Consider the following 57671-nt stretch of genomic DNA (forward strand, 5'->3'; position numbering starts at 1 on the left):
CATTTAGCAACCCTGCTCCTCTTAAGGGCAGCAAGGTTAGCTAGCAGGCGTAATAAAATCAATAGGTTGGGGCGTTTTTTGCCGCAAATCTACGATCGATTGGAATCAATATCTGATCCGAGTATCACAACATATAAAACAGCAGTAGCAACAGATGCCGATGATGTAGGCACGGAAGAAAAAAGGAGCTCTGGGTTAGCTAATACCTAGGACCATAATGAACTTGAAGCAATAATCCATTTCACGGGAACTCGGGATCGCGCATTGCCTCTTGCTTAATAATTTATCGCCAGTTTTAACTTGAGTAGCACATATGGGATCAGGCCTTGAATTATGAATCAACTTTTAATTGAAAATTCACAATTCAAGGCCTGACCCTCTAAGTCTATAAACCGAGTTATTTTAAACCACCTTGTTCCATAGCTTCTGGAATTAATTTAGCCCAAAGAGAACTATGGCAATAATGATTGCTCAAGAGAGTTCGGGAATAATGAAATGACCGTCAACTAAAGAGAAGTTAGGGCTAAAAATTGAATGATGAGATCTGGTAATTGCATGAAAAATAAAAAAATATTAGTATCCTAACTAAAGAAAGTTACCTAAGATCTCTAATAAAGGATAAGCAGTGCCACAATACCCTATTTCTCCTGAAGTATATGAACAGTCTATTCCACAAATTGTAACTACCAAAACTATTGTTTTGGATTTTTTGGAAAAGGCTGATATTCCTGAAGAATCAACTATCATGGATGTCTGTTGTGGTACTGGTAGTTTAGCTGGTTTTCTTGGAAATCATTTACCAAGTTACCGCATTGTAGGGTTAGATAATGCAGAGAACATGATTGAGTTCGCTAAAGAGAAATATTCAAAGAACAATGTTTCTTTTCAGGTCGAGGATCTTACTTCATTTAATCCGTCCCTCAAAAATTCAGCAGATTTAATAATATGCTCCTGGGCTGTATCACATATTCCCATGGAGCAACAAAAAACTTTTACTAATAATCTTTATCAGTATCTTAAAAATGAAGGTCAATTAATTGTTCTCTTCCCAGTAATGGGTTCGACATTGTCTTCAGTAATTCAAAAAACTGTAAAATCAGAAAAATGGAATAATATATTTACTAAGTTAGATAACAAGCGGGTTACATTTACAGTCGATCAATATGATAAGATGTTAAGAGAGGTTAACTTTATGGATTGTAAGGTTGATCTTTGTTCTAAAGAAATAATTTTTAAAAATCAGAGTGAATTACGTTTTTTTATTATAACATCACTTGCACGTTACTTGCCTTATATACCAGAGCCTGAGCTACGTGAAGAATTTATTAATGATATAACAAATAATTATCAAGAGGCGATGCCTAATCTTTCTTACACTGTTACCATTTTATCAGCTGTTGCAAAACGTACTGCCCTTAATTTGCTGCTACAGAAAAGAGGCTCATTTAGCTCTGACTCCAACCACTGTCGAGAAGAAGATATAACTTCCTCCTTATATTCCAAGCTTAATTAAATTCATTGATTAGGGCGTCAAGGGTTGGTGTTGATTCAAAGTAATCCCATGCTCGTAACTGGCCTTCAGCTGAAAAGGAAATGTCCTCATTGGCGGCAGAACAATCGAGCAGCGTGATGCAACGCTGCGCGCACTACAATCATTCAATCAACATGAGCGCGTAAACCTTAAGGACTGATTTGCTCAATAAAATTTTAGATTAAATTACACAAGATAAATTCAACAGATCAAAGGGGAGTTTGATGAAAGAAAAAAGACAATACAAGAAGTATATTTTTGATTTTATTTTAGCGATTTACCAATGTATTAATCTACTTACTCAAGTTCACTCTTTTTTTCGAAAGGGCATAAGATCGGCAAAAAATAGAAAAGTAATCTACTATTTATTTTTTTTTCTATCTCTTGAACCTGGCAGTGCATCATACGCCCATGTTTCATTACTCCCTGAATTGGAAATTCAATTACAGTCTGATGCAAATACTGCAATTCCTTGTAATCAAGGACTGGGAAACTGTATGGTAACCATTGCACAAAACTCTTCTTGCTTGTCGCGGCCTGGTTCTATAACAATTACCAATACTTCAAGAGTAGTAGCACAAAATATTAGTACATTTTCTAATGACGCAAATTTCTTGACTTATGTGGTGCAAAATAATGGATGCCCGCCTCGCTTATATCCGGGAGCAAGTTGCACTATATCTTTTCACACCAATACTGGAGTAACCTTTTTAATACCCAATGTGGCCGTTAAAGGAAGTAATACCTCAGCAAGATTCTTTGATATGCAAGCCATTATTTGCAGTCCTCCGAGCGCATCAATTAGTGCATCTCCTTCCTCATTAGATATGACAACCGTTGGTCCGGAAAGTATACAAAACATCTATGTGATAAACAGTTCCTCCTCACCTGTCAATGCTGAAAATATAAAGGCTAATTTAAATGGAGCTGGCGGGGCTATCAGTGCGAGTTATGCTAATTGCAGCTTGGTTGCTCCGGGAAGTACTTGCACGATTACATTGACTGCACATAATGTATTACCTACCACTTCTATTGAAATACAAGGCAATAATACTAATTTAGTGTCTGTTAGCTTATCCGTTGTGTCGCCGACAGTTTCACTTTCTGTACCTTCAACGGCAATAATTCCTGTCAATGATCCAACAGGAGTTGACATTACTGTAGCTAATTTGACACCGAATACAATAACTAATGTAGGTGTGGATTTATCATCTACAGGATGGACCGGAGTTACAAGTACAACTTGTCCTGTGCTTGCAGGAAATGGAACGTGTACAGTAAAAATTACATCAAATACAGTACAGCCCTATTTGGCTCAAGGAGGAATAATTTTCACCGGCGATGGTCCAAATATATCAAACCCAATTGCCTTGGCTTTTTCCATCTATGGCTACTTGGTATTTTCTATTCCGGATAGCTCTACCGCTTATGTAGTAGATAATAATGATGCTTCTGGTTCACCTGTTGTTTGGAGTTCAGACGGAACTGGAGGTACTAATCCCGATTTTACGAGTATTTGGGGCGTAGCCGAAAACTCAACCAGTTTAGCCCCTTTTCCTAATGCAACAGAACCATCAGGGCAAACTGCTACTCAATACCCTGGACAGCAAAATTGTAACGGAGGTACTGATGGAGTGTGCAACTCACAAAATATTTTTATTTATTACAATAGCTTTAGTAGCAGTGCACCAGTTTCAACCAATTATTATGCAGCAGGTCTATGTCACCAAATCACTGCTGATAATAGTGGAACTGTATCTGAGGGCACTTGGTATTTGCCTGCAATTTGTCAATTAGGTCCGGATGAAGTAGGCAGGGGTTCAGGTTGCACTTCAAGTATGGAAAATATAGCAACCAATCTATTTTTACTGGGCTTTGTTTCTAATTTAGCAACCAATCAATTGTATTGGAGCTCAACGGAGGCTTCGAATGCTCCAATGAACGCTGCCTGGTATCAGGAGTTTCGGCCAGGGCCGGTTTCTGAACCTTTTCCTAACGTTAAATCTGGAGTATTTGCTGTTCGCTGTGTACGGGCTGTTAACTACTAATAGATGATTGTCGGGCCAAGGGCCTGAGGGATCGACTCATTTTTTTAAGGAGCATAAACATGCTCCTTAAAAATTAACTCCCAGTTAATATCGAGGTTTATTTTTTTTCTAATAATCTGACATCCGAGATAGAAGAAGGACAAGACACGTCGATGTTTATAAGAGTTTGCTTGAAAATCATAATGCAACTTTAATTGCTCTGCAGCGGCCCCGGTGAGCCAAGCGATGAGACCGGCTAAAGCAGCAAGCATTAGCCAAACAACATAACGTTCTTTTTTTTAGTGATGTTTTTATCGAAACTAAAACCAAACTGAGTAGACTTTGTGTCTCTAAAATTTTCTTCAATAACCATTCTTCGTTTATATTTAATACGTACAATATCAGGATTGTCCTTAACTTCTTTTAAGGAAGTAACAAGAAACCAAGGTTCTTTCCATGCAGCACTGTGTTTTTTAGAGTCTTTTCCTTGATCGCGTTTTTTCGTTTTGGTCATTTTATGACGTCCTTTAGGTGTTCCTTTATAAAGAACCCTGAACTTTCGGGAAGCGTGCGTGACTAAAGACAGAGTGTTTGTTTAGCCTATAGCCTCAATGATTTGTGACTTTACAGCAAATAAGCGTGGATTGATTATTTTCCCCAATTAACCTATTGATTTTATTACAACTGCTAGTTACCCTTGCTGCTCCCAAGTGGAGCATGGTTACTAAATGACACCAGCAAAAGACTTACCAATGGTCATTGAAAAATCGCAAGATGAGATTGAGCAAATTATTGCATCGGTGCACTCCTCAAACTTATCTGAGGGAACAAAACTTTTTGTCATTGGGTGTATTAACCTGGCTTCTTGGATTCCCAAGGCATTGGTCGAGCATAAAATCACTGTATCCAATCTAAAGCGTCTTATCTTTGGCAAAGGGGATAAGGCTACGAAACAACAAGACAACTCTCTAAAAAAAGAACAGAATAACACCGCTCCAGAAGAGCCCGTACCCAGCACATCAAATGATGAGAGCCATGAGCCAAAAGTTTCCAAAGGACATGGAAGACTACCACATACAGCCTACAACAATGCAGTCGAACACCATATTACTTTGGAGCAGCTAAGCGCAGGCCAACTTTGCCCATTTGACTGCGGTGGTAGGCTTTATCGCATTGCCCCTGTAATTATCGTTAACATCAAGGGACAGAATCTGGCATCGATTGATAAATACTGGGTTGAGAAGCTACGATGCGCTTTATGCAATGAGCTCTTTAGTGCCGATATTCCCACCCATGTCCACAAAGAAAAATATCATCCAAGTTTTAAAGCCATACTAGCCTTACAAAAGTACTACATGGCTATGCCATTTCATCGACAAGAATATTTTCAATCGCTCATTGGCTTTCCCATTCCATCCTCTACCCAATGGCAACTCATGGAAGAACTAGCCGGTTGTGCGTTATTGATATTCCCTGCATTAGAGGAAATGGCCGCCAATGGTTCTTTAATTCACAATGATGATACCGTTCTTAGAATCGTTGATGCGATTCGTCACAACAGATTAAATCCCGATAAGAAACGCAGAGGCATGTTCACAACGGGAATACTGGCCCACAATGGTAACCATAGAATTGCTCTGTTTTATAACAGCCAACGCCACTCTGGTGAAAACATGGAGCGATTGCTCCATAAACGCAATAGAAATAATGGTAAGGTCATCCAAATGTGTGATGCGCTAAGTCATAACATCCCAGAGACTCATGACACCATTGTGTGCAACTGCTAGTCCCATGGCTTTCGATTCCTTTTAAAATAGATGAGGAATCGAAACAACTTGGATATGATGAACAACAGCGTCTGGTCTACCACCAGAAGCACAGCTTGCCCGCAATGCTTGAGGCTAGAGAATACATGGAGCATCTTTTGTCGTCCAAACAAGTAGAGCCCAATGAATCCTTGGGCAAAGCTATCAAATACATGCTTAAGAATTGGGAAAAACTCATCCGTTTTTTAAAAATCCCAGGAGCTCCTATCCATAACAACGACATGGAGCGCGGTTTAAAAATCCCTATCAGAGGCCGAAATACCTGGTTGTTTTACAAAACCGGATACGGCGCTATGGAAGGAGGTGTACTCACCAGCATCATTTATACCTGTGAGTTATCCGGCATCAATCCCTTTGAATACCTGATTACACTCCAGGTTTATAAAAACCAAATTGTTAAAGAACCTAAAGCCTGGCTTCCCTGGAATTACGAAAACACTTTGGCTTTACTAGAATCAACACGAGCAGCATGAGAAACACTTAACCAGTCTTCAGGTAATCCCGCTTTGACTGGATGACCTTGTGCCAATAAAATCATTAACTCGCAGGCACGAAGGCTTACCGAAGGATTACTTCCAGTTGGCCACCAAGCGAGCTTACCTCGACTAAAACGCTTTTGACATAACCAAAATCCACTGGCATCATATACTAAGAGCTTTATCGACGTGTGCATACGATTGGTAAAGACAAATACAATTCCACTGAATGGATCATTGAATAGCTTTTGCTTGCACAACGCTTTTAAGCCATCGATACCCTTTCTAAAATCAACCGGTTCAATGGCCAATAATATCCGATGTTGAGAACTTATCTGAAGCATCGTTACCCCAAGAAATCCAGCATGAGCTTTGATACCATATTCATAGGTACTGCATTGATTTTTAGTGTACTTCCACAGGGACGAAGAAGTTCAAAAGTACAAAGATTACCTTTATTGGATAAAAACGCTGAGTCAGATGTCAAAGGCATTCTCTCTACCTCAACAAAGTGTAATTCATCATTAACTAATGGTAGTAATTTTTTCCTGATTTGGACTGGGCTGATGCCCAGATGAGTGCCGATTTTTGAAGGGGTATAATCACTTAATAGTTCTTTGACTTGCTCCCATAACGCATCAGGGATTTGTCCTCGCTTTGTTCGTGTCGCTCGCCAATGTCTAAATGCTTGTTTCACAGAGTCTAATTTATTGCTGCCATTTATCATAAAGTCGCCTCTTAAAATCATTGAGGTTATAGGCTAAACAATAGACCTGGCTCAGTCACGCAGACTTGCCGAAAACTCAGGGTATAACGGCATTGACTATGGATTTGGAAAAAAACAAAGCAAGTGATGTAAAAAAAACGAGAGGAAAAATAAGTCGAGAGAACCCTGAAGAAGAGCTTTAAAAGCTAATTAAAATATCTTCGCGGTAAATCAATACCTCGTCGATGCAATTTTAAAGTGTATATATTTTCACGGCAAAAAGAATAACGAACTAGATAAGCGATTAATACAGTGAGTGTTAGAGGTAAAATAAAATGATAATTTCTCATCATTTCACAAGTTAATATCACGGATGTAATCAATGCACCCGTAGTACTTCCTAACATTGCTGCCATACCGATTAAGGTAAACAAAACTGGGTCTACAACAAATGTTGGAACAAAGTAATTAATCATAAGAGCGAAAGCGCTTCCTAAAGTTGCTCCTATAAATAAGGAAGGTGAAAATATTCCTCCAGATGCACCTGAGCCCAGCGTCAAACAGGTTGCCAATAATTTAGTTACAACCAAAAATAGTAACAGCCATAGATTGAGGATCTGATTATTAAGGCAGTCTTGAATTGTTGCAAATCCTATTCCTTCAATATAGTAATGACCGAATAAATACATTGATAAATACATGAAAAAGCCAACAATTAGCATCCCAGTCATATGACGTAGAAACACATTTTTAAAGTGACTATTAAAAAAATCCTCGAAGTAATAAACGCTGCGAATGAGCAAAATTGAAATGATTCCTACAAGCATCCCAAAAGAAACAAATAAAAGTAGGTTAGATAACGTCAGGTTACTGTTTATTTGATTTACTAATGGAGTAGAAAAAATCGGTTTTACATCAATCAATAAATATTCAATGCAAAGAGCAAAAGATGTCGCAATAATAATGAGCGCTATGCTTAAAACTGAAATAGTCTCTAACATAAATTCACTGGCGAATACAATTCCAGCGAAGGGTGCATCAAATATTACAGCGGTACAAGCAGCTACGCCCGCTGCCATGAGTATTTTTCTTTGTTGTCTGGATAAATGAAGCAAATTACTGATGATGGAGCTTGATAAAGCGCCAATTTGAAAAACAGGACCTTCACGTCCTACTGAACCACCAGTACTTATCGTCAAAGCAGATGCTATTATCTTAGCCAAAGATACTGAAGGTTGAATTTTTCCATCTTGGCAAAATATAGCGTTTAAAATTTCTGGAACTCCAAGCCCACTCTGTCCAGGAGCAAATTTTTTGATAAGCCAAATAACCATGATGCTGCCAACTATAGGTACAAAAATAACTCCTATTCCCCATATGCTGGCTGATGTATGAAGATTTTCATTATAAATAAAACTGAAATGACCTAAAAAAGCGACATTATGGATAAGAGCGACTAAAGTACGAAATAATATTGCTCCTAATCCACCTAAAATACCCAAAATGATTGCAAACACGACCATTTTAATAGGATGTAATGATTCGTGTTGACTGTATTTTTTTATTTTTGATTTAATTGGTTTCAACTATGTTCCAAGTATGTTTCGCAATCATATATTCTTCATTTGTTGGGATGACGCTGACCCTAATTTTACTTTCATTATCACTAATAATAACCGAATTCATTTCATTAGCTTGATCATTAATTTTAATGCCCAACCAACTAAGTTGTTCGCAGATTTTTTTGCGGATAATTGCTGCATTTTCACCAATTCCTGCAGTAAATACCAATGCATCACATCCTTTGAGTGCGGTAGATAAAGAGCCCACTTCAAGTGCAGCTCGATAACAAAATAAATCAATGGCTTCTTGTGCATTGACATCAGAGTTTGCTAATAGCTCACGTACATCATTACTGATGCCGGAGACTCCTAGTAAACCGGATTCTTTATAAAGTAAATGTTCCATTTCTTTGGGAGAATATTTTTTTTCTTGGATCAGGTATAAAATAACGCCAGGATCGATGCGTCCGCAGCGAGTTCCCATCATCAATCCATCCAATGCGGTAAATCCCATCGAGGTGGCAACACTTTGGCATTGATACATAGCACACATACTCGCGCCATTACCTAAATGAGCCACTATGACGCGTTTATTTCCAGTCTCACCCATATGTTGTGTCATGACGGAGGCAATGTATTCATAAGAAATTCCATGAAACCCATAACGAAGTACCCCTTCATCAGTTAACTTTCTTGGAATAGCAAAAAGGGTTGCCAGTTTTTCTTGAGTACGATGAAATGTGGTATCAAAGCATGCGACTTGGGGCAATTTAGGGTAAATCGTTTTGATGATTCTGATGGCTTCCAGATTATGTGGTTGATGCAAGGGGGCTAATGGATTCAAACTAGTCATAGTTTTCATGGCTTCATCAGTCACTAATGTGGGATGAAAGAAATACATCCCTCCATGTACTACTCGATGTCCTACTGCTGTTAAAGTCATGGAATTGGATAGTTGCTCAAACCAGTCAAAAAATGATTTTAGTCCTGCTTCATGTCCTTGGGATACAATCTTCTGTTTGAAAATATGCGCATGGGTTGCATTAAGTATCGTTAAATAAGGCGACTCAAAAAGACCTTCAATCTCACCATGATAAAGCAAATTGAGTTTTTGCTGACAAGCAAACAGTGAAAATTTAATGCTCGAAGAGCCTGAATTAATCACTAAGATGACTTTATGCATTTAATTGTTCCTTATGACGCACATAAGCTAAAGCCAGTGCACAAGACGCTTTACGTGAGATATCATCACTTCCACGGCTGGTTAAAATAATAGGGATTTTTGCACCCATCACGATACCAGCAGCTTCCATGCCAGACAGATAAGTCATTTCTTTATAGAGCATATTGCCTGATTCAATATCAGGTACAATGATAATGTCAGCATCGCCAGCGACATTTGATCTAATCCCTTTTTCACGTGCGGCTTCAATAGAAATGGCATTATCAAATGCAAGTGGCCCATCTACAATGGCGCCCGTTATCTCATCTCGGTCAGCCATTTTACTTAATGCGGCAGCATCGAGGGTGGATTGCATTTTTTCATTGACCGTTTCAACAGCACAAACAATGGCAACTTTTGGGGTACCAAAACCTAAAGTCCGAAACAAATCAATTGCATTTTGAGTAATGTCCTTTTTTTCTTGTAAATTAGGTTGAATATTAAGTGCTGCATCAGAGAGAAATAAAGGTTTGGAATAATTAGGAGCCTCTACATAAAAGACATGACTCATCCTTCGTCCAGTAAGCAACCCAGTTTCTTTATGTACAACGGGCCCCATCAATTCATCGGTGTGGATTTTTCCCTTCATTAGAGCTTCTACTTTACATTCTCGTGCAAGCTGCACTGCAACCTCAGCAGCCTCCTGACTATGTTGGGTTGGAATAATTTCGTAGGCAGAAATATCCAGATTGGCTTCAATGGCAGCGGCCAGAATTTTATCTTTTGGACCAACCAGAATAGGGATGATGATGTTTTCTTTAGCTGCATCGATAGCCCCTTGTAAGGCGAGTTTATCGACTGGATGAACAACAGCGGTTTTAAGAGGGGCAAAGTGTTCTGTCAATTTAATTATATGTCTGTACCAAGCACCTTTAGGTTCCTTAAAAAGAACCTTCGGTAATTCAACCCGTTCTCTTTTTACTTTTAGTGTTGGGGCAATAACCGTGGCAATACCACTGATTACTGTTTTATCGTGTTGATTCACGCAGTTGCACTCCAAATCAACGATATGGTTTTTAGGATTTTTATCAGTCACGGTAACGATAACAGTGACCGCATCACCTGGTACCACGGGAGCAGTAAATTTAAGTGTTTGATCTAAATAAATGGTGCCAGGGCCTGGGAGCTCTGTACCAAGCACCGTTGATATGAGTGATGCGCCCCACATCCCTTGGGCGATGATCTTATGGAACATATCATCTTTGGCGTATTCAGCGTCCACATGGGCTGGATTTACGTCACCTGACATGATGGAAAAAAGTTCAATATCCTTTGGGGTGAGTGTGCGTTTAAGGTGCGCTGAATCACCGATTTTAAGTTCATCAAATGTTTTATTTTCGATAAAAGACATGTTTGTGCTCCTTATCCCATAATGGAGTAACCTGAGTCAACATAATAGACCTGTCCTGTCATATCCATAGAGGCATCACTTACTAGAAATGCTGCTAAGTTGCCGACATTTTTAATATCAACCAAACGGTGCAATGGGGATCGTTCTTCTTCTGCTTTAATGTATTCATAAAAATTAGGAATACCCGATGCGGCACGTGTTTGAATAGGTCCTGGAGAAATCGCGTTTACTCTTATATTAATAGGCCCTAATTCATAAGCCAGATATCTTACTGATGCTTCTAATGCTGCTTTGACTACACCCATTAAGTTATAATTGAGCACGACTTTCTGGCTGCCATAATAGCTCATAGTCAAGATACTACCACCGTTCTTCATCAAGGGTGCAGCGTATTTCGACAGTCGAATTAAGGAGTGACAGGAGATATCCATAGCCTCCAGGAATCCCTCTTTGGTGCATTCAACCAGTTTATCATCTAAGTCAGTTTTAGGAGCAAAAGCCATAGAGTGCAACATGAAATCCAGCTTCCCCCATTTTTTTTCAATCGCAGCAAATAATGCAATAATTTCTTCTTCTTGCTGTACATCACAAGGAAGAATAAGGGGGGATTTTAATTGTAAGGCCAGAGGACGAACGTAAGGTTCTGCTTTGGAATTAAGAAAAGTTATTGCTAATTCGGCATTGGCCAGACGAAATTGTTCTGCACATCCATAGGCAATACTATGCTCATTGGCGATTCCAGTCACTAGGCCTTGTTTATTATTCAGATCGATTATCATCATAATATCCTTTTATTCATTACGAATGCTTTTTCCAAATTCAAGCTTTAACAGGATCAAGAATCCGATAGGCAAGCAGTTTCACACGGTCACTCAAGAGTGCCCATATCAGTGCATATCCCCAAACAAACCCAGCCCAACCCCAACCAAGAGGTGGCATAAGAAATCCGTAGACTGCAATGAATGTTGCTATTATTTGGGTACCAATTACTGCAAACAGCAAAATCTTTGCGGGGCGTATAGACCAGAACGGGCCTCGTGTGCGGGTAAGAAAGATCGTCAGATGCCCAGCCACTGATAGCATTAAATACATCATCGGCTGAAGATGTTGGTGATCGAGATGGAAAACGCGGTCGCCCAGGTAAAACAGTCCAAACGATGCTATGGGGCCGATAGTGCCCAGAACTGTGGCAATTCCCAGCACTAGACGCATATTCCAAGCCTCTGGCTCATTTTTATAATGCACATTATCGTATGCAATCGATAAGATGGCGCCATCATTGAGTAAGGCCAGCATCACAATCATTACCGCAGTTATTGGATAAAAATTAAAGATTAGGATAGCCAATGTCATAAACAAGAGCACTCGCAAGGTCTCAGCAATACGATAGATCGCATAACTGTTCATGCGCTGGAAAATTTTCCGGCTCTCCTTAATTGCGTCTATTATGACTGAGAGACCTGGCGTCATTAACACAATCGATGCAGCTGCTCGTGCTGCATCTGTAGCACCTGAAACAGCAATACCGCAATCCGCTTTCTTTAGAGCAGGAGCATCGTTTACGCCATCACCAGTCATACCCACAATGTGACCGAGTTTTTGCAAAATCGTCATAATACGGAATTTATGTTCGGGGAACACTTGAGCAAAACCATCGGCATGTTCAATGGATTCTGATAATTTAACTGACACTTTTTCTTTAGGGGTATCAAAACCGCTGGCATCGAAAATATTGGTGTCCATGCCTAATTTCTTGGCAGTTTCCGCAGCAATTGCCAATTGATCGCCTGTTACCATCTTAACTTTCACACCCATCTGGTTTGCAGTCGCAATGGTTGTCTTGGCATCTTCTCGTGGTGGATCGAATAGAGGCAACACACCAAGAAATTGCCATTGTCCCTCTTTATCAGCTCGCGCCACACCCAAAGAACGAAAGCCTCGAGCTGCGAATTCATTGACTGCTTTATCTACTTCGGGTTCAACTTTTTTCGCATTAATTGACAATGCCAAGATTACCTGTGGAGCACCTTTAGTTACTTTAAATTCTTTCCCATCTGAGGACTTAACAGTGGTTTCAGTCCGTTTGTGTACTGGATCAAAGGGTTGAAAATGAAGAATCTGGTATTCTTTCAAGACTTCAACATTGTTAAGACCTGCAAGAACCGCCAGATCAATCGTGTCATTATCATCCGCACGTGAAGCAAGGGCCGCGTTGAGTATCAAGTTTTCAACTGTAATATTATTAACGCCAAATGGTTCACCTAAAGTGAGCTTATTTTGGGTAAGCGTTCCGGTTTTATCGGCACAGAGTACATCCACTCCAGCTAATTCCTCTACGGCGGCTAACCGCGTTACCACTGCTTCTTTTTTAGCGAGAAGACGTGCTCCGACTGCCATGGTCACAGACAACACTGTAGGCATTGCTACAGGAATTGCGGCAACAGTGAGCACCAAGGCAAATTGCAATGTAGTTAAAACTGGATCACCCCGATAAATTGCAACAGTAATGATTGTTCCTACTAGAACCAATGCAAAAGCAATCAAATAATTGCCAATTTTTAACACCGCGCGTTGGAAGTGACTGACGGTGTGTGCCTCCTCCACTAATTGTGCTGTCTTACCAAAATAGGTGTTCGTTCCAGTGGCATACACCAGTGCTTCGATTTCTCCTTGACGAATAATCGAGCCAGAAAATACAGCCTCGCCTGATTTGCGAGTGACGGGTAATGATTCTCCAGTGAGTGTGGACTGATCCACCTCTATAGGATCACCTTCTAACAAGCGTGCATCGGCAGGTATAATGTCGCCTAAACGCAGAAGAATCATATCGCCAGGAACCAGCTCACCTGCTGGTGTGTTGATCCACTTTCCATCACGTTTCACGCGTGCTTTGAGTGCTAATTTGGCCTTCAGCGCCGCAATGGCATTACCTGCTGCGTGTTCCTCCCAGAATCCAACCAAAGCGTTGGATATAAGCAAAATGAGAATGATGAAAAAATCTGGCCAATGTCGAACTACTCCTGATAGGATCACCGCAATTTCGATCATCCATGGGATAGGACCCCAAAAATAAGAAAGGAATTTCAGGATGGGATTTTCTTCTTTTTCTTCTATTTGATTCGGCCCATATTGGGCCAGCCGCTTTTGTGCTTCTTGATGATTTAAGCCGTCCTTAGATGTTTCTAATAGTCTCTCCACTTCTGGCAGAGGCAGAGTTTGTAAATCATCTTGCATATCAATTTTCGATCCCAGGGTTGATTTGGAATCTTTGGGGTGGCCTATACTGAGTTTCATAATGAGAACTCTCCCTTATTTGCTAGCTCAGGTTTAAAAAATCACTAACCAGACACATCCTTTATGCATCACTTTTGAAAAACATAGGTTCCTGGTGCATCACATATAACTTTATACCCTTTTTTTGAGTTTCCTAATGAAGGGGGTAACACTTTATTACCCGAATGACTGGCGAGCCAATCTTGCCATGCAGGCCACCAGGAACCATCATTATGTGATGCTGTTTCTTGCCAAAGCTCTGGAGAAATGTACTTCTCACCTTTTTTATGCGTCATGAGTTGATAGCTTCGCCCTGGATGACCTGGTTCATTTACAACCCCTGAATTATGGCCTCCATTTGTTAATACAAAGGTGATGTCAGTATCAGTAAAGAGGTGAATTTTGTATACGGATTTCCAGGGTGCAACGTGGTCTCTTAAGGCACTTACTGCAAAAACAGGACAGTCAATATCTTCTAAAGATAGTGCCATGCCATCAATGCTGTAATGTCCTTCAACCAGATCATTATTTAAAAATAATTTTCTCAAATATTCTGAATGCATGGTGTACGGTAAACGTGTGGTATCGTAATCCCAAGCCATAAGATCGTTAACCGGTCTTCTTTTTCCCAATTGATAATCAAGAACATTTTTAGACCAAATGAGATCTACAGATTGCAGCATACTGAATGTTCCTGCCATTTGCGATCCATCTAAATAGCCTTTCTCCGACATAATGTCTTCAAGATAAGCTATTTGACTTTCATCGATAAAAAGCATGAGTTCACCTGCATCCTTAAAATCGATTTGAGCTGCAAATAGGGTAATGGTCTTTAGTTGGTCTAGTTTTCTTTTTGCTAATAAAGTTGCTGCAAGCATTAACATCGTTCCACCAAGACAATATCCCACTGAATGAATTTTTTGTTTTGGTACAATATGATTGATGGTTTCGATAGCATCCAATACGCCGAGATTAATATAATCTTCCATACTCAAATTTCTATCTTTGCTATCGGGATTTCTCCAGGAAATGGTAAATACAGTATGCCCATGATCGACTAAATACTTGACCATGGAGTTATTGGGAGAAAGATCTAGAATGTAATATTTCATAATGCATGCAGGTACGATTAAAATAGGCTCTGCATAAACCTTGGTGGTTGTTGGTTTATATTGAATCAGTTCGATTAAATGATTTCGATAAACTACTTTTCCTGGGGTAATTGCAACATTTTTTCCGACTTTGAATTCTTCTGAACCCACTGGAGGTTGTTTATTGATAATACGAGAAACATCTTCAATCCAATTATTGAATCCATTAACAAAATTCATTCCTGATTCATTAGTTGTTGCCTCAATGACTTCGGGATTGGTGACAGGAAAATTGGATGGTGCAAATATATCGAGTATTTGTCTTGTTATAAAATTCATAAGATTTTGATGATGTTTTGAAACGCCGCGAATATTTGTTGTGGCCTTATCCCAAGCTTGCTCAGTCATTAAAAATAATTGCGAATACAGTGCAAATGGAAATTGATTCCACAAGTCATTTTGAAATCGATGATCGGATTCTCGTAACGTCACGCAGGGTTCACCTTCCTGATTGCGGCAAATATTCAATAAATAGAACAATAATTGCAAATTATTAGTTGAATTATTGTTCATCAGTTCCAAGCGTTTATCAGGAGAGAGTGTTAAATGGGTTAACCAGTCATAGTAAGAGGATAGAAAAGTAGATGGTGATAGCCATCCCGAAAAATGACTTAACCAGGCGTGTAATGGTTTGTCTAAACCAAATGTTTGAGAAGCCTCAGTATCATTTAATTGGTTATTATTTTGCTCCTGTTTGTTTCTTGGTTCTTTCAAAATCATCTCCATTTACTAAAGCAGAAAAAACGTATAATTCCCTGTTTTATCCAGTGTTATAATTTTATTGATAAGCAAGATTTAGAGGAAGATCTTTTAACCTCAATTTAAACCTTAAACTCATTATCAATTGTAAATTTGATTATTCATCTATTATAGTAGAACAGTTAAAAAGCGAACAATTAGCCAAAAAACAATCTAAACCAGTAGCACATTAAAACATACAAGGAGTGTTGTTTCTGGAGCGAAAGACCGAGGAGGTACAGGCGGAATAGGGACAGCAATTTGCAAGCGTTTAGCAGCAAACTATCAAGTAATTGCTCGCTATTTCAAGGATGGCAGACATGAAGAAGCAAAACGATGGCAAATGGCTCTGAAAGAAGAGGGGTATGATATTGAGCTTGCTTATGCTGACATTGCTCACTTTGCGGATTGAGAAAAACTGGTTTCCCTCGTTATGGGGCGTTTTGGGCATATCGACGTGTTGGTAAACAATGCAGGTATTACCCAAGCCAGAAGAAGTAGCTGATGCGGTAGAGTTTTTGGCAGCTATTGAGAGAGGGTTTATTACTGGTGCTAACCTGGATATTAATGGCGGTTAATATCTGTAGCAATATCCTCATGGGCTTTTCTGATTATTTGACATTGGATTGATGCACTTCTAATCTAGTATTGTGCAGTGCATTATAAGGAAATTAAAATGAATAATCTATTTGAGCAATGGAACCAAGGGTATAAACTTTTTCAACTGATGCCCCCATTAAATAGTAAAATTCTGGAGAGTTTCACCATTGGAACAAGCCCAAGATTTCTTGCAAATTTAGATGAGCTAGACCAATTTTTCCGCATTTTTACTGATAAAGACCAAGAGAGTTTTCCTTATCTAAAATCCGAGATGGCGAATTTTGAAAATGCAGAAGAATTATTACAGAGACAGATGAACATATTGTTTGAGCTGGGTTACAACACATTAGATTACATGCAAAAGTCATTTCAAATTATGGAAAAAGAAATTCAACTTTTAGTGGAAATCACACAATCTAAGTCAGAAGAAAAGCGCTTATTTAACAAGGACCAGGAAAAAAGGCTATAGAAGAGTGACTCACTCTAGTGAGTACAAGCATCAACAGATGCTATAACTAAAGTTACTAAATCTATGAGTTTTGGCACTGATTTACATCTCACCATTCGCTGTACAATGAAGTAGGGCGAATTACTTTTTTCTAACCAAATGCAAAGATCTTCTAGCAGTCAATTTGAAAGTACCTTCAATCATAACCGCAATTAGGATCAATGCGGCCAAAAACCATAATTGGATTGGTTGAGTTTTTCCCACGTACCATACCAAACATCCCAGTGCAACAAAACAAAAAAAAGCGCCCAGAGCAGAAATCCAGGCACGGCTCTTTGTCTTACTAGCCAGAAGAACATTTGCACAATTTACTGCTGCAAAAATCAAAAGAAATCCGGAACTACCCATTAGCGATAAATTATCTAAATCTATCACGTTAGCAATAACTATGGTTAATCCTCCAGTAATGAGTAAACCAGAAATAGGTCTATTCCAAACTTTTTTCTCCAAAAACTGTGGTAATTCCCCGTCTTTGGCAATAATGAAGCTCAACCGTGCTGCACCATAAATAGTGGCATTAATTGCAGAAGCAGTCGACAACATTGCTGCCACAGCAATCAAAAAAAATCCACCAAAACCCAAAGCAGGGCGTGCTGCTTCAGCAAGTGCATAATCGCGGGCATGGATAATTGTTGTAATTGGTAGCGTTCCTACCGTTACGGTAGCGATTAAGACATACAGAATGATGACAAAAATAACTGAAGTATAAAAAGCTTTGGGTAAATTCTTATCGGGGTCGCGAATTTCATGAGCAGTGTTAGCAATCAATTCAAATCCTTCATAAGCAAGAAAAATAATCATTCCTCCTGAAATCAAATTTAACGGAGATGGCCAGGGCGATTGAGTCAATCGGCTAACTTCTATACCGCCAATCCCAGCAAATATAAAAAAAACCAGGATTATTATTTTTATCAAAACAATCCATTCTTCCGAGTCACCGATCACTCGCACGCTGAAAAAATTCAAAGCAGTGAGCAACACAATGCTCCCGGTAATCGCTAAATGTTTGCAATAAAAGTGTAAGGACATGGGCAACAAAGAAGCAGCATAACTACCGAAAGCATAAGAATAAAGAGAGAGCATGATAATGTAACTAATCCATAACAAAACATTTGCACTTCCCGTTAACAACCCAGAACCAAAAGCTTGGTCAAAAAAATAAACGGTGCCACCTTCACTAGGAAAGGTAACCGACAGACGTGAGTAGGAATAGGAAGTGAATAAGGCCACCATTCCAGCTACAAAAAACGCTAGTGGCGCTGCACCGCGAGCCAACTCCACTGATAAACCAAGAACAGCGAATATCCCACCGCCTACCATACCTCCAATACCAATGGCAGTGGCTTCAAGAAATCCAATCTTATTGTTTTGATTTTTTGACATTATTTGTCAACCTATTAATATAGAGCGGACTTGAGGTAAAAAAATTCAATAAATTTAATGATAAATGTCAGAAGGTAAATTAACAATTGTCTGTTATAAAATAAACTCCCTCATCCCCAAGTGGTGTATCATTAACCATAGAAACTACTGGTCTGAATGGATTGAGTTTTGAACGATGGTTTAACCATTTAGCTAATTTGCTGTGCTCATGGTTTTGACAAAATCGTCTTACTGTTTGATAGCAAGAGCCTTTTGCATGAATTTTTCATTTTTTATTTGTTTGATTTGGTGAATCTTTTGCGTGTGACTTGGCCGCCAACGAAATCCTTTACCAAGGAGTAGCCAGTTTTTAGACAAAGGAATTTCTGAGGTGGAGAGGGCATAAGTGGGCATCCCAATAATTGATGATGGTAGCATTTTACTCTTATTGCTTGCCATGCTCTATAGAGGCCTGGAATGGGTAGAGTAATGAATGCAGTTGTTCGGCATTAATTGGGTTTTGTTTGTTTAAGCGGTGGACTAGTTTCTGCCATACCAGGATGAGAGTTAAGTAAAAGAGTGCATGCAATACAATGAACCATGGATGAATTCCTGGTTTTTGCAGGTGGTTGATAACTTGGGTATTAATGAACCATGGGGCAAGAACAAGCAATACCGCTATTGGCAATAGAATTTGAAATATGCCTATAATGGTTGAACGGATGATGTAATTTTTTATCACAGGGAAGGCTCCAAATGAGAAAGACATTTCAATGGTTGGTTGAGTTTCTTGATGCTATTGTTGGTGTTACGGAAGAAAAACCTAATAATCGCTATATGAGTATTCATGAGGCTCGAGAAAAGTATGAGGCCGGTTTGATTAGTATTCGTGAGTTCAATGAAGTATTTGAACGCAATGAAATGTTTTAAAAACATTATAATGCTCCCTTGGAGGCGATTTTTAATCCTGTTTTGGCAACGTGCATTCCGGATTGAGTCATGTTTTCGCTATGTCGTTCAGAACCACTAATTAAATCCATTAACCCAGCTCCTGCTTCTCCACCAAGTGACTGGAGAGTTTGAGCAACAATACAGGTGCGACAAAATAAAACATCACTGCCATATTTTTCATGGCGGCAACTGCATCATTTTCACCTAATGGGTCTAGGACCGAACGTTCAATAAAGCATCTAAAACTTGCAGCATAATAGTATTAATCCTAGTATTTAATTGATATCTAAAATTAAATTTATAAAATGGATGAATACCAATTAATCTATATCAGCTCTTTAGATCCTGACTCTAATAGCTGTCAGTTCATGGATATTTTTGAAAAGATAAGTTCTCATTCCGTAGAGCTTAATCTCAGTGGCTTTTTATTACACTCAGAGCATACTTTTCTCCAGATCCTTGAAGGAGAAAGAAAAGATATTCTTAAGATGTTCAATTCCATCTCAAAATATACAATAAAGAGTGAGCACTTAATCCTATCTGAAAAGCCAATAAAAAAAAGAAACTTCCAAAGCTCTCTAATTCGTTTTAAACAGATTGAACAATCAGTATTTAATGATTTATATAGACTAAGTTTATTGGGGATCGCGAATTTCATAAAAAAAATAGTGGCTCTTGCAGAAGAACCAATCTCTGAAAAGCATGATCTGAATACAAAGAATAAAGAACAAAGTGAGAATCAAATACCGATTAATAGTAAATTTTTTCATTATTCGACAGAAGTTTCTTCGGATGAAGTTTTTTTGATGAACGATGAATCTCAAATCGTATATGTAAATAACGCGGCTTGTGAATCACTGGGTTATACAAGCGATGAATTGGTTGGAATGTCTGTATGGCAGTGGGATCCGCTGTTTCCGAGAGAGGTTTGGCCTACATTTTGGCGTGATTTTGTCGAAAAAAAGCAATTACATTTCGAAACGCAACATAAAAAAAAATCTGGAGAAGTTTTTCCAGTTGAAGTTCGTGCTCACTTATTTATCAAAAACAATGAAAATTATGCACTTGTATTTGTCAATGATATTACCTATCAAAAGAAAACGGAGTCTGAATTACTTGCTTATAAAATTCAGCTCGAACGACTAATTGAATCAAAAAACGAAGAATTAAAAAAATCATTTGAAATGTTACAACTTCATAAAGAATTGGTGGATATTCACAGTAGCATGTGCATCACGGATGCAAACGGAAAAATAACTTATGTTAACAATCTCTATTGTAAATTAAGTGGGTATACAAAAGACGAACTCATTGGACAGAACCACAGAATGCTGCAATCAGGTGTACATGATAAAAAATTTTATCAAAATCTGTATCAAACGATCGAGGCTGGTCATGTTTGGCGTGGCGAGTTATGTAATAAAAGAAAGGATGGAAAACTCTATTGGATTGATGCCACCATTGTTCCAAGACTTGATGCCAATAGAAAACCCATCGAATACTACTCAATTAGGACGGATATAACATCTCAAAAAAATACAGAAATGGAGTTAATGGAAAAAGCTGAGCAAGTTAGGACTATTTTAGAGTTAGCAGGGGATGGAATACACATACTGGATGAAAATGGTGATGTGATTGAATGCAATCAATCTTTTGCAGACTCTCTCGGTTATACCAAAGCAGAAGTGTTAAAACTCAATGTAAGAGACTGGGATGTTCTTATACCAGGTGATGAGATTGCATGCAAATTAAAAATATTATTGTACTCATCCGATACTTTCGAAACGAAGCATAAACGTAAGGATGACTCTATTATTGATGTTGAAATTAATGCAAAAGGCATCTCTTTAAAGGGAAGAAATTACATTTACGCCTCTTCCAGAGATATTTCAGATAGACTAAGAGAACAAAGAAAAATAAAAAGAATGGCTTCAACCGATCAACTGACTGGACTGGCTAATCGACATAAATTTGTTGAGTATTTTGAATGCAACCTTAATTTAGCACAGCGAGAAGAAGAAAAATTGGTTTTAATATTGGCAGATCTTAATAAATTTAAAGGAATCAATGACCAATATGGTCATCAGGCAGGAGATGAAGTGTTAAAGCACGTAGCAGATTTGTTTATTAAAAACTGCAGAAAATATGACCTGGCAGCCAGGATTGGTGGAGACGAATTTGCTGTATTGCTAATCCACTCTGATATATCTACAGCCATAAGATATGTTGAAAAAATCTTATTAGATTTGCAAAAATCACTGAAAATTTATGATAATGAAATCTTAATTGGATTAAGTTTCGGGATTGCTTTATATCCTGAGCATGCACAAACCATAAATGGCTTATTTAAAAAAGCAGATTTAGCACTTTATAATGCCAAAAACAAAGGTAATTCTGGATATTTCTATTAAGATACGTCACCGAGTGATTCCCTGTGAGTTTAATTTATGTGTGCCCAGTTAATCTTGACCGGATTCAAAAATCTATTAGTGTTAAAATCTACTTCATTGTTCAAAGTGGCTAATAGCTAATAGAAATTCATCATACTCTTTTTCAAATTGGTCCCTTCTCCAAGGACATTTAAAATTACCAAGTTTTGTATAGATTACTAATAGAAATAGGAGAATAAGAGGGGAAAGTCCCAAAAACTCTTGGAATCCTTCTAAAACTCAATTCCATGATTTAAGGTTTCGCCTACACAAACCTGTTTCTCCGATGAAGTAACAAAAATTCCGTGTTTCCCAAGAAGTGCACCCGTATTTTGAGGAATACTTTGAGATAGTTGATACCTATTCCACACATCAGGAATTGGATAGATTTGCGTTTTAATTAAATCAATTGTTTTCATCCCTGTTTTGAATAATCCATCGGCCTTTAAGCGTTGAAAACTATTCATTCCACGAATTAGCTCAGACATTGACTCTTTGATAGTAAAACCTTCAATCATATTGGGATTATCTAGAAGGGTTGGTGAAAACCCATGACGAACCAATTCTCGATTTAACAGGAGATTGCAAAACAATCTTCCATTGCAATCCCTAAAAGGATGAGTCAGCTCTAATTTTTTGCAAAAACTAATGATTGCATGTAATAAAGCTTTCGGGTTTTCAGTGTGGGTAGAAACTGTTGATTCATACTCTTCTATTATTTGCCGAACGAAAGTATCTAAGCGCTTTGCTTCTATAGAAGTTACTGCATCAAACCCCGAGGGGGCATGCTTTTCTAATGTGCATAAGTTATTAAACTGCGTTAGGTACTCCATGTAGCCAAGAAAAGTTAAAGTTCTCAATGACAGTCCAAAACTAGCCCCATATTCTCGATACATCCCTTCCGTTCTATTCCAAATAATGCCTTTCGCACAAATAGAGTGTAGTTTCCTAAAGTACTCAGGGGTTAATGGTTCGGCGATGGTTTCTTTAGTATACAGCCAGGCTTGATATAATTGATTAATACAGCCCTTTTCTCGCGCCTCATAATTAGCCCAACCCTTCTCTTGTTGATAACCATCCATAAAGAGGCGCCACAATTCAAGCTCAGGAAAATCCTGATAAAAATAGGCTGCATTTCCTTTTTGTTCAGGATGCCAGTAGCTTTTGAGTGAGTTTGCTAGTTCTTCTTCACTTAAAGTATTTCTCTGAAAATGAGGCAAATTAAATTGGCCTGAAGCATGCAACTCGAGCACTAACCCTACGAGCAATTGATTTCCATGTATCGCTGCAACCAATCTGCGTAACTCTAATTCACTAAGATTGCGCGCATATTTTTTAATAAATAAAGACAACTCTGGGATAAGCTCTTGTAATAATTCAGGAGCCTCACCTATTTTCTCTAGGGCAGAAGATGTCCAAACAACATCCCCATGTTCATTTTTATATTGAATTGATTTTATAAGAGACAGTGGGTTTTTTTCAAAAAAAATACGAAAGGCAAGGAAAATACTTCTTTTATTTTCCTCCGATTGCTCCAAAATAGAGCCTGGTAAAATACCAAATAATTCCGCAATGACTGTACAAGTTTTGTCATCATCAGTTTGATTAATGGCTTCAATATCAGTGGGATTGGTAATATGAGCAAGAATAAATTCACGCAACTCAGCTTCCTCACCAATAATATGTCCATAATGGATCCCTCGTGCGATCAAGCGCAAAGGAGTATCTAATTTGGGTGTTGATTTGAAGTTATTTAGTTTTGATTGATAAAGAGGAGAAATTTTCATGAATTTAGTAAGAGAGCCTCTGGTCATTTATTGTGTAATCTATTATTTAATTTGTCAACTTTGGAGCTTTCCAAAATAAAAAGATTAGCAAGGTAGGTCGGGCCTTGGCCGACAAAATAAGAGAAATGTATGTGTAGATGCAATTGCTTCATTTAGTCAATAAATCCTGACCAAACCTACGCGCAAGCCTTGTTTAATGAATAAATTACTCACAGGAGTTCTGCCGCAAAATATTCCAAAACACAAATTGAAGTTATTACGGCATTCCCTTCTTTATCTAAAGCCCAATCCAGATAGCCCCATTGGCTTTTTGCATTAATATAGGTCTTATCCATGCGCCATGAATGCTTGTGGCGTTTGCGAGATGCCTCTTCCGGCTGGTGAGATCCAGAGCCAACTAATCAATATCACGATAACGACTACCAGCATCACCTTTTGAAACTCAGCATCGCTGGCCTTGCTCTCATAAAAATATAGCTTTTACATGAGGGTTCAACTTTTTGTGACCGCCCCACATCCTCAGCCGGTGTACCAACGGCGTCTTAAAGCTACATATTCGCCATTGTTAGAACAAAATTTGGGATGTTAGGCGAGCCTATCCCAACGGCATCATTCCAAAATTGATCTTCGGGTTCAAGCGTCAGTGATGAATCCCATCCAAAGGTTTTGTTACTAATAGTAAAAGCAGATGCAGGGGCCGGAGTTCCTTGAATTGATGTAGACGGTGGAGGTGTTGCACCACTAATGATAAGCGCAGGGGGAATAATAAGATTAATTGCTCTGTTGCCGAGTAATACATCATGCCTTTGATATAAATAAGGTGCAGCCTGGCCTATAGGGGTCCCTTTATTCAGTAAACTACGTGCTTGATTAACTAGAACTAAAGTTGCCGAAAATAATGGACACGCTAAGCTAGTACCACCATCCTGGACTGATGTTCCATCGGCAATAATCAATAATCCTGTTTGCGGATCACCAAGCATGGCAATGTCAGGTAATGCACGATGGCGCCCATAATTGTTAATCACTCCATAGCCACCTGCTGTGAAATTGCTAATGGAGTTCTGCCAAGCAACTGGCCCATAAAATTGACTGATGCCTCCGCCAGTACCACCATCATAGGAAAAACTACCCTTAGTGTTTTTAACAGAGCCCCAGACTGTTTCAAATGCATAACGGTAATTTGTATCTACAAATAAAGCAGTGGCTCCAACAGCGGTCACATAAGCAGAGCTGGAAGGGTAATCAACTACTGGTGAAGAAGGACGTGGAGGGGTGCATTTTTTATCTGTTGTGTATGTATTATCGCCACAATCTCCAGAAGAAAAATTAACGCTAATTCCTGCAGCAGCAGCTAATTCCAATGTCTGTTCGAACGCTGTATCTGAAATCTCTTGACTACTCCAGCTATTCGAAATGACATAAGCATTAGGAAAACCTGCAATAGTAAAATTATCATTAATCAGTGTGTGAATTACATCAGTTAATATGCTCTTTTGATCACTTCCTAGTACCAGAACGGTATTATCTCCTGGTGCTATTGTATGGGATGATTCAATGTCTAGCGCAATTTCATTACTAAAAGAGGATGCATTCGGACATGTTGTAAAGGGGGTACCATCAGGATTAATTATCGCAAAATTCTTCGATGCACCTGAGGTGACGAAGGGCTGTATATTATTCGCATTAAAATATTGATTCGCATCACTTACGATTTGTTTTGCAGTGTTCGTGCCGCACGCATCAACAATAACTAAAGTCTGTCCCGTTCCATCGAGATGAGTGCCATTAATGCGAGGAATATTTTTCAGATTATAGGTTTTTTGCAAATTTGCTCCCGTAAAACCTTGCAATGAAATATCGGTCGGAATTGCAAAAGAAATAAAATTATCCCAAATAAAATTTATATCATGAACTGCAAGAGAGTTATTTTTTATACTTTCTATGTTTGAGTGAAATTCAGGAACAGAACTCAGACCTGTAATTTCCGCAATATATTGGGCAATCTCTTGATTTACTTGGGGTGGGCTTGTATTGGCGTGGACGATCTGGTTTTGATAAAGATAATAGTTGATTTGCACATGAAGTGCTTGTTCAATTTGAGCGACTGTTCCAGTGACACGAACACTATGGTTGACGACTTTTGTTTGCATCCCTTGAGAAGAGAAAAATTGTTGTACTGAATTTTCCGCTTCATGACCAGGTGAAAATTCTTGCTCATAAAGACTGTGAGTTAAAAATTGATGATATTGAGGGCTATTGGGATCATAGACATCTTGAACGAGCTTATCCAACTTGGCTTTATTACGTAAATTTAACCAGACAATAAATGAAATGTCGCTCTCAGGGGACATAGGTCGAATTCGTGTGGCCTGATTAAGTAAATTTAATCCTGGGCTGGGTAAGCTCAATAAGTCATTTGCTTGCTTTGCATAGGGAGTTATCGTCACAAAACTTAATGACAATAAGAGAAATACTGCTTTTTTAAGTTTCAACATGAATAATCTTCCTTGTTACCCGAAAAAAAATAAACTTGTAATTGGGCTATTAATGATAAATCCCAAGTCATCTCCAGTGGTTAAAGAGAAAACATGGCCATTCTGTGTCCCTGCGAGGATTACGGTTAAATCTGAATTAACAAATAAGGTGTAGGTTATTTGTGATAAAAGAGTCCATATCGGATTTGGATCTGTTAAGCTATTGGTAAAATAGACATATTCAAAATCAATGGTTCCAGGGGGGAATGTGCTATTAGAAGAGGTTTGCCGAGTATTCACATAAAGCTGATTATTTACAGCAAAAACATTTTGGACCGGGACAGGGGTACTTGATTCTGGGCCGTTGATTCTATTCCAGTTACTTCCATTGTTCATTGAATAATAGACATTGCCATCTTCACTTCCTACGTAAATTGTAGAAGAGGTCAAGAATATACTATTTATAGCTCCAGTACCTGGATTAGCGGTGGTCAAAACCCAAGTCGCTCCATTGGTGCTTGAGTAATAAACTTTACCCTCTTGAGTTCCAACATAAATTGTTGCGTCAGTCGTAACAAAAACACTATTCACCGATGAACTACCTGGTGCCGTTGTAGGGCTCCAAAAAGCACCGTTATTGGTTGAATAATATACTTTTCCATCTTCGCTTCCAGCATAAAGCGTGGTGGATGTTGCAAATATACTATTTACTGCGTAATTTAAAGAAGGTACAGCCGTGGTAGTCCAAGTTAAACCATTATCAGTAGAAAAATAAATAGAACCACTCTTAGTACCTGCATACGTTGTTCCTACCCGTGTAAAGGTTACTGCTACTGTGTGGTTACTATCGATATTGGATAGTGTAAATGTTGTTCCTCCTTTCTGGGCGGTACCTCCATCCATTAACCATTCATCCACTTGATAACCCGCATTAGGGGTTGCAGTAAACGTCAAATTGTTTCCAGCAATAACAGTTTGCGGTGTATTGGGTGAAATGACTCCATCTGGACCAACACTAGGAGTAATCAAATAATGGGTCACGGGAACTACAGTAATGTTTAAAATGTTCGCTGCACTTGGTTGATAACACTGCAGTGCATTTCCTTGTTCACATACTTGAGGGCCACCTTTAATATTGCTTGGAAGCATGCTTCCATTCACAAGCAAATTTAGAGTACAAGATTGATGAAATGCCAATTTAAAGGGATTAGGGCAATTTCCGATTGAAGTGACCTGGGTAATCCCAACGATAGGTTTCATCGACAGCGTGTGCGCTCTCCTCGATTGATTCGTTACTGTGTATTTAATCGTTGCAGATCCTATTGATGTTATCGAAACCGTTGGTGGATAATTAGGATCCGCTGTCAAAGTCCACACCGGTTTACCTGCGCAGCTTATTGTAAGAAAAAAAAAAGCCATAACAGCGATAAAAAGCTGAGACCAAGAAGCTTTAAATATTTGCATCTTCAAATCCATATACAGACATTCATTGAGCGCTTATCTTAAGTTGGATACTTATCGGAAATCAATAATAAGTGATAATAAAAAGTATTTTTTTCAATAGCTTAATAATTTCTAACAAAAATTCCACATTCACTTTTTTATCGTATCATCTATGGGGTCGCATCTGGTCTTTTTAGCAGAGCAGATTAAATTATCTTATCAATCCTACTCCTTGCTTTTTATGGATCCGTTGCAAAAACCAAGGATAGTTTATACTTCAATGTAAATTATTAACTGAGATTCCAACGACCATACTACACTTTATCGTTGGGTTCAGCATTACGCTCCTGAATTAAAAAAACGCCTTGATTGGCATAAGAAACGCTACGCCTGTCGCTGGCACCTTGATGCAACCTATATTAAGGTAAAAGGTGATACTGGTAACACTTAACACTGAATTAGGAGAAAATAAGGTGTTATCTATGAGCTGGAAGGATACTGATGAATACAAGGAAAAATTAAAGTTTATTGGTGATTGGTTGAAGGATGAATTTAGTTTTTCTGATTTAAGCAAGGTTGGGCCATTTTGACCCAACCTTCGCCTGCTTATTAGGCACCGTGAACTGTGTCTAATGAGGTTTAGGTGCCGTATTTAATAAGTTTTCCCAATTTTCAATAAGGTCTTTTAAAGGATGAACATTGGTTTGTTTGTGTCTAACATATAAAGCGGGTTCTTTACCTGCTTTGGCTTCAAGATGTTGTTCCATCGCCTCAAGCATATACGAACCAGATTTAGCAGTTTTCGGATCAATTAATTCACGCGTAAACGGATCTTTAAATTGACCACGTTCTAGCAAGTTTAATGCGGTACCTCTATTATAAACACGATTATTGATTTCTATAGGGTCAGTGAGAGGTTCCATGCTTATAGGATCGGTGCATTCGCTTGGTAAATCATTTCCTAATTTCTCCATTGCTTTTTTAGCACGTTCTTGTAATGCTGTATCGGGTTTAGGCACATGTCCAAAAGGTGTATTTGGTCGTTCTGCGGCGACTCTACCTTGGTCGGGGACTAGTCTCTGTGATGCCCTTGGTGAAGGAGCCCTTTGTACCTCTATAGGTGTTTCTAAATTTCTAAAATGAAAATTTGCTCGATTAACCGCAGCGTTGAAAGAATTTCTATGTGCTGGTATTTCATAGCGATGGTTTAATGCCATTTCTAAGACAAGAATACGGCTTAACTCTTTAAGATGGTTTATTCTCTCTTCTTGATAGGAATTATTATAAAAAGAAATATACGGAGTATGATGTGCTTTGCTTATATTATTCACTTGATGATAGAAAGAAAATAGATCGGCTTGGGTAGTAAAAGGATTAAACCGGACTCTTGGTGGAATCTGCACGATTATTAATAACATTATTTATCCAATTTGATTTTTATTTATTTATTTTAGCAGTGAAATCTTAAAATATTATTAACATTTGTAAGTAATATTCATTACCTCAAATTATCTGTTGCCGAAGCAGGGAAAACCGGCATGGGAGGATTGAGGATCGATTTATATTTAAAAACACGGCGTTGGCCAACTGTCTCAGATTAATACACATGTTCCCCACTGTGCATTTTAATTCGCCTGCAACCCCGGCGTTAAAAGATTTGATTAAGCAGTAGTAGAAGTAGTATTATTGATCCGTGTGACTATACTAAGAACACTTATGTATATTAAAAATAGTATTTGAAGTAGTAGAGCTAAGCGGGGGCTAAACTAAAACCCCCAATGCGCAACAAAAAAAGGTATAGTTGATGGACAGAACATCTAATGATCCACTGCACGGCATTACCCTAGAGACTATCTTAAATAGATTGTTGATTTGTTATGGCTGGGAAGGCTTGGCGGAGAGAGTCAAGATTAACTGCTTTTCTTCCAACCCCAGCATCAAATCAAGCCTTAAATTCCTGCGCAAAACACCATGGGCAAGGACTGAAATTGAAACCCTTTTTCGTGATTCCTTAAAAAATAAAGATTGCGACAACTCATCATTATTGGAGTAATAAATAATATGAAGGATATTTTCATTAATAAAGAACCTGTTGAGCTCTTTAAAATTCTTAAATTTGAAGGTATCGCTTCGAGTGGAGCGGAAGCTAAGGATATGATAGCTGCGGGCACTATATTGGTAAACGGCATAATAGAAAAACAGAAAAGAAAAAAGATGGTAGCAGGAGATACGATTCAATTGAAAGGAGAGATCTTTCGGCTAAAGTTGGGTGCTAATTAATGTTTTTCTACACAGGCTCTAGTAAAAATGGATGAAAATAAGAAGGATTATAGGGCCCCCAACTCTTTAGTTATACCAGTTAAATGTCCGTGCAATTGACTTCTGATATGCGTAAATTTGCACTAGGCTTGGTTAAAAAATGAAGCTCTTCAAAGCGAGAATTCGCCGTAAGCAACCTAAGGTTTGTACTAATATTCAGTACTTGGCTAAAGTGATTGGTCAAATTTAAATGCGTTTACCGTGGCCTGCACTTGTCATAATAGTCTTACACCGATTAAAATAGCATGTTTATAAGGGAAAGTTGCGACTGTACACATAAATATTTCATTTTATTAAATGACTCATATGGCTTGGATTAAACCAGATACATCACAAACCCGGGTTGAAGAAATCGGTAATGCCTCTACTCATGCACTTGGAGCATTCTTAAGTTTCATTGCCCTTGTTTTATTAACGTTATTTGCCGCATATCAAAACAATAGTTTAAAGTTGGTATCTAGTATTGTTTTTGGATGTACTTTGCTCTTGATGTATGTATGTTCTACTGTTTATCACAGTATGACGAACCCTAAAATAAAACATCTATTTCGTATCTTAGATCACGCGTCAATTTATTTACTCATAGCTGGAAGTTATACACCATTTGTGTTGGTCACGATTAACGGCTCTCTAGGATGGACCATATTCACTATTGTTTGGTCTTTAGCTTTTGTTGGGATATTATTCAAGTGGTTCTTTGTCCATAAATTTGACCTACTTTCCACACTAATTTATCTTTTGATGGGATGGATGGCGCTCCTCATTGTAAAACCTCTGTATCAATTACTGCCACCAGGCGGCTTAACCTATATTGTAGCAGGAGGTTTGAGCTATACCGTTGGGGTCATTTTCTATATTTGGGAGCGATTGAGATTTAGTCACGTGCTCTGGCACTTATTTGTCTTATCAGGAAGTATTTGTCATTTCTTCGCGGTATTTTTTTATGTGGTGCTTGTCTGATACGTTCGATTGAATCGGTACTACTACACCCCCAAAAGATGTAGTAGTAAAATATCTTAAATTTAAAGGGCTGTTATACTCTGTGCTTGAGGGCCTTTAGCACCTTGTGTTACAACGAATTGCACTCGTTGACCTTCTGTAAGAGTTTTACGCAGTAGGAAAGTAGTAGATCCCCGACTGGGATCCTGGTAAATCTGTCGAGGAAGCCATTTTAGATATGCCCCCGAAGATTCAGGCTCGAATGCTCAAATTATTAAAATTAATTGAAGAGCACGGGGCTAATTTAGGTCCTCTCCATACAGCGTCTATGGGTGATGGATTTTTTGAAATTAGAGTTTAAGACCCAGGTAGGCATAGGGCGTTTTCCTTATTGTTATATGGAAGTTAAGTAATTTCGATGATTATTCATAAAAGACATTAAGTCTGATTACTCTGAAAAGCAGACTGAGGCGGTTCTGATTTAGACTTGCCAACCAGTAAAGTGTAAAAAATTAAAGTCATGGTTTCGAGCGCTGCGCTATTTCATTATTTATTTTTGGCAGTTTTTAAATTTTCAACAGCTGGCGCTCCTTCAAAGTTGTTTCATCTCTATTCAGTGGGCTTTAGCTTTCTAACCATTGACAATATTCCACAAATACTTGTTTCACTTGCTCTGGATTGTCCATCCATGGGAAATGAGATGCATTTTTTATCTCACGGATACAAATATTTTGCCGTTGAAACGCCCGTGCTTGTGAAAATAGTATTAATGGCGTTAGATGATCCTGATCACCAGAAAAAATTAAGGTTGGTATTTTCTCTGGAATCCATTTTGCCTGATAGGTTCGATCAAAATTGTTTTCTGCCCATAGGTGGCTTTTATAATTAAAAGGTAATGAAGCAAGCATTTCGATTATTTTATCTAAACTTTTGGATGTAGAAACGTAAGGAGCGCAGGCGATGGTAAGCTCTCGTAATAAATCATTTGATGGATTTTTTTCATACATTTCTTGTAATTTTTCAACTTCTTCCAGTGGGTGATTTTTAACGTACTCCATAAAAAAACTTTGCCAGCTTGCATTAGGCGCAGAGTCCATTAATACGAGTCCGAGAAGATTATTTTCCAATTCGGGTGTTGCAAGAGCAAACATGCCACCCGATGAATGAGCCACTAAAATAACGTTATCTAACTCATTAGTGGCTTCGATAAGAGCGTTAGACCAGTTGGAAAAGCTTTTCTCATCATCTTCCGTATTATTTGAGCCGTCTCCAGGCAAGTCTAGATACCAAAGAGTACCGGGAAGGGATAAGATTTCAGTTAAATTATGCAGAGATTCAGACCCTAGGCCGGGGCCACCAGGTAAAAATAGCCAGTTATATTTTGTATTATTATCTCGATGCAATTGATTTAGGCGTGCCTTTGATTTGGTCCAAATTGAATTTTGATTCATACATACACCAGATTCTTTACTTTTGTTATTTCATGAAGGGATGCATATGTTAGCAGAAAATAGACTGAATATGAGCGCCAATAGGGTCTTTAGTTTACAATGGTCGTGCTTATCATTGAAAACCAAAGACTGATTCAAAGTAATTATTTTGGTTGACACATAGCAATCGTATTTTAAAAAATACACCCAAAAATAATTATTGGGTTTATTTGAAAACGATAAAGGATTTTATTAGTCTACTCTCTCCATGAAATAAATTGGTTACAGAAAGGAAGCCTATTATGAGCAATCACTTAAAGTTCTACATCGATGGTCAATGGGTCTCTCCTGTTGTTCCAGCTACTCTCGATGTCATTAATCCAGCCACTGAAAAGGCCTACACTCAGATTTCTATAGGCTCTAAGGCTGATGTCGATAAGGCAGTAATTGCAGCTAAAACAGCGTTCACAACGTTCTCCAAAACGTCGCACAATTCTCGTATGGCACTTCTAATGAACATCCTTGAGCTCTACAAAGAACGCTTTGAGGATATAGCAAAAGCAGTTTCCGACGAAATGGGGGCACCCATTGCATTTGCTCGGGATGCACAAGCTTTAGTTGGCCGGGTCCATCTGGAAGCGACTATTACTGCATTTGAGCGTTATAAGTTTAGTGAAAAGCGTGGTACAACAACCATTGTCAAGGAACCCATAGGTGTTTGCGCATTAATTACGCCATGGAATTGGCCTCTCAATCAAATAGTCTGTAAAGTTGCCCCAGCCATTGCTGCTGGCTGTACCGTCATCCTAAAACCATCAGAAATTGCACCAATAAGCGGCATCATTTTTGCGGAGATTATGGATGCTGCCGGCGTACCCAAAGGGGTTTTTAACCTAATTAATGGTACTGGACCGGATGTTGGTCAAGTGATGGCCTGCCATCCAGATGTTGATATGGTTTCATTCACCGGTTCAACCCGCGCCGGTATAATCGTTGCTAAGGCCGCCGCAGATACAGTCAAGCGTGTGAGTCAAGAACTAGGCGGTAAATCGGCCAACATTATTTTGCCAGACGCTGATTTTGTAACTGCCGTCACTAAGGGAGTGCAAAATTGTTTCGGAAATAGTGGACAATCCTGCGATGCACCAACTCGTATGCTAGTACCCAAGGAGAGGCATGAAGAAGCATTGAATATTGCAAAAAAAGCAGCCGAAGCTTTTAAGACTGGTGATCCTAAAGACCCTGAATCTGATCTGGGTCCAGTTGTCAGTCAAGTGCAATATGATAAAATCCAGGCACTGATACAGTCTGGACTTGATGAGGGTGCTACCCTTGTCACTGGTGGTTTAGGTCGTCCAGAGCATCTCAATTGTGGTTATTATATCCGTCCAACTGTATTTGGGCACGTTACACCAGAAATGGAAATAGCTCGCGAGGAGATATTCGGACCGGTCCTGTCTATCATGTCTTACGTGGATGAAGAGGATGCAATCCGTATTGCCAATGACACAATCTACGGACTTGCTGCCTATATCCAGTCAGAAAATATAGATCATGCCCGGGCTGTAGCCAGAGAAATGCGTGTGGGCACAGTTTCAATAAACTATCCGGACTGGGACGCCTTCTCATCATTTGGGGGCTATAAGCAGTCTGGTAACGGCAGAGAATACGCTGATTTCGGCATCCATGATTTTCTCGAAATCAAGAGTATAGTTGGCTACAATGATTGAGCTTCTTGCTTCATCCGGTATTCAGCAAGTGTAGGCTGGGCTGAAAAGCCCAGCAATGATCTGATGAATGGATTGATACTTGAATTTATATTATGTTTTCGAGTTAACACTCAATTTTCTAGGTACTGCTCAAGATTGGATGCTGGGCTTTTCAGCCCAGCCTACGTTTACTTATTTCATGTTAAGTTGACTCCAAAATCATTTGCTCTAATTCAATTGGTAAATGAAAGTAGCACTTTTGGTACTGATGCAAATGGTACTGTAAGCCAGTCAGTGAAAACTAATGACTACGAATCACGAGGGTGTAAATGTTAGATCCTATTATCTGTGGAAAATACAGGCATTATAAAAACGAAAAATTATATGAAGTCATTGGCCAAGCGCGTCATAGTGAAACAGATGAAGAGATGATAGTGTACAGGGCACTTTATCATTGTGAACAATTTGGTGATAACCAGCTTTGGGTTCGCCCTATGAAAATGTTTTTTGAGAATGTCATTCATCATGGAAAAAAAGTTCCTCGATTTCAACGAATAGAATAGCCTTAATTTAATCACTTATGTTAGTTAATTGAGTTGCTGAAGATAATAGTATTAAGGCAAAAAACCAACCTATTTTTCGTTTTGACTCATAAAACGATATATAAATTTATTTTTGAGGATTAATAAAGCTTTGTATTTTAATAACACAATACTCTAGAAATGATTCCTTAATTTTAATCTTGGCCGTATCTTCTTTATGACCTTTTAAATTAACTATTTCAATTAGAATTGTGTTTGCATCACCATTGAGAGTCTTTATTGTCTCTTTTGTATCTATACCGTATCTATCAATATCTATTCTTCCATTTGCATGTAAAAGGCAATTGCGGATTTTAGAAATGTTAAGCAAAGCTTTCCAATGTTCACTATCAATACAGTACCCTTGTTCATTAAGTGCTGTTTCAAAGCGTGATATACTTGCATTTTTTTTAATTAATTGTTTTTCACACTCATGGTATAAAGACTCTTCAAGTGCCGCATAAATTTGTAGGAAAGTCGATTCAATCAAAATGTCTAGGCTTTGTTTATAAAAGGCTAAATTACGGATCTCATCCATGTCTAGTTTATTAATATTGTTCTTGGACTCTAAATGAGAGATATCTTTTTTGATTGATTCAGACACTAAGTCGTATATTTTTAACTGATATTCAAAATTAAATATGGTTAGGAATTTAAATTGATCCATAAATGATGATCCAATGTGAACTAGAGGCTGCTCCGTATTTCAAGGGAAGCTCAATTTAATGTTATTGTATTCGCAGTTTCAGCTTTTCAGCAAGCGTAGGCTGGGCTAGAAGCTCTGGGAAGTGATAAACATTTGCGTAGAACAGTAGTTGGTGCAAATAAAGGGAATTATTTTTAGGAAAAATTATGGAAAAATTAAAAAAAGTAACACACTATAACTTAATGAAAGTTGTAACGTTGTTCATCTTAGGCGTTAGTCATTTTTTGCTCTCATCAGGAGCCATTGCAGCGGATTCAGGAAAAATGAAGATTGATGATATCAATATGTATTATGAAGTGCATGGCAAAGGTACTCCAATTATTTTAATTGCTGGTTTTACTTGTGATCATACTTTTTGGGCTGGAGTTCTCAATCAATTAGCAGCAAACCATCAGGTTCTAACATTTGATAACCGTGGTATAGGTCAAACAGATAGTCCAAATACTCCTTATTCAATCGAAATGATGGCAGATGATGTCATGCGATTGAGTAAAAAGTTAGGGCTTCAAGATCCAATTATCATCGGTCAATCGATGGGGAGTGCCATTGCTCAAAATATTGGAAAAAGATACCCTGATCAAATTCAAAAAATTGTGCTGATCAACACGTTTGCTTACCTAACCAAAGCCCCAGAAATGGCTTTTGAATTAACGGGTGAATTACAACGCATGAATTTACCTCTTCGTTATCGAGTGCAATCGATTGCACCATGGGTATTTTCAAGCGATTTTCTCTCGCAACCAAATCAATTGGAAACACTAATCAGATTAGCTGAACAGAACCCTTATCCACAATCACTCATTGGATATGAACGCCAATTAAATGCTTTAAAAGAGTTTAATTCAGGGGACTGGTTAAGCGAAATCAAAACTCCAGCATTAGTTATTGCAGGTGAAGAGGACATGATTGCTCCATTGGCTGGTGCTAAGGAAGTGCAAAAAAAGATCGGTAATAATACTCAACTTGATGTTATACCTGGTGGGCATGCAAGCCCCGTAGAACAACCTCAAAAAGTAGCGGATGCGATTTTAAAATTTATTGATTAGCAAGCGTAGGGGGTTGAACATAAACCCGTTGCGGATGAGGAAGCTCATGTGATGCTATTAGAGCCAAAATCCACAGAGCAAACAGGCGGTATTGAAAGCGATTTGCTTGTTGATAAGCAACCATGGATTTAGTTTACGCTCATATTTGAGATGAGTTTGGATTCTGGAGTATTTATAGTGTTGCTTGCAGCAAGTGTTGCAAGCGTAGGCTGGGCTGAAAAGCCCAGCAAATGATCTGATGAATAGATTGATACTTGAATTTATATTATGTTTTCGAGTTAATACTCAATTTTCCAGGTACTGCTCAAGATTGGATGCTGGGCTTTTCAGCCCAGCCTACGTTTGTTGAGAGCAAACAGGTTACCTTGCTAAATGACGCTCATCAATTTTAAGTAAAGCAAGTAGGGCCACGAACATCATTGTGAACACTGTAATTAGAGCCATCGATCCATAAATTTTTAAATGAGTTGAGGCGCCAAGGGGATCAACTAATTGTGTTAAACCTTGTATGCCATAAATAGCGACCGCTTCTCTCCAAAAATTTCTAGAAGAAAAAACACTCTGTTTGCGTATGGCCATTACATCATGTTTGGCAATATAAACTGCAAAAATTTGATAGATAATATAAACCACCAAGAACCAACCGAAATAATTTTGCAATGGAACACCGAAATACAATCCTCCATCTTTCCATACCCATAATGAATAGACTGTTGATGAAAGAGGATCCATGCATATATCCCACATCACCATAATAAAAGCAGCGATCAACGGCACAAAAAATATTTGCTTCCCAGTTAGTTGGGTAGCATATTGTCCCAGAAGTATATGAGCTAAAATCCACGAGGCGTAACCCGTTCCAAAATAAGCAAACATAATAATGATAGGCACCTCAAATAGCCGTGGCCCAGCTAATTTATCATAATAATAATGCCCAAAAGGAAATCCTGTCTGAATGCTTAATGCTTCAAAAAAATGACTGACCAACCAAGTTATTATAAAAAATATAATTAAATTTTTTATTCCATACCGCTCCGTACCATGTAGGGACGCTGAAATAAAAATAGTAAAGACAAGAATAATGGGTAAAACAAGCTCTGCGACCGGGCCATGCCAAGCAGCAGAAAAAAGAGTTGCCAGAAGATAAATAGTAATCACTGTCCATCTAATTATACTGGATCTATTTTTCGTTTCTTCATTTTTAGTCATGTAAAGCGTCCTTGCTCGTATGCAATTTAAATAACTTACACTATAAGTTACTCAATAGATAAAACCAATGCTTGACTAAACTGTTCTCAACAATGATGGGTTTGTGAACTCTCTTGAAAGATAGGATTTCTTCTTCATTTTAAGGAGCTAATCCCGTTTGCAAGCAAAAGGGCTACCTTGATGTAGAGCCTAGTTTCTACTTATTTGTTTCGGTTTTCTAAGAGATTCAAGATGAGAGCGCTGCACTCCGGGAATCCAGAAGCGCTACAATTTATTGGTAAAAACATCGTCATTACTATTGGCTTACAAAAAGGGGGCAATACCAGCCTACTAAATTACTTGATGAGATGATTCAAGCGATGCAAGCCAAAAAACAAGTGACCATTTTGGGATCTGGGCAGCATGGCTATTTTGGCTGTATGGATGGTTACCGACTGGTTAAACTTTTTGATGTAGGCAAGAATATTACTTATCCGTATGTCGCGAGTGGTCCATACGATTCAGCAACCATTTTATATCCAAGGAATTGTCGGGCCAAGGCCCGACCTTGTCTTAGGAAGGACACAGTACTAGTCCTTGCTTCATCTGTTTTAAACCTTGTGCCACTTTTTCTTTGCTTAACGCGTAACAAAGACGTAATACATGTTTTCCTTGATCTGGATTTAAATAAAAAGAGCGACCAGGAACCACTGCAACTTTTGCACGTTCAAGTAACAGACGCGTCATGGTTGCATCGTCTTTAATACCCATGCGTGAAAAATCAGCCATAATATAATAAGCCCCCTGGGGAACTGTCACTTCAAAACCAATGTCACGTAACTCATGAACTGTCTGATCACGTTTTTCCAAATAGCTTTGACACATGGTTTGGTAATAATTTTCTTGTAATTTGAATGCATCGATCGCCGCATGTTGTAGCGGGGTTGCAGGACACACATACAATAAATCTTGAATCAAAGCCATTTTTGCGATGACATGTGCAGGGCCACTGGCATAACCTAAACGCCATCCTGTCATATTATATGTTTTTGAGCATCCTGAAATCGTAATGGTGCGTTCTTTAAAATCTTTTAAACTAGCAAACGACACATGTTGATAACCCGGGTAAGTAATATATTCATATATTTCATCAGTGATAACTGCTAAATTATGTTGTTCTGCAATTTCGCCAATCGCTAATAATTCTTGCTCAGAAAAAACTTTGCCACAAGGATTACACGGTGTACAAATGATAATGGCGCGGGTTTTAGGAGTAATCGCTTTTTTAAGATCATCAATTTGAATGCTTAAATCATGTAAATTAATAGGAACCGCTTTAACCTTCACTTGATACAGCTCCAAAATATTTTTGTGGTAGCCATAAAAAGGTTCAAACAAAATCACTTCATCACCTGGATTAAACAAAGACATCGTTGCACAAATAAATGCGCCAGTAGAACCGTGGGTTACCAGGACTTCTGTTTCGGCATGAACCGGAATTTTATTAAACGTTTGAATTTTATTGGCAATAACATGGCGTAAATTGAGTACCCCTTCACAAGCAGAATATACATTTTTTTCTTGTTCAATCGCACGTATCGCAGCTTGTTTGATTACCTCTGGTGTAGGTAAATCACAAATACCCTGACCTAAATTAATGCCGCCAATTTTTTCACACTCCGTGCTTGCTGCACGAATTCCAGATTGACATAAGGTTTCACTCACTTGACTTGTTTTTAGCATATTGTTAGTTCCTTTTGAGGGGGACGGTCCGGGGCCGCCCCCGTTAATCTTTTAAGATTATCTAAATTGTGCGGTGAATGAGCCTGTACCAAATGCACTTCTCGCCATGTCCTCATCACTAATGCTTACATCTTGTTTCATCGTTTTGGCTTCAAATAAAGTGAGCAATGTTCTTGCGTTGACATCAAATGGGTTATTATCGTTTTGAACCACATAATCAAATGCTTTATTCTTTGGATGGAGTTCGATAATTTTCTTAACTACAGCTACAGAATAATGCTCAGGATCAGCTCCATGCTTAATTAAGGCGTCAATTAGTCTTGAGTCACCACCACGTAATAAGAAGTAGGCAATAGGATTAACTGCGCAATACACTGGCATACCTGAATAGGTTGTAAGGTAATGGGTACTATTGAAATCAACATGATGTTTTTTTAATAGTTCTAGACTATTTAGTGTATTTCGGTGAGCATAACTTTGATGGACAGCTGTAAATACAGAGGACCAACCTTTCAATGTTGTAATTGATGATGCTAAAGTTGCAGAGCCATCCAGCATTCGTTTTAAACTATATGTATTTCCTGTAAGCAATGACTTTTGAAATATTCCATAACTTCTAGAGAAACCAGTATGCTCTTTTATGATTTTTGCTGCTGCTTTAAAATGTTGCGATTGAGCAAAAGAAAGCGGGGTTCTATTTTGGAAGCTGGTATTTTGCGTATTAGCCCCATTATTAAGAAGACATTGAACAACAGCTACCGCGTCCAACGAATCACGGTTAGAACGGGACAATTGATTATTTATTGCATGATGCAATGGTAGTTTTCTCATGTGATCAGGTTTATTCGGATTGGCGCCCAGATCCACTAGTCTTTGGACTATTCCAACATCTTTACCGTACTCACAAGCTAGACCAAGCATGCTATATCCATTGTGATCAAAAGCGTTAGCAGCCATATGCACTAATTTAGGAGAATATTTTTCTGGTTGAAATGACATCAATAGCTCTGGCCAATTCTCTTTACTGTGGTAAGGGAAAAAAGACATAATTTCATTTAATTGTTCGATTTGTTCTTTTGAAAGCGGTTCGTGGCTGTCGATATAATTTTTTGAATTATTAAAATAATAACGCTTCATGATAAGTCCCTGTTCTTGTTTTTATTAGTCTGAAGCCATTATATACATGATTTTTGCAGTTTTTTGTAGGTTGGATTTATCCGATGAGGAATCAATGTAGTCGCGCTACATTTGTCTTGCAGGTAATTTTTATATTTGATTAAGAACAAGGCCCGACCTACGTAATCTCGTTTGCATGCAAACGGGCTATCTCAATCATGACGATGAATCAATTAGATTTTGTTAATAAAGTTTTACGATTGCACAAAAAATAGTAAAATAAGGTCACATTAAAGAGAGCAGAATTAAATTGATGAATAACACGGCTTTAAAGCAAATCCTCCCGACGATTCATACTTTCGAAGACTATGAACAACTTAAACAGCAAATTGAAAATGATTTGGTGAGAGCGATTATTCATAAGCACCAATTACCCGAAGAATCATTAGTACTTTTCTCTGAAGGGACCAATATCGTCTTTGCATATGGAGAGAGAAAGGTCATTAAAATTTTTCCGCCATTTCATCAAAGCCAATTTGAAAGTGAGCGCTTAGTATTAAAGCATGTGGATGGAAAGCTTTCGATAAAAACGCCTGTACTTGAGTATGAGGGAGAACTATTTGGTTGGCCTTATCTTATCATCAGCAAACTTGATGGAACACTGCTAGAGACCCTTTGGGAAAACATGGCCCACAGTAATAAAATGGTCATTCTTCGTGAATTAGGGACACTTATTCGTGAAGTGCATGCTTTGCCGACTGAGGGGCTTGAGGCTATTGATTGTTATTGGCCGCAATTTCTTGAGAAACAAATAGCGCGTTGCGTAGCGCACCATCAAAAGAAAGGACTGCCAACGACTTTGTTGCAAGAATTGCCTATTTACCTTGAGTCACTCAAAGAAGTATTACCGAAGATAAAAAAACCAGTGATTTTAACTGGAGAATATACGCCGATGAACTTTTTAGTGAAGCAAGCAGATGGCGTTTGGCATATCAGTGGTTTGATTGATTTTGGCGATGCAATGCTTGGTTTGCCACAGTATGATTTGCTTGGCCCAGGTGCTTTTCTGATACAAGGTGACAAGCAATTATTGCGCACATTTTTAGAGGCTTATGGTTATTTGCCATATGAGTTGACAAATAGCTTGAGTTATCAATTGATGGCGTTAATGCTGCTCCATCAATATAGCAATTTGAACATCCAGGTAAGAATTGCAAATTGGCAGGATAAAGTTAGAAACTTGCAAGATTTAGAAAATTTAGTGTGGGGTTTTTACTAGCAGACGCAGCCATTTGCAAGCCAAGGGCTACCTTGTTCAGTTTGTTTTGATCAATAAAAGGCTTGAGAGGTTATATATTGTGCTATAATGGCGCCTTACTCATTATGGGAAATATAAAATGCCAAGAGGTTTGACTGTTTTTGCAGCCAGTGCTGCGGTTAGCTATTCCGAAGATGAATTAAAAAGCATTGCTAAATGGTTTGAAAAGGCAATGATAGATGACCAACATCAAAGAATAATACCATTAAGTGTGCATCTATATAAAAAAGGTTCAAATTATTCTCTTGAGTTAATCTCGGACGAGGCTTCAAGTTTGAAAGAGCTATTCAAATATTACATTGAAAGGAAAGGGGTAGATGTTTCCAATTGTCTGAGAACTATAAATAAAGAGAAGGACACTTATACTATTAGATTACCGCTAAGTGCAGTTGACACGCTTCACTCAAATATAAACAAGCAGCAAGATAAAGCTGACCAAAAAGCACCACATTAGCACGAGTAGCCTGTTTGCGTGTAAACAGGATTTCTGAAGCTAATAATTTACGTGCAAACAAGTATCTGCGGGCACGAGAAAAGTGCCCCTATCGAACACTCTAGCGCTCAAGCAAATTTTACTGACTTTCTACAGGCTTCTCACGCAAAAAATATCATGCTTTACTATATTAACTATTAATATGAACTGTTGAGAATAAGAATGGTCAAGATACTCATGTGCTTAGGCTTGGTTTTAAGCAGCAATTTACTTATTGCTCAACCGGGGGTGCAATCTGGTGCTAATAACGTAATCTCTTGTGGTAGCATGAATGAGATAGAGCGTGTAGGGAAACAAGTAAAAGAATTCTTACAACACGAGTTTTGTGAAACAACCATTGACCCCAAAAAACTTGCTCCTATCAGTCAAAATGTTCTGCAAAAAATTATGACTGCATCATTTCTTGGAGTAGCCCCGCCCCCAAATTGGCAGCAACTAACCGATGATATGATAAACAACTGCCTCAAAAATAATAACCTATGTAAAAAGGAAGCACGGAAGGAATTCGAAGCTTGCATGAAACAGAGAGTTCCGTTTATCTTGCTCCAATTTGGACCTTGGGTTGCTGAAAATTGTTCGCAGCTGAATAAATCATTAATTCAGAAATGGTCAGATAAAAAAGCCATTCTCAAAAAGATAATTGATGAAAGCAAAGTGGATAATCATCTAGGTTTACCATAAAATTTATCAGCAAGCTAACGATGGCGCTATTCATTGTCAAAGGCAATAAGGATAGGGCAGGGTTGCGAATCCGCTTTATTGCATTCTTTTACTAAGCGATGAAGCGATTTTCGTGCCTCCATGAGTTCCTCAATTTGTCCATCTAGTTTGCTAATACGTTTTTGCGCGATGTTTCTTACATGCTCGCGATCATTTTTGGCATCAAGCTCTAATAGTTCTTTTATTTCCTTAAGCGTGAAGCCTGCTTTTTTTGCTGCAAGAATAAAGCGTAAACGACGGATATCATGCTCCCCATAACGTCTAATTTTTACTGAGCTGAATTCTTTGCCAAGAGGGGGGATATTAAGAATCCCTTGGCGTTGATAAAAGCGAATCGTTTCTACACCAACCCCGCATGATTTAGCAAATTCACTAATTGTTTTATGATTCATGATTTGACTCCGTACCATAGTACATACCTTATAGTATTTATAGACCATAGAGCAATGGAGTATTCAAATGAGCAGTTCAACAGTTAAAAAAGCAACCCTTTATCGCATGGTCATGTCAAAACATGTGTGTCCATACGGTCTCAAAGCAAAAAGTTTTTTGCAACGTCAAGGCTATATTGTTGAAGATAAGTGGCTCGTTACCCGTGAGCAAGTGGATGCTTTTAAAGCAGAACATCAGGTGCAAACAACCCCACAAACTTTTATCAATGCAAAGCGAGTCGGTGGTTATGATGATTTACGTCACTATTTTGGAAAAAAAACTCGTGATTCTAAGGAAAAAAGTTATCGCCCAGTAATCGCTCTGTTTGCAATAACCGCACTTATGGCAGCTGCCACAAGCTATGCATTCACTCATACGGTGTTTACAACACGGACTTTAAGTTGGTTTATTTCCTTTAATATGGTCGTGCTTGCACTGTTAAAGCTACAGGATGTCGAAAAATTTTCAACGATGTTTTTAAATTATGACCTACTGGCTAAGCGCTGGGTTCCCTACAGCTATATTTATCCTTTTGCAGAAGCATTAGCTGGGATCTTAATGATTGCAGGAGCCTTGAGTTGGATTTCAATTCCGCTTGCATTGTTTATAGGTACAATAGGTGCCATTTCTGTATTTAAAGCAGTTTATATTGATAAGCGAGAATTAAAATGTGCTTGTGTTGGGGGTGACAGTAATGTCCCTTTGGGATTTATTTCACTCATGGAGAACTTAATGATGATGGGAATGGCTCTGGTAATGTGGATTATGTAATAAAAATGTGTGGTCATTGTCTTGAATTAAAAGCAAAATAATCAAAAAAAAAAATTAATATAACAAAATTATGCTGCAAATCTGGATAAAATAGTGTACAATATGTGACAAAATTTTATCCAATTTAATTTTATCTAAGAGTGCTATGACTGATTTAAACCTTTACAGAAACATTGGTATCTTCGCCCACGTAGATGCAGGAAAAACCACCACTACCGAGCGTATTCTTAAGCTTACTGGTAGAATTCACAAAATAGGTGAGGTTCACGATGGTGAATCAACAACCGATTTCATGGAGCAGGAAGCGGAGCGTGGTATTACTATTCAGTCCGCAGCAGTAAGTTGCTCTTGGAAAGGTACTCGTTTCAACGTTATCGATACCCCAGGACACGTGGACTTCACTGTTGAAGTATATCGTTCACTGAAAGTACTCGATGGTGGTATCGGGGTATTCTGTGGTTCTGGCGGTGTTGAGCCTCAGTCAGAAACTAACTGGCGCTATGCGAACAATTCAAAAGTATCTCGTTTGATTTTCGTAAACAAACTAGATCGTATTGGCGCGAACTTCTTGAAAGTGACCGAGCAAATTAAAAAGGTATTGGGTGCTAATCCTTTAATTATGACTTTGCCAATTGGTTTTGAAGATACCTTCGTAGGTGTTGTCGATGTATTAACCCGTCAAGCGTATGTTTGGGATGAATCTGGCCAGCCAGAAAATTATAAAGTGACTGATGTTCCAGCGGATATGCATGACGATGTTGAAATGTATCGCGCGCAATTAATTGAAACGGCGCTTGAAATGGATGATGAGTTGTTGATGGCTTATCTAGAAGGTGAAGAGCCTTCAATTGAAGAAATTAAGCGTTGTATCCGTAAAGGTACGCTTGAATTAGCCTTCTTCCCAACTTATTGTGGTTCGGCATTTAAGAACAAAGGGATGCAGCTGTTACTTGATGCGGTTGTTGACTATTTACCAGCTCCTCATGAAGTGAACCCACAACCTTTGACTAATGCTGAAGGTGAGCCAAATGGCCAATTCGCTATCGTTTCTCCTGACGAACCATTCCGTGCCTTGGCATTCAAAATTATGGATGACCGTTTCGGTGCGCTTACGTTCGTACGTGTCTATTCAGGAAGACTAAATAAAGGCGATACTATTCTTAACTCCTTTACTGGTAAAACAGAGCGTGTCGGCCGTATGGTTGAGATGCAGGCGAATGAGCGTAATGAGTTGCAAAGTGCTGAAGCAGGCGACATTATTGCGATTGTAGGTATGAAAAACGTTCGCACCGGTCATACTCTTTGCGATCCAAATCACGAATGTACACTTGAAGCGATGGTCTTCCCTGAGCCAGTTATCTCTATTGCGGTTACGCCAAAAGATAAAGGCGCTACCGAAAAAATGAGTATTGCTATAGGTAAGATGGTTGCAGAAGATCCAACGTTTAGAGTTGAAACGGATCAAGATTCAGGTGAAACCATTCTGCGTGGTATGGGTGAATTACATCTTGATATTAAAGTGGATATTCTGAAGCGTACATACGATGTTGAGTTAATCGTAGGTCAGCCACAGGTTGCTTATCGTGAAACCATCACTAAATCGATTCAAGACAGCTATACACACAAGAAACAATCAGGTGGTGCAGGTCAATACGGTAAGATTGATTACACGATTTCTCCAGGAGAGCCAAACACTGGATTCACGTTCATCACTTCTGTTGTGGGCGGAAATGTTCCTAAAGAATTCTTCCCGGCAATTGAGAAAGGGTTCCGTTCAATGATGGATACTGGTACGTTGGCAGGTTTCCCTGTATTGGATGTTGTCGTTAACCTTACTGATGGTGCTTACCATGCCGTTGACTCTTCAGCAATAGCGTTTGAAATTGCAGCAAAAAGTGCATTCCGTCAATCGATTCCAAAAGCTGCGCCGCAATTGCTTGAGCCAATCATGAAAGTTGACGTGTACAGTACTGAAGAAGATGTAGGTAATGTGATTGGTGACTTGAACCGTCGTCGTGGTATGATTTCAGGTCAGGAGCCAAGTGCTGCTGGCGTTCGTATTAAAGCCGATGTTCCTCTTTCAGAGATGTTTGGTTACATCAGTACTTTACGTACCCTTACTTCTGGTCGTGGTCAATTCTCAATGGAATTCTCTCACTACGCTCCTTGTCCAAACAACGTAGCTGAAGCAGTAATTGCCAAAGAAAAAGAGAAGAAAGCCGCAGCTACTGCGTAATTAAATTAGTAACTTTTAAAAAAGCTCTATCAGTTTGTTCTGATGGAGCTTTTTTTATTTAAGCAAGAGGTTGTCGGGCCAAGGCCGACTTACGCTAAAAATTTTTACGATTGAAATCAGAAATATCCTCAAGACTCTCAATATCTTCAAGATTCTCGACATAATTAGGAAGTAGCGTGAGTAATGATTTAATCTGATCTAAACATTGTATCTCTTTATCTATATCAATAAGTGGACTAAATGTGGCGCATATCAATGCTCTTTTCAAAATCATTGCAGCAACATTCTCTTCAGTAAGGTGTTTGTGGGCAATCACCACGTGATATTCCTGAATGCCTGGTACTTTGAAAATTGCATCACCTAAATAAGGCTTTAATATCTTTAACATAGCATCAGCTTTTGCTGAGGTTACCAGCTCAGATACATCATTTTCAGAACGTTTTTCAAATTTAATAGGTGCTGCTGTCCAACCGGGGAGGGCTTTTATTGCCAAAATTGAGTTATAGATTTCAGCTCTTTGATTGAGTAAGCTTTCTGCTGATTTTTCGACCATATTTGGTTCTTTTGATTAATTTATTTACATTATAGGTGCCGTAATATGCCTTTTCAAGGAACCTTTCAGCAGTAATGAGGAGGCGTAGGTCGATCCCTCAGGGCCCGACCTACACGTGTAATCATTTGTAGGGCACACTGCTAGTCGACTTTGAGACTTTCCTTTGAATTATTCTATACTCTACATAGACAAGCTAGAAGGGACGAACTATGACATACACAAGACCTGAGTCTGAAGCAATTGATGATGTGATTATAAAAACTCTGAATAAATTATTAGAACTTGAGATGGCAGGTGTTGTACGCTATACCCACTATTCCTTTATGATCTTTGGTTTTAATCGCATTCCTATCTGTAAATGGATGCGTGATCAGGCCCAAGAGAGCATAAACCATGCTCATTTAATAGGGGAGCTTATTACCCATTTTTCTTATCATCCGACACTTAAAATTGGCAAATTATTAGAGACCCATGAACATAATATTAGAACTATTTTGGAAGAGTCTCTTGAACACGAAAAACAAGGTTTGGTTTTGTATCATCAACTATTACACCATTCAGCACAGAAGTCGGTGTTAGTAGAAGAGTTCGCCAGAAAAATGATTCAAGAGGAAGAAATGCACGTTGGTGAAATATATAAAATGCTTATGTCACCTGATACTTTGAAGGATTAACGACAAACTGTTTGATACTCTTGGACATCTAAGTAATTAATACTAATGAGAGGTAGGTTGGGCCTTGGCACAACAAAATCCATGTTATTCTCTTCTTTATAAACATAAGGACTTAGATCTTCACATCATATTGGCAGAGGGAACCGTAGAATCATAATGTAAATAAAATCGATCGGTATTACAAAGAGCCAGATTGGAACCACGATTTTCCATATACCATTGCAGTTCTTGTTTTTCTTCCTTACTTAAACGATTTGTTGTTTGGTATTCAGTAACTAACTCATTAAGTTTCTCTTTTAATAAAATGATATGTTCTCGTTGAGATGTGGTTAATGGGTTTTTAAAGAAAGCAAATTTATTATCTGCAGAGGAGTGTCGTCGGGTATATCCTTTGGAGTGAATTATTTCTTCATAACATGCCTCAAGAAAATCGAGCTTTTCAGTCATTGAGGAGAAATTACTCATAGATGCCTCCAGTGCAGTTTTTGAGAACGCACTATTCTCATAAGTGCTTTTGAATTCATTGGAAACTTTTTTCAATGCGGCCTTTACCTTTTCAGTATTCCTTTCACCAAACATAGAACTAAGTTGCATGTTAACTAACGTAGGAATTAATTCTTTTACTGAACTTTCATCAATTAATACTTCTTTTCCAAAATTTTTGAATTTAAGGGTGGTTAAATTTTTATCCGCCCCTTTTTTATATTTTCCAAATACCAATTTTTGATCTTGGTCAGTGATTTTTTGATCTTTCGCGGGGATTAACTTATCTCCAAGTGTATCAAGTAGTTTGCAAATTTTTTTAAACTCAGTACTAGAGGTTATACCAAAAAAACGATACTTAAGTGTAAGTATTTCGGTGTGTTTATGATGACTGGCTGCTTTTTCGCCCTTATAAATACTCTCAAGTGCTTTTTTAAAAGCCTCCATTTGTTTAATTAGGATGTCATATGGATAGTCCAAACGCTTAATATCAATTTTATAAAGTTTTTTCCAAACATCACGGTGATTCACCATATTCCAAACTATGGCAAATCCATCATCGCTTAACTGCGGGGGCTCGTTGTTCCTAAATAAATTCGCTTGATCTCTATCCTTACGATGAAGCATTTCTTGGAACAGTTTGGCTCCATTTTTCTCGTTCAAATCTATTTTACGGTATGTAAAACTAAGAAACTCACGGTCTACTAATTCCCACATAGTTTTTGACCATTTTTGTTTCGTATGTTTAAAAATAACCTCATTCATATGATTCAACATCATATTAAATTCGGGCATAATCGTATTATGTACTTTTGCATGGTACACATCATGTTCTGTTACTACAGGCATCGGCGTATCAGCATAACCATGGATGTTTTTTGTAGTTGTTTCAACGCCACTACCACGCATACTAATTGCAGTCGGTCTATAGTAAGATTCAACCCCCTCTTTGACTGCATCAATTTCTACCTTTCCTATTTTTGCTCGATTAGCAGCTGCTCCATTGACTCCATATCGTGCAATTTGCAGCGCTTCAATAACGCCGAAAGGTAGGTGAAGATCATACTCTGCTCCATTATATGTTGCTCTATGCCAAGACCTATTTCTCCGCAGAGAATCTCCTAATTGGGGTGTCTTTGAAGGGGCATCTGGTGAAGAAATAATTTTGGGATTACTTTTTGAAATAAAGAAAACCTGCTCTGATTCGGGGGCAGTTGCAATAAGTAAGTATAATCGAAATAGATGCTCCTTATTAAATTGCTCCCCATATGTACCTCTCACAACAGCTGGAAGCCATAATTCACGAGCTTCTTGGGTAAAGTGCCCATCTTCATCTAGAATTCGAAACGTTTTTTCCAGAGGATATTCTTTTGGAATTTGATCTCTAGCGAGTATCGTGGTCATTTGTTGGCGTGTAATTCTGTTTTGTTTAAAGAGCCACAACGCGTAAAAAGTATGCTCCTCTTTTTTTAAAGATTCATCCTCGAAATCGCCACGTTGAATTGCTTGCGCAACGTGCTCTAAGCCTTCTGCTGTAAGAGTGATATGCTCAGGAATAGTAATTGTATTACCATTTAAAAAGTCATCAAAATCATCAGAATGTAGCGTTCTTTCCTCATCTACAGGGAGTTGATTGGTCTCGTTGTCTCTGAATCCAGGATGTTTGTATTTAGCATTTTTATTTTTTCTAGGATTAAATTGACGCAAATCCGGATTAAAACTTACGTCAACACCGGTGGGAATTTCTGATGAGAAAAAACGGCCAAAAAAAGATTGCCATGCCGCCGTAGCGTCAGCAAATGTATCAATTTCAGCTAAGCCATAATTACCAGGCATAAAAAAACACCCAAAAAAAAGAGCACTTGGTGCATTTATTATACTAATAATTTATTACGGTATTATTAACAAAACGAGAGTTACAAACAGAGAGGGCGAGCGGAGAAGGCAGCGTATGGTTTGATTCTAATAGGGAGAGCTGGGCTTCAGCACCGAAAATCGATGTTTCATTTCATCCATGCTTACTCAACTCTTTATATTGACGTGTAGCCTGTTTGCTCTGCTAACTAAAATGGTTTTTCCATTGATGCTATTGTATATTAAACCTAGAGTTAATACTGAGTAATCAGAAACTCATTCTAAATGTTTATTTCAGGACCTAATTAATAAGGGATTAAACGATGCGATTCACTAAAAATATAGGTTTTATTCTGCTTGCTGTGTACCTGATTATAGTAGCTCTTACTGTCTTGGCTCCTGGAATTGCTATTCCCAGTACCATCACTGCAGTAGTTGCTTTGGTCGCTGCAATTTTTATCCTCATAGGCAGATAAAGACTCCTATAATCTGCACACTTTAATGCGTAGGTCGGGCCTTGGCCCGACAAAATCAATGTTACTCCAAACTAGTTCAATCATTAGTTATAATTTCTTTTCATTTTATTCTTCATTATAAAAGGCAAACTGGCGATGTTGATTGTTTTTGGTGGGTTACCTGGAACAGGAAAAACGACGATTTCTAAAATTATAGCCACGCGTTTGAAGGCGGTTTATCTGCGAGTGGATACCATTGAGCAGGCTTTAGTCAACTTAGATAGTTATCCTGGTTCATTAATCGTTGGTTCTGAGGGGTACTTAATCAGTTATGCGCTTGCTCGCGAGAATTTGGCTTTGGGTTTACATGTAGTGGCTGACTCGGTTAATCCGATTGCTATTACACGTCAAGATTGGCAACAGGTAGCAAAACAAACTGAATCAGATCTAATTGAGGTTGAGCTTATTTGTTCCGATGAAAAAGAACATCGACGTCGGGTAGAAGGGCGCATTGCCGATATAGAAGCTCATAAGTTGCCTACATGGCAAGCTGTTTTAGAGCGAGACTATGAGCCTTGGAAAAGTAAGCAAATTGTGATTGATACATCAAAGAATTTAATTGATGAGTCAGTGGCGATAATTATGAGTTATATCGCTTTGAAGTAAGTTTAAGCTGTGAATACACCGACATTTCCCATATTGATCATTTTAATGGAGTTCGTATAATTCATAGCAAGTTATTCATTGTAAATAAAAAAGAAATAAACCTATGGCCTATACAAATAAATGCCCAGTAACACTTGAACTGCTTACTAAAGAAAATGCTTTTTTAGTCAAGGTTCCGCTATCAAAGGATAACAATAAGTATTACTATATCAGCGATAAAGAAACTTTAGAGAAGCTCACGGCGTGTCCATTTACAAGACGACAAGCTGATTATTATGTGCTCCCCTTATCAGAACTCTTAGGCAATCATAAAACCGCCGATTCTCAAGATGTCGCGAGCAAACTGCTCAAAGACGATGATGCTAATACACTGATTGAAGATAATGCTGCTCTTGCTGCAATTGATAAAGCAAATAAATTTAATTGGCAATTAAAGAATTTCAAAAATAAAACAAACAACCGTGCTGCAACAAGTCAGCGGGCTCCATTGGCTTTTACTAATATCCAAATACCTGCAACTAGGATTTTGCCACCCAATCATCAGTTTATCAGTGATTATAAAGCGGGTTTTTTTAGGCATCCTTTGCCATTGCGATCCGTTTGGGACATTTTTAATGACCTCAGTGGCAATGATTTTAGAAGATATCGTAGAATAGTTAATGAATTAATGAATGATGCTCAATTAGAAGAGCATGACTTAATATTTCTTATGCGTGCTCATAAGCTCATATCTGAGCTTGATGATGGCCGTTATAAAATTGCATTGAATAATGCAGTATATGCTCAGATAACACGATATGTAGCAGGATTTTTTGTGTTAACTAATACCATGTCAATAATTTTAGATTTCGTTAACAATGGTTTTTCATCATCGATGTTTTCCGGAGCTTTGAGCATTTTGCTTCTTGATCGCGTTCAAGATACTCTTGTGCATATATTGAGACAAAATAAGCAGTTCGATGTTATCTCGGCTTTCAATACAATACTTGTTGATATTCCTAAACAATTAACAAGACGCTCTGGTATTGAGAATAGCATAAAAAGCGCGGCATCTAATGCTTATGAATTTGTAAGGACAAATTTAAGTTTTCTCCATAATAAGTTTGTAAAATCAGAGCCTGTACAGTATGAGCTTCCTGATGATTTAGCTCGGGCTTCAAGGCAATTCAACTAGCTTTGGAATGTCGAGCCAAAGCTCGACCTACGTTGAGGTTATTATGCATCCATACACTATTCATCTCGCTCAAAATCATGGGGGAGTACTCCACTACCTCGGAAATAGATACCTCACTCTCCCAGATCTGACAGGACATATGCGTCCAGATAATAGCTGGTTGAATGAGCACTTCTCAGTATTATTAGCAAATAATCAGGGTCAAAAATACAAGAAAGCAATTGAACCCTTCGCAGGCTCTGCTTCTTGGAGTATGGCGGCAATGGAGATTGGCTTTGCTGAAGAGTACATCATCAATGACAGTAATAAAGTGCTAATGCAGACACTGCAACTCATTAAAAATAAGCCAGGGATTATCAAGGAATCCTATACCAAATTGATAAATGACTTTGATGCCGCGCCATCAAAGAAAGCGTTTTTCCTTGGGGTATTGGCGCATTACAATCAGCTAACTGTTGACGAAGAAAAAGCATTGCTACTGCCCTTCATCATTAATCATTCATGGGGTGGAATCCTTTTTTATGATCAGGACCTTAATCTTATCTATCGTGAAGGTGAACTATTTGAGGGAAAAAAAGCCGACCGCTTTTTGGAGAAGGCGAACTTATCTTTAGCGCAGTTTATCAGTGAAGTTGACAGGGCCTCTAAGTTACTTAATACCAATCGGGTTACATTCAAAACCGGTGATTTTATAGCGACAATTGCTGATGCAAAACCGGGCGATTTTGTGGGAATGAATCCACCTTACCCTGAGAACGAGCGTTCTATTTCCGAAAAAATAGGGATGTATTTGGAACTTTATGCGCCTGAAAAAATGCACCACAATTTAGTGCAAATTCTTCAAGATCTTGAAAGGCAAGGTATACATTACTATATGACTTATGGGTGTTATAACCCCGAATTTAAAAATTATGTGATACGTAATGAAAACCATCAGCCCATTAATTATTTTCGTGTTTTAGGCTATGAACAGTGTGTTTTTGGAGTATTTCTTGATCAGATGTATTTTTCTTCTCAATTTTCGATCCCAAGCAATGTGTGTATATTCAAAGCAGAGGATGTTTTGAGGGGCCAAGATTTAACTCTTGAAGAAGCACTAGAACAATTTAAGCGGTTAGAAAAACTCTTGTGACATCAATTAAGGGAGCTTTTCTGTTTGCAGCGCATTCTCGATTATGCTAAGAAATTCTCTACGATTGGGCCAATTGGTCTGTTATTGCCTCTTTTTTTAAGAGGATTCATCAGACGCACGCGATCCTCTATATCTCTGATGATGGCTGTGAACGCGAGTAATCCACCTACGTTAATTTTGGATATCGCGATTTCTACCGGCAATAATATTCGATCACGATGCTCGTCCATAAATGAGATTTCGCTCGTTCATTTGCCTCGAACGAACGGGAGAGCGTGCAAATTAAATTGCATTATATTGCCAAACAATTAAAAAATAATCCTGTAAATTCCTGCTGTCTATTGGCGTTATGAGACAGGTTGGATGGTATTTAAGCCTACGTAACAATCGTAGGTCGGGCTTGATCCGACAAAATCAAAGTCACTCCTCAAACCACTACAGTGCTATTTCTAGGCATAAATGGATGCTCATAAAATGAGCAGTATGTTTTTGTAAAAATATCAACCCTTTACTATTATAGTTATTATATTGCCTCGTAAATGGAATTTAAGAATGCCTCGACAAAAAGAAAAAAAGGATGTTGGGAACAATGGCGGATCGTTTGATCTCCCCAAAAGTCATGTCTCAATGGAAGATAGATTGCGCGATATTCTCGAAGCGATTGAGTCGGTACGGCGAGGTGACTTATCCAAGCGCTTAAAAAAAGATCACTATGATATTTTTGGAGAAATAGCGGATTCCTATAATAGCATGATGGAAGGATTAAGTAGCTTTACTTCAGAAGTTACTCGTGTCGCTCGTGAGGTAGGTACCGAAGGTAAATTGGGCGTCAAGCACAAGTTCCCGGTGTTACAGGGACGTGGAAAGAATTAACCGACAATGTGAATGCGATGGCGGCAAATTTAACCAGCCAGGTGCGCAATATTGCACAAGTCACCACTGCTGTTGCCAGTGGTGATCTCAATCAAAAAATTACTGTTGAAGTAAAAGGCGAAGTACTGGAGTTGAAAAATACCATTAACAAGATGGTTGATAATTTAAGATCGTTTTCTGGTGAGGTAACACGGGTTGCAAAAGAAGTAGGTACCGAAGGGAAATTAGGTGGGCAGGCGCAGGTTCCTGGCGTCACCGGCACATGGAAGGAGTTAACGGATAATGTGAATGCGATGGCGGCAAATTTAACCAACCAAGTGCGTAATATTGCACAGGTTGCGACTGCAGTTGCTAAAGGTGATCTGAATCAAAAGATAACGGTTGAAGTCCAAGGTGAAATGCTGCAACTGAAAGAAACCCTGAATAAGATGGTGGATAGTTTGACCATCTTTGCTTCAGAAGTAACACGGGTCGCCAAAGAAGTGGGTACGGAAGGAAAGCTTGGTGGGCAAGCACAAGTGCCTGGTGTGACTGGTACGTGGAAAGAATTAACCGACAACGTGAATGCGATGGCGGCAAATTTAACCAGCCAAGTACGTAATATTGCTCAAGTTGCGACCGCGGTTGCAAAAGGGGATTTGAATCAAAAGATTACTGTAGAAGTATTAGGGGAAGTGTTGCAACTGAAAGAAACAATCAACAAGATGGTCGATAGCTTAACGATTTTTGCTTCAGAAGTAACGCGGGTGGCCAAGGAAGTGGGTACGGAAGGAAAGCTTGGTGGGCAAGCACAAGTGCCCGGTGTGACCGGTACGTGGAAAGAATTAACCGACAACGTGAATGCGATGGCAGCAAATTTAACCAACCAGGTGCGCAATATCGCGCAAGTCACAACAGCTGTAGCGAGCGGTAATCTAAATCAAAAAATTACTGTTGAAGTAAAAGGCGAAGTATTGGAATTAAAAAACACCATTAATGATATGGTGGATAATTTAAGATCATTTTCAGGTGAGGTAACGCGGGTAGCAAAAGAAGTAGGTACTGAAGGAAAACTAGGTGGCCAGGCGCAAGTGCCTGGTGTGACTGGTACATGGAAAGAATTAACCGATAATGTGAATGCGATGGCAGCAAATTTAACCAGTCAGGTGCGTAATATTGCACAGGTTGCAACTGCGGTGGCTGATGGTGATCTGAATCAGAAAATTACGGTTGAAGTCAGTGGAGAAATTCTGCAGCTTAAAGAAACACTGAACAAGATGGTTGATAACTTAAACCTTTTTGCCGCTGAGGTAACGCGAGTTGCGAAAGAAGTAGGTACTGAAGGAAAATTAGGTGGCCAGGCCTCAGTGCCAGGAGTAGGCGGCACTTGGAAAGAATTAACCGCAAACGTGAATGCGATGGCGTCTAACCTTACTGATCAAGTGCGTAATATTTCAAAAGTTGCGGTCGCAATTAGCGCAGGGGATTTGACGCAAAAAATTACCGTTGAAGCCAAAGGCGAAGTATCACTTCTAAAAGAAACCATCAATAAAATGGTTGATGACCTCAATCGCTTAGCCAGTGAGGTATCGCGTGTGGCGCAAGTAGCGGGTAAAGAAGGTAGATTAAATGAGCGTGCTAATGTTGAGGGGGTTGGCGGTAGTTGGAAAGATATTGTTGATAAATTAAATAATCTCCTTAATTCAATTGCTACACCAGTACAAGAGGTCATTCGTTTGGCAGTTGCGCTTTCTATGGGGGATGTGTCGCAACGCGTCAGTATTGAAACTCAGGGTGATATTAGAACGTTATCTGATGCATTGAATAAGTCTTTTGATGATTTAGGCGCGTTAATTCGTTTTGCGATGGATAGTTCGACCAAAGTTTCTGGCGCATCAGTACAGCTCGCAGATATTTCCAAGCAAGTGAGCAATACGTTGCAGCAAGCTGCAAGCACGACGCAACAAATCGCTGTTGGTGCGAAAGAACAGGCGAAAAAATTGGAGTCAAGTACACGAATCGTTACGGAACTCTCTAAATCGATTCAACAAGGGGCCACAAATTCACGCACAGCAGCGGAAGTAACTCAAGAGGCAGCAAAATTGGCAAGCAGGGGTACTGATGCAGGAAAACAAGCGGCAACAAGGCTCAAATCTATTGATGATATTGTGAAGTCGAATACTGACACTGTAAAAGATCTGGATAAACGAGCTAAAGAAATTGGGGTAATCGTTGGTACGACTAAAGACATCGCCGACCAAACTAACCTTCTGGCTTTAAATGCGGCGATTGAAGCGGCACGAGCTGGTGAGGCAGGGCGTGGGTTTGCTGTAGTGGCTGACGAAATTCGCAAGCTTGCTGAAGGTACCAAAAAAGCAGCGGTGCAAATTGAGGGCATGGTTAATACCATTTTGGAGTCGACTACTCAGGTGGTTGAAGGTATGACCACAGGTACACAGAAAGTCACTGAATCAATCGATATTGTCAATGAAGCGCTCAGTGTTCTTGGACAAATTAGTTCTGGAACCCAGGAAATTACCATCAAGGCACAAGAAATTTCTACTGCAACATCAGAGCAAGCGAAGGCGGCCTTAGCCGTTGCAAAAACAACAGAAGAAATCTCGGCAACATCAGAGCAAGCAGCAGTTGGTGCTGAACAAATGTCCTCATCAATTCAGCAACAAACGGCCAGTATGCAACAAATGACGGTGTCTGCTTCGAATTTATCAGTTCTGTCTGATGAGTTAAGAACTGCATTGAAACGATTTAAAGTGGCCTATATGGCTTCTGAAACACATGTGCTCAGGAGTGAATAATGCCGAATAGATCTTCATTATCGCTTAAAATAAAAGAACAACAATTGATACAACTTATCGTATTTCGGACGGGCAATGAAGAATTTTGTATCCCCATCCATGACGCTCAAGAAATTATCAAGGTAGTCCCTATTACACCTATTCCTGACTCGCCTTATTTTATGCGCGGATTAATCAACGTGCGAGGTGATGTTGTTGCTATTATTGATATTAAGACTCTTTTTTTTCTTCCCACGACCGATAATGATAATCCAAAGCACATTATCATCACCAAACAAAAAAGTGGAATTTTTGGGTTAATGGTTGATGAGGTCGTAGAAGTGTTACGCGTAAGCGGTGCGGATATTAATCAAAATCCTTCGAGCCTTATAAATATTCATGAAAAATATGTGAATGGGGTAGTTATTGATGAAAATCGCTTAATCATTTTATTAGATTTAGCGAGCATCTTAGCCCAAGAGGAACTGACAAAGTTATCAGCTGTAGAACGTACTTAAAAGTATGGTTGTAAGCGTTCACGACAATACGTCATCCCCAATGGTGCTCAAATTAAGAAAGCACTCCTTGGGATGCCGAGATGGTGAGATCGCTCCAGAAATTTCGAAAGAATTAAGAGAGTGGGTGCAGCAGATCCCAGCTGAGGAGAGTATGATGGGTAAGACCGTGATGATTGTAGATGATTCCAGTTTCATGCGGACAATTTTAAAAGATATTTTAAATAGACATTTCGCAGAGCTTGATATCATAGAAGCTGATGGTGAAACAGCTGCTTTACTTCAGCTTAAAACTAAGTCACCCCATCTCGTGCTGTTAGATGTGATCATGAATGCAAGTGAAATAGAAGG

Annotated in this window: 55 protein-coding genes and 5 pseudogenes (1 of these 60 running past the window's edge); 31 read left to right on the forward strand and 29 right to left on the reverse strand. The window is 38.7% G+C overall.

The genetic code is table 11. The annotated features are described in order from the left end of the window. The 3 genes from BGO44_RS04450 to BGO44_RS04460 form a co-directional block, all read left to right on the forward strand. Positions 1–210, forward strand: a 210-nt coding sequence (locus tag BGO44_RS04450) for a hypothetical protein (protein WP_286822666.1), incomplete at its 5' end; no start/stop codon positions are given. Between the two features lie 415 nt (positions 211–625). Then, positions 626–1513: a class I SAM-dependent methyltransferase gene (locus tag BGO44_RS04455; RefSeq protein WP_273198973.1), complete on the forward strand. Its 888-nt coding sequence runs from the start codon at positions 626–628 to the stop codon at positions 1511–1513. 242 nt (positions 1514–1755) lie between these two features. Next, positions 1756–3579 (forward strand): Lcl C-terminal domain-containing protein, encoded by a 1824-nt coding sequence (locus BGO44_RS04460; protein ID WP_273198972.1) that lies wholly within the window; start codon positions 1756–1758, stop codon positions 3577–3579. 44 nt (positions 3580–3623) lie between these two features. Here the strand turns inward: BGO44_RS04460 and BGO44_RS04465 are convergent, their stop codons facing one another. Both BGO44_RS04465 and BGO44_RS04470 read right to left on the reverse strand, forming a co-directional pair. Further along, on the reverse strand, positions 3624–3830 hold the full coding sequence (locus BGO44_RS04465) for a hypothetical protein (RefSeq protein ID WP_273198971.1): 207 nt from the start codon (positions 3828–3830) through the stop codon (positions 3624–3626). Beyond that, on the reverse strand, positions 3830–4072 hold the full coding sequence (locus tag BGO44_RS04470) for a hypothetical protein (protein ID WP_273198969.1): 243 nt from the start codon (positions 4070–4072) through the stop codon (positions 3830–3832). The genes BGO44_RS04465 and BGO44_RS04470 overlap by 1 nt, the downstream gene beginning before the upstream one ends. 214 nt (positions 4073–4286) lie before the next feature. Between BGO44_RS04470 and BGO44_RS04475 the strand changes: the two genes are divergently transcribed. Next, the gene (locus tag BGO44_RS04475) at positions 4287–5345 is read left to right on the forward strand and encodes an IS66 family transposase (protein ID WP_273198967.1); all 1059 of its coding nucleotides are present in this window, start codon (positions 4287–4289) and stop codon (positions 5343–5345) included. Continuing rightward, positions 5333–5857 carry an IS66 family transposase gene (locus tag BGO44_RS04480; RefSeq protein WP_273198966.1) on the forward strand — a complete coding sequence of 175 codons (525 nt, stop codon included), beginning with the start codon at positions 5333–5335 and terminating at the stop codon, positions 5855–5857. Before BGO44_RS04475 ends, BGO44_RS04480 begins: the two co-directional genes overlap by 13 nt. On the opposite strand, the gene tnpB is transcribed toward BGO44_RS04480, so the two are convergent. The 8 genes from tnpB to BGO44_RS04520 all read right to left on the reverse strand — a co-directional run bounded on the left by tnpB (position 5812) and on the right by BGO44_RS04520 (position 15839). Beyond that, positions 5812–6204 (reverse strand): IS66 family insertion sequence element accessory protein TnpB, encoded by a 393-nt coding sequence (tnpB, locus tag BGO44_RS04485; protein ID WP_273198964.1) that lies wholly within the window; start codon positions 6202–6204, stop codon positions 5812–5814. The two genes, BGO44_RS04480 and tnpB, sit on opposite strands and share 46 nt — an antisense overlap. Positions 6205–6206: 2 nt before the next feature. Then, a complete protein-coding gene (locus BGO44_RS04490) occupies positions 6207–6587 on the reverse strand; it encodes a hypothetical protein (RefSeq protein ID WP_273198963.1) in 381 nt (126 codons plus the stop codon). Between the two features lie 185 nt (positions 6588–6772). Further along, positions 6773–8152, reverse strand: a complete 1380-nt coding sequence (locus tag BGO44_RS04495; RefSeq protein ID WP_058511954.1) for a chloride channel protein — start codon at positions 8150–8152, stop codon at positions 6773–6775. After that, positions 8139–9311 (reverse strand): acetate/propionate family kinase, encoded by a 1173-nt coding sequence (locus BGO44_RS04500; RefSeq protein ID WP_273198962.1) that lies wholly within the window; start codon positions 9309–9311, stop codon positions 8139–8141. Before BGO44_RS04500 ends, BGO44_RS04495 begins: the two co-directional genes overlap by 14 nt. Then, positions 9304–10701, reverse strand: a complete 1398-nt coding sequence (locus tag BGO44_RS04505; RefSeq protein ID WP_273198961.1) for a bifunctional enoyl-CoA hydratase/phosphate acetyltransferase — start codon at positions 10699–10701, stop codon at positions 9304–9306. Before BGO44_RS04505 ends, BGO44_RS04500 begins: the two co-directional genes overlap by 8 nt. 11 nt (positions 10702–10712) lie before the next feature. After that, entirely contained in the window at positions 10713–11480 is a 768-nt protein-coding gene (fabI, locus tag BGO44_RS04510; protein WP_273199010.1) for an enoyl-ACP reductase FabI, read from the reverse strand. A 40-nt stretch (positions 11481–11520) separates the two neighbouring features. Continuing rightward, a complete protein-coding gene (locus tag BGO44_RS04515) occupies positions 11521–13995 on the reverse strand; it encodes a plasma-membrane proton-efflux P-type ATPase (RefSeq protein ID WP_273198960.1) in 2475 nt (824 codons plus the stop codon). 68 nt (positions 13996–14063) lie between these two features. Then, complete coding sequence (locus BGO44_RS04520) at positions 14064–15839, reverse strand: PHA/PHB synthase family protein (protein ID WP_286822669.1); 1776 nt, start codon at positions 15837–15839, stop codon at positions 14064–14066. Positions 15840–16110: 271 nt separating this feature from the next. Here BGO44_RS04520 and BGO44_RS04525 point away from each other — a divergent pair. After that, positions 16111–16350, forward strand: a pseudogene (locus BGO44_RS04525) (SDR family NAD(P)-dependent oxidoreductase); the annotation flags it as partial. A gap of 189 nt (positions 16351–16539) precedes the next feature. Continuing rightward, entirely contained in the window at positions 16540–16932 is a 393-nt protein-coding gene (locus BGO44_RS04530; protein ID WP_273198958.1) for a hypothetical protein, read from the forward strand. A gap of 120 nt (positions 16933–17052) precedes the next feature. Here BGO44_RS04530 and BGO44_RS04535 read toward each other — a convergent pair whose 3' ends face one another. From BGO44_RS04535 to BGO44_RS04545, 3 genes and pseudogenes are all read right to left on the reverse strand, one after another. Continuing rightward, a complete protein-coding gene (locus BGO44_RS04535; RefSeq protein ID WP_273198956.1) occupies positions 17053–18354 on the reverse strand; it encodes an APC family permease in 1302 nt (433 codons plus the stop codon). A gap of 115 nt (positions 18355–18469) precedes the next feature. Then, a pseudogene (locus tag BGO44_RS04540) lies at positions 18470–18830 on the reverse strand (type IV conjugative transfer system coupling protein TraD); the annotation flags it as partial. After that, positions 18779–19075 (reverse strand): hypothetical protein, encoded by a 297-nt coding sequence (locus BGO44_RS04545; RefSeq protein WP_273198955.1) that lies wholly within the window; start codon positions 19073–19075, stop codon positions 18779–18781. The gene BGO44_RS04545 and the pseudogene BGO44_RS04540, both read right to left, overlap by 52 nt. Positions 19076–19089: 14 nt before the next feature. On the opposite strand from BGO44_RS04545, the gene BGO44_RS04550 reads away from it, so the two are divergent. Next, positions 19090–19263, forward strand: a complete 174-nt coding sequence (locus BGO44_RS04550) for a hypothetical protein (protein WP_193393435.1) — start codon at positions 19090–19092, stop codon at positions 19261–19263. Between the two features lie 5 nt (positions 19264–19268). On the opposite strand, the pseudogene BGO44_RS04555 reads toward BGO44_RS04550, so the two are convergent. Next, positions 19269–19519 (reverse strand): annotated as a pseudogene (locus BGO44_RS04555) (conjugal transfer protein TraG); the annotation flags it as partial. A gap of 70 nt (positions 19520–19589) precedes the next feature. On the opposite strand from BGO44_RS04555, the gene BGO44_RS04560 reads away from it, so the two are divergent. Further along, complete coding sequence (locus BGO44_RS04560; RefSeq protein WP_273198954.1) at positions 19590–21695, forward strand: PAS domain S-box protein; 2106 nt, start codon at positions 19590–19592, stop codon at positions 21693–21695. A gap of 251 nt (positions 21696–21946) precedes the next feature. Here the strand turns inward: BGO44_RS04560 and BGO44_RS04565 are convergent, their stop codons facing one another. The 4 genes from BGO44_RS04565 to BGO44_RS04580 all read right to left on the reverse strand — a co-directional run bounded on the left by BGO44_RS04565 (position 21947) and on the right by BGO44_RS04580 (position 27441). Then, positions 21947–23500 carry a hypothetical protein gene (locus BGO44_RS04565; RefSeq protein WP_273198953.1) on the reverse strand — a complete coding sequence of 518 codons (1554 nt, stop codon included), beginning with the start codon at positions 23498–23500 and terminating at the stop codon, positions 21947–21949. A gap of 209 nt (positions 23501–23709) precedes the next feature. Further along, positions 23710–23835: a transposase gene (locus BGO44_RS04570; protein WP_237760510.1), complete on the reverse strand. Its 126-nt coding sequence runs from the start codon at positions 23833–23835 to the stop codon at positions 23710–23712. A gap of 213 nt (positions 23836–24048) precedes the next feature. After that, entirely contained in the window at positions 24049–25998 is a 1950-nt protein-coding gene (locus BGO44_RS04575; protein ID WP_273198951.1) for a S53 family peptidase, read from the reverse strand. A gap of 15 nt (positions 25999–26013) precedes the next feature. Next, the gene (locus BGO44_RS04580) at positions 26014–27441 is read right to left on the reverse strand and encodes a DUF6242 domain-containing protein (protein WP_273198950.1); all 1428 of its coding nucleotides are present in this window, start codon (positions 27439–27441) and stop codon (positions 26014–26016) included. Between the two features lie 286 nt (positions 27442–27727). Between BGO44_RS04580 and BGO44_RS04585 the strand changes: the two are divergent. Continuing rightward, positions 27728–27853: pseudogene (locus tag BGO44_RS04585) on the forward strand (IS6 family transposase); the annotation flags it as partial. 196 nt (positions 27854–28049) lie between these two features. Here the strand turns inward: BGO44_RS04585 and BGO44_RS04590 are convergent. Beyond that, on the reverse strand, positions 28050–28838 hold the full coding sequence (locus BGO44_RS04590) for an RING finger protein (RefSeq protein WP_058511967.1): 789 nt from the start codon (positions 28836–28838) through the stop codon (positions 28050–28052). A gap of 386 nt (positions 28839–29224) precedes the next feature. Here BGO44_RS04590 and BGO44_RS04595 point away from each other — a divergent pair, with 386 nt between their 5' ends. The 3 genes from BGO44_RS04595 to trhA all read left to right on the forward strand — a co-directional run bounded on the left by BGO44_RS04595 (position 29225) and on the right by trhA (position 30699). Further along, complete coding sequence (locus tag BGO44_RS04595) at positions 29225–29473, forward strand: VF530 family protein (protein WP_273198949.1); 249 nt, start codon at positions 29225–29227, stop codon at positions 29471–29473. Between the two features lie 8 nt (positions 29474–29481). Then, complete coding sequence (locus BGO44_RS04600) at positions 29482–29700, forward strand: RNA-binding S4 domain-containing protein (protein WP_273198948.1); 219 nt, start codon at positions 29482–29484, stop codon at positions 29698–29700. A 345-nt stretch (positions 29701–30045) separates the two neighbouring features. Beyond that, the gene (gene trhA / locus BGO44_RS04605) at positions 30046–30699 is read left to right on the forward strand and encodes a PAQR family membrane homeostasis protein TrhA (protein WP_273198947.1); all 654 of its coding nucleotides are present in this window, start codon (positions 30046–30048) and stop codon (positions 30697–30699) included. Positions 30700–30761: 62 nt separating this feature from the next. Here the strand turns inward: trhA and BGO44_RS04610 are convergent. After that, positions 30762–30848, reverse strand: a pseudogene (locus BGO44_RS04610) (cold shock domain-containing protein); the annotation flags it as partial. A 92-nt stretch (positions 30849–30940) separates the two neighbouring features. On the opposite strand from BGO44_RS04610, the gene BGO44_RS04615 reads away from it, so the two are divergent. Next, complete coding sequence (locus tag BGO44_RS04615; RefSeq protein ID WP_273199008.1) at positions 30941–31039, forward strand: type II toxin-antitoxin system RelE/ParE family toxin; 99 nt, start codon at positions 30941–30943, stop codon at positions 31037–31039. 262 nt (positions 31040–31301) lie between these two features. On the opposite strand, the gene BGO44_RS04620 is transcribed toward BGO44_RS04615, so the two are convergent. Beyond that, positions 31302–32129, reverse strand: coding sequence for an alpha/beta fold hydrolase (locus tag BGO44_RS04620; protein ID WP_273198946.1), 828 nt, complete (start codon positions 32127–32129; stop codon positions 31302–31304). A gap of 281 nt (positions 32130–32410) precedes the next feature. Between BGO44_RS04620 and BGO44_RS04625 the strand changes: the two genes are divergently transcribed. Beyond that, positions 32411–33838 (forward strand): aldehyde dehydrogenase family protein, encoded by a 1428-nt coding sequence (locus tag BGO44_RS04625; protein ID WP_273198945.1) that lies wholly within the window; start codon positions 32411–32413, stop codon positions 33836–33838. Between the two features lie 308 nt (positions 33839–34146). After that, on the forward strand, positions 34147–34380 hold the full coding sequence (locus BGO44_RS04630) for a DUF1653 domain-containing protein (protein ID WP_058511973.1): 234 nt from the start codon (positions 34147–34149) through the stop codon (positions 34378–34380). Between the two features lie 106 nt (positions 34381–34486). On the opposite strand, the gene BGO44_RS04635 is transcribed toward BGO44_RS04630, so the two are convergent. Beyond that, on the reverse strand, positions 34487–35065 hold the full coding sequence (locus BGO44_RS04635) for a hypothetical protein (RefSeq protein WP_273198943.1): 579 nt from the start codon (positions 35063–35065) through the stop codon (positions 34487–34489). Positions 35066–35250: 185 nt separating this feature from the next. Between BGO44_RS04635 and BGO44_RS04640 the strand changes: the two genes are divergently transcribed. Continuing rightward, positions 35251–36150 carry an alpha/beta fold hydrolase gene (locus BGO44_RS04640; RefSeq protein ID WP_273198942.1) on the forward strand — a complete coding sequence of 300 codons (900 nt, stop codon included), beginning with the start codon at positions 35251–35253 and terminating at the stop codon, positions 36148–36150. Between the two features lie 360 nt (positions 36151–36510). Here the strand turns inward: BGO44_RS04640 and BGO44_RS04645 are convergent, their stop codons facing one another. The 3 genes from BGO44_RS04645 to BGO44_RS04655 all read right to left on the reverse strand — a co-directional run bounded on the left by BGO44_RS04645 (position 36511) and on the right by BGO44_RS04655 (position 40218). Beyond that, positions 36511–37359 carry a carotenoid biosynthesis protein gene (locus BGO44_RS04645; protein ID WP_273198941.1) on the reverse strand — a complete coding sequence of 283 codons (849 nt, stop codon included), beginning with the start codon at positions 37357–37359 and terminating at the stop codon, positions 36511–36513. A 552-nt stretch (positions 37360–37911) separates the two neighbouring features. Beyond that, positions 37912–39081: a pyridoxal phosphate-dependent aminotransferase gene (locus BGO44_RS04650; RefSeq protein ID WP_273198940.1), complete on the reverse strand. Its 1170-nt coding sequence runs from the start codon at positions 39079–39081 to the stop codon at positions 37912–37914. Between the two features lie 57 nt (positions 39082–39138). After that, positions 39139–40218, reverse strand: coding sequence for an ankyrin repeat domain-containing protein (locus tag BGO44_RS04655; protein WP_273198939.1), 1080 nt, complete (start codon positions 40216–40218; stop codon positions 39139–39141). Between the two features lie 292 nt (positions 40219–40510). Between BGO44_RS04655 and BGO44_RS04660 the strand changes: the two genes are divergently transcribed. The 3 genes from BGO44_RS04660 to BGO44_RS04670 all read left to right on the forward strand — a co-directional run bounded on the left by BGO44_RS04660 (position 40511) and on the right by BGO44_RS04670 (position 42689). Further along, entirely contained in the window at positions 40511–41476 is a 966-nt protein-coding gene (locus BGO44_RS04660) for a phosphotransferase family protein (protein ID WP_058511980.1), read from the forward strand. 118 nt (positions 41477–41594) lie between these two features. Then, positions 41595–41969 (forward strand): hypothetical protein, encoded by a 375-nt coding sequence (locus tag BGO44_RS04665; RefSeq protein ID WP_273198937.1) that lies wholly within the window; start codon positions 41595–41597, stop codon positions 41967–41969. Between the two features lie 201 nt (positions 41970–42170). Beyond that, positions 42171–42689 carry a hypothetical protein gene (locus tag BGO44_RS04670; RefSeq protein WP_273198936.1) on the forward strand — a complete coding sequence of 173 codons (519 nt, stop codon included), beginning with the start codon at positions 42171–42173 and terminating at the stop codon, positions 42687–42689. A gap of 26 nt (positions 42690–42715) precedes the next feature. Here BGO44_RS04670 and BGO44_RS04675 read toward each other — a convergent pair whose 3' ends face one another. Next, positions 42716–43120 carry a MerR family transcriptional regulator gene (locus tag BGO44_RS04675; protein WP_273198935.1) on the reverse strand — a complete coding sequence of 135 codons (405 nt, stop codon included), beginning with the start codon at positions 43118–43120 and terminating at the stop codon, positions 42716–42718. A gap of 67 nt (positions 43121–43187) precedes the next feature. Between BGO44_RS04675 and BGO44_RS04680 the strand changes: the two genes are divergently transcribed. Beyond that, the gene (locus tag BGO44_RS04680) at positions 43188–43931 is read left to right on the forward strand and encodes a glutaredoxin family protein (RefSeq protein WP_273198934.1); all 744 of its coding nucleotides are present in this window, start codon (positions 43188–43190) and stop codon (positions 43929–43931) included. 145 nt (positions 43932–44076) lie between these two features. Continuing rightward, positions 44077–46167, forward strand: a complete 2091-nt coding sequence (gene fusA / locus BGO44_RS04685) for an elongation factor G (RefSeq protein WP_058511985.1) — start codon at positions 44077–44079, stop codon at positions 46165–46167. A gap of 94 nt (positions 46168–46261) precedes the next feature. On the opposite strand, the gene BGO44_RS04690 is transcribed toward fusA, so the two are convergent. Then, positions 46262–46720 (reverse strand): hypothetical protein, encoded by a 459-nt coding sequence (locus tag BGO44_RS04690; RefSeq protein WP_058511986.1) that lies wholly within the window; start codon positions 46718–46720, stop codon positions 46262–46264. Between the two features lie 209 nt (positions 46721–46929). Between BGO44_RS04690 and BGO44_RS04695 the strand changes: the two genes are divergently transcribed. Further along, the gene (locus BGO44_RS04695; RefSeq protein WP_058511987.1) at positions 46930–47394 is read left to right on the forward strand and encodes a ferritin-like domain-containing protein; all 465 of its coding nucleotides are present in this window, start codon (positions 46930–46932) and stop codon (positions 47392–47394) included. A gap of 120 nt (positions 47395–47514) precedes the next feature. Here BGO44_RS04695 and BGO44_RS04700 read toward each other — a convergent pair whose 3' ends face one another. Further along, the gene (locus BGO44_RS04700) at positions 47515–49713 is read right to left on the reverse strand and encodes a hypothetical protein (RefSeq protein ID WP_273198933.1); all 2199 of its coding nucleotides are present in this window, start codon (positions 49711–49713) and stop codon (positions 47515–47517) included. Between the two features lie 341 nt (positions 49714–50054). Here BGO44_RS04700 and BGO44_RS04705 point away from each other — a divergent pair, with 341 nt between their 5' ends. The 4 genes from BGO44_RS04705 (at position 50055) to BGO44_RS04720 (ending at position 53158) form a co-directional block, all read left to right on the forward strand. Next, positions 50055–50207, forward strand: a complete 153-nt coding sequence (locus tag BGO44_RS04705; RefSeq protein ID WP_273198931.1) for a hypothetical protein — start codon at positions 50055–50057, stop codon at positions 50205–50207. A gap of 135 nt (positions 50208–50342) precedes the next feature. Further along, entirely contained in the window at positions 50343–50852 is a 510-nt protein-coding gene (locus BGO44_RS04710) for a P-loop nucleotide/nucleoside kinase family protein (protein WP_273198928.1), read from the forward strand. Between the two features lie 103 nt (positions 50853–50955). Continuing rightward, on the forward strand, positions 50956–52026 hold the full coding sequence (locus BGO44_RS04715; RefSeq protein WP_273198926.1) for a hypothetical protein: 1071 nt from the start codon (positions 50956–50958) through the stop codon (positions 52024–52026). Between the two features lie 43 nt (positions 52027–52069). Further along, positions 52070–53158 carry a DNA adenine methylase gene (locus BGO44_RS04720; protein WP_273198924.1) on the forward strand — a complete coding sequence of 363 codons (1089 nt, stop codon included), beginning with the start codon at positions 52070–52072 and terminating at the stop codon, positions 53156–53158. A 41-nt stretch (positions 53159–53199) separates the two neighbouring features. Here the strand turns inward: BGO44_RS04720 and BGO44_RS04725 are convergent, their stop codons facing one another. Then, positions 53200–53388 carry a hypothetical protein gene (locus BGO44_RS04725; protein WP_273198922.1) on the reverse strand — a complete coding sequence of 63 codons (189 nt, stop codon included), beginning with the start codon at positions 53386–53388 and terminating at the stop codon, positions 53200–53202. Positions 53389–53710: 322 nt separating this feature from the next. Between BGO44_RS04725 and BGO44_RS04730 the strand changes: the two genes are divergently transcribed. The 4 genes in view from BGO44_RS04730 to BGO44_RS04745 are tightly spaced (at most 40 nt apart) and all read left to right on the forward strand, a layout consistent with a single transcriptional unit that may run on beyond the window. After that, complete coding sequence (locus BGO44_RS04730) at positions 53711–54031, forward strand: methyl-accepting chemotaxis protein (RefSeq protein WP_273198921.1); 321 nt, start codon at positions 53711–53713, stop codon at positions 54029–54031. Positions 54032–54048: 17 nt separating this feature from the next. Beyond that, a complete protein-coding gene (locus BGO44_RS04735) occupies positions 54049–56826 on the forward strand; it encodes a HAMP domain-containing protein (RefSeq protein ID WP_273198919.1) in 2778 nt (925 codons plus the stop codon). After that, positions 56826–57323: a chemotaxis protein CheW gene (locus BGO44_RS04740; protein ID WP_273198917.1), complete on the forward strand. Its 498-nt coding sequence runs from the start codon at positions 56826–56828 to the stop codon at positions 57321–57323. The genes BGO44_RS04735 and BGO44_RS04740 overlap by 1 nt, the downstream gene beginning before the upstream one ends. A 40-nt stretch (positions 57324–57363) precedes the next feature. Next, positions 57364–57671 carry the 5' portion of a response regulator gene (locus BGO44_RS04745; RefSeq protein WP_286822686.1) on the forward strand. It continues 175 nt past the right edge of the window, so only the first 308 of its 483 coding nucleotides appear in the window; the start codon lies at positions 57364–57366; the stop codon falls past the right edge of the window.

The sequence above is a fragment of the Legionella sp. 39-23 genome (genome assembly GCF_001897665.1).
GTDB classification, from domain to species: domain Bacteria; phylum Pseudomonadota; class Gammaproteobacteria; order Legionellales; family Legionellaceae; genus Legionella; species Legionella steelei.

Bases quoted from the DNA above. Each gene is read 5' to 3' on its own strand.
- BGO44_RS04505 (WP_273198961.1), bottom strand. From the start codon at position 10,701: ATGTCTTTTATCGAAAATAAAACATTTGATGAACTTAAAATCGGTGAT.
- BGO44_RS04550 (WP_193393435.1), top strand. From the start codon at position 19,090: ATGAGAAAGACATTTCAATGGTTGGTTGAGTTTCTTGATGCTATTGTT.
- BGO44_RS04680 (WP_273198934.1), top strand. From the start codon at position 43,188: ATGAGCAGTTCAACAGTTAAAAAAGCAACCCTTTATCGCATGGTCATG.
- BGO44_RS04580 (WP_273198950.1), bottom strand. From the start codon at position 27,441: ATGCAAATATTTAAAGCTTCTTGGTCTCAGCTTTTTATCGCTGTTATG.
- BGO44_RS04655 (WP_273198939.1), bottom strand. From the start codon at position 40,218: ATGAAGCGTTATTATTTTAATAATTCAAAAAATTATATCGACAGCCAC.
- BGO44_RS04460 (WP_273198972.1), top strand. From the start codon at position 1,756: ATGAAAGAAAAAAGACAATACAAGAAGTATATTTTTGATTTTATTTTA.
- BGO44_RS04705 (WP_273198931.1), top strand. From the start codon at position 50,055: ATGCGATTCACTAAAAATATAGGTTTTATTCTGCTTGCTGTGTACCTG.
- BGO44_RS04650 (WP_273198940.1), bottom strand. From the start codon at position 39,081: ATGCTAAAAACAAGTCAAGTGAGTGAAACCTTATGTCAATCTGGAATT.
- trhA (WP_273198947.1), top strand. From the start codon at position 30,046: ATGGCTTGGATTAAACCAGATACATCACAAACCCGGGTTGAAGAAATC.
- BGO44_RS04675 (WP_273198935.1), bottom strand. From the start codon at position 43,120: ATGAATCATAAAACAATTAGTGAATTTGCTAAATCATGCGGGGTTGGT.
- tnpB (WP_273198964.1), bottom strand. From the start codon at position 6,204: ATGCTTCAGATAAGTTCTCAACATCGGATATTATTGGCCATTGAACCG.
- BGO44_RS04690 (WP_058511986.1), bottom strand. From the start codon at position 46,720: ATGGTCGAAAAATCAGCAGAAAGCTTACTCAATCAAAGAGCTGAAATC.
- BGO44_RS04735 (WP_273198919.1), top strand. From the start codon at position 54,049: ATGGCGGCAAATTTAACCAGCCAGGTGCGCAATATTGCACAAGTCACC.
- BGO44_RS04595 (WP_273198949.1), top strand. From the start codon at position 29,225: ATGGACAGAACATCTAATGATCCACTGCACGGCATTACCCTAGAGACT.
- BGO44_RS04560 (WP_273198954.1), top strand. From the start codon at position 19,590: ATGGATGAATACCAATTAATCTATATCAGCTCTTTAGATCCTGACTCT.
- BGO44_RS04730 (WP_273198921.1), top strand. From the start codon at position 53,711: ATGCCTCGACAAAAAGAAAAAAAGGATGTTGGGAACAATGGCGGATCG.
- BGO44_RS04475 (WP_273198967.1), top strand. From the start codon at position 4,287: ATGACACCAGCAAAAGACTTACCAATGGTCATTGAAAAATCGCAAGAT.
- BGO44_RS04700 (WP_273198933.1), bottom strand. From the start codon at position 49,713: ATGCCTGGTAATTATGGCTTAGCTGAAATTGATACATTTGCTGACGCT.
- BGO44_RS04665 (WP_273198937.1), top strand. From the start codon at position 41,595: ATGCCAAGAGGTTTGACTGTTTTTGCAGCCAGTGCTGCGGTTAGCTAT.
- BGO44_RS04570 (WP_237760510.1), bottom strand. From the start codon at position 23,835: ATGGATAAGACCTATATTAATGCAAAAAGCCAATGGGGCTATCTGGAT.
- BGO44_RS04620 (WP_273198946.1), bottom strand. From the start codon at position 32,129: ATGAATCAAAATTCAATTTGGACCAAATCAAAGGCACGCCTAAATCAA.
- BGO44_RS04635 (WP_273198943.1), bottom strand. From the start codon at position 35,065: ATGGATCAATTTAAATTCCTAACCATATTTAATTTTGAATATCAGTTA.
- BGO44_RS04645 (WP_273198941.1), bottom strand. From the start codon at position 37,359: ATGACTAAAAATGAAGAAACGAAAAATAGATCCAGTATAATTAGATGG.
- BGO44_RS04565 (WP_273198953.1), bottom strand. From the start codon at position 23,500: ATGAAAATTTCTCCTCTTTATCAATCAAAACTAAATAACTTCAAATCA.
- BGO44_RS04490 (WP_273198963.1), bottom strand. From the start codon at position 6,587: ATGATAAATGGCAGCAATAAATTAGACTCTGTGAAACAAGCATTTAGA.
- BGO44_RS04630 (WP_058511973.1), top strand. From the start codon at position 34,147: ATGTTAGATCCTATTATCTGTGGAAAATACAGGCATTATAAAAACGAA.
- fabI (WP_273199010.1), bottom strand. From the start codon at position 11,480: ATGATAATCGATCTGAATAATAAACAAGGCCTAGTGACTGGAATCGCC.
- BGO44_RS04725 (WP_273198922.1), bottom strand. From the start codon at position 53,388: ATGGACGAGCATCGTGATCGAATATTATTGCCGGTAGAAATCGCGATA.
- BGO44_RS04500 (WP_273198962.1), bottom strand. From the start codon at position 9,311: ATGCATAAAGTCATCTTAGTGATTAATTCAGGCTCTTCGAGCATTAAA.
- BGO44_RS04515 (WP_273198960.1), bottom strand. From the start codon at position 13,995: ATGAAACTCAGTATAGGCCACCCCAAAGATTCCAAATCAACCCTGGGA.
- BGO44_RS04695 (WP_058511987.1), top strand. From the start codon at position 46,930: ATGACATACACAAGACCTGAGTCTGAAGCAATTGATGATGTGATTATA.
- BGO44_RS04720 (WP_273198924.1), top strand. From the start codon at position 52,070: ATGCATCCATACACTATTCATCTCGCTCAAAATCATGGGGGAGTACTC.
- BGO44_RS04715 (WP_273198926.1), top strand. From the start codon at position 50,956: ATGGCCTATACAAATAAATGCCCAGTAACACTTGAACTGCTTACTAAA.
- BGO44_RS04535 (WP_273198956.1), bottom strand. From the start codon at position 18,354: ATGTCAAAAAATCAAAACAATAAGATTGGATTTCTTGAAGCCACTGCC.
- BGO44_RS04470 (WP_273198969.1), bottom strand. From the start codon at position 4,072: ATGACCAAAACGAAAAAACGCGATCAAGGAAAAGACTCTAAAAAACAC.
- BGO44_RS04740 (WP_273198917.1), top strand. From the start codon at position 56,826: ATGCCGAATAGATCTTCATTATCGCTTAAAATAAAAGAACAACAATTG.
- BGO44_RS04575 (WP_273198951.1), bottom strand. From the start codon at position 25,998: ATGTTGAAACTTAAAAAAGCAGTATTTCTCTTATTGTCATTAAGTTTT.
- fusA (WP_058511985.1), top strand. From the start codon at position 44,077: ATGACTGATTTAAACCTTTACAGAAACATTGGTATCTTCGCCCACGTA.
- BGO44_RS04660 (WP_058511980.1), top strand. From the start codon at position 40,511: ATGAATAACACGGCTTTAAAGCAAATCCTCCCGACGATTCATACTTTC.
- BGO44_RS04465 (WP_273198971.1), bottom strand. From the start codon at position 3,830: ATGCTTGCTGCTTTAGCCGGTCTCATCGCTTGGCTCACCGGGGCCGCT.
- BGO44_RS04670 (WP_273198936.1), top strand. From the start codon at position 42,171: ATGGTCAAGATACTCATGTGCTTAGGCTTGGTTTTAAGCAGCAATTTA.
- BGO44_RS04615 (WP_273199008.1), top strand. From the start codon at position 30,941: ATGCTCAAATTATTAAAATTAATTGAAGAGCACGGGGCTAATTTAGGT.
- BGO44_RS04625 (WP_273198945.1), top strand. From the start codon at position 32,411: ATGAGCAATCACTTAAAGTTCTACATCGATGGTCAATGGGTCTCTCCT.
- BGO44_RS04590 (WP_058511967.1), bottom strand. From the start codon at position 28,838: ATGTTATTAATAATCGTGCAGATTCCACCAAGAGTCCGGTTTAATCCT.
- BGO44_RS04710 (WP_273198928.1), top strand. From the start codon at position 50,343: ATGTTGATTGTTTTTGGTGGGTTACCTGGAACAGGAAAAACGACGATT.
- BGO44_RS04640 (WP_273198942.1), top strand. From the start codon at position 35,251: ATGGAAAAATTAAAAAAAGTAACACACTATAACTTAATGAAAGTTGTA.
- BGO44_RS04530 (WP_273198958.1), top strand. From the start codon at position 16,540: ATGAATAATCTATTTGAGCAATGGAACCAAGGGTATAAACTTTTTCAA.
- BGO44_RS04600 (WP_273198948.1), top strand. From the start codon at position 29,482: ATGAAGGATATTTTCATTAATAAAGAACCTGTTGAGCTCTTTAAAATT.